This is a genomic window from Microcoleus sp. Pol17C6 (assembly GCF_036701145.1).
Lineage (GTDB): Bacteria > Cyanobacteriota > Cyanobacteriia > Cyanobacteriales > Microcoleaceae > Microcoleus.
The window spans coordinates 1-57671 of record NZ_JAUBQH010000002.1; the positions used below are offsets into that span (position 1 = coordinate 1).

At 46.0% G+C, this 57671-nt stretch carries 31 protein-coding genes and 1 pseudogene; 13 read left to right on the forward strand and 19 right to left on the reverse strand.

The window, feature by feature from the left end; genetic code table 11:
- Window positions 1-400: 400 nt before the first annotated feature.
- The 3 genes from QUA25_RS01310 to QUA25_RS01320 form a co-directional block, all read right to left on the reverse strand.
- A complete protein-coding gene (locus tag QUA25_RS01310) occupies window positions 401-601 on the reverse strand; it encodes a hypothetical protein (protein ID WP_333034960.1) in 201 nt (66 codons plus the stop codon).
- 304 nt (window positions 602-905) lie between these two features.
- Window positions 906-1481 carry a Uma2 family endonuclease gene (locus QUA25_RS01315; protein WP_333034962.1) on the reverse strand — a complete coding sequence of 192 codons (576 nt, stop codon included), beginning with the start codon at window positions 1479-1481 and terminating at the stop codon, window positions 906-908.
- An 89-nt stretch (window positions 1482-1570) separates the two neighbouring features.
- Window positions 1571-2848, reverse strand: a complete 1278-nt coding sequence (locus QUA25_RS01320) for an ATP-dependent DNA ligase (protein ID WP_333034963.1) — start codon at window positions 2846-2848, stop codon at window positions 1571-1573.
- A gap of 329 nt (window positions 2849-3177) precedes the next feature.
- On the opposite strand from QUA25_RS01320, the gene QUA25_RS01325 reads away from it, so the two are divergent.
- The 3 genes from QUA25_RS01325 to QUA25_RS01335 all read left to right on the forward strand — a co-directional run bounded on the left by QUA25_RS01325 (window position 3178) and on the right by QUA25_RS01335 (window position 10907).
- A complete protein-coding gene (locus tag QUA25_RS01325) occupies window positions 3178-3483 on the forward strand; it encodes a glutaredoxin family protein (protein WP_333035212.1) in 306 nt (101 codons plus the stop codon).
- A 199-nt stretch (window positions 3484-3682) separates the two neighbouring features.
- Window positions 3683-5185, forward strand: a complete 1503-nt coding sequence (locus QUA25_RS01330; protein ID WP_333034964.1) for a UDP-N-acetylmuramoyl-L-alanyl-D-glutamate--2,6-diaminopimelate ligase — start codon at window positions 3683-3685, stop codon at window positions 5183-5185.
- A gap of 169 nt (window positions 5186-5354) precedes the next feature.
- The gene (locus QUA25_RS01335) at window positions 5355-10907 is read left to right on the forward strand and encodes an AAA family ATPase (RefSeq protein ID WP_333034966.1); all 5553 of its coding nucleotides are present in this window, start codon (window positions 5355-5357) and stop codon (window positions 10905-10907) included.
- 131 nt (window positions 10908-11038) lie between these two features.
- On the opposite strand, the gene QUA25_RS01340 is transcribed toward QUA25_RS01335, so the two are convergent.
- Entirely contained in the window at window positions 11039-12655 is a 1617-nt protein-coding gene (locus QUA25_RS01340) for a HAMP domain-containing sensor histidine kinase (RefSeq protein WP_333034968.1), read from the reverse strand.
- 268 nt (window positions 12656-12923) lie between these two features.
- Here QUA25_RS01340 and QUA25_RS01345 point away from each other — a divergent pair, with 268 nt between their 5' ends.
- A complete protein-coding gene (locus tag QUA25_RS01345; protein WP_333034970.1) occupies window positions 12924-14330 on the forward strand; it encodes a TldD/PmbA family protein in 1407 nt (468 codons plus the stop codon).
- 307 nt (window positions 14331-14637) lie between these two features.
- Here QUA25_RS01345 and patX read toward each other — a convergent pair whose 3' ends face one another.
- Both patX and coaE read right to left on the reverse strand, forming a co-directional pair.
- A complete protein-coding gene (gene patX / locus QUA25_RS01350) occupies window positions 14638-14844 on the reverse strand; it encodes a heterocyst-inhibiting protein PatX (RefSeq protein ID WP_333034972.1) in 207 nt (68 codons plus the stop codon).
- A gap of 817 nt (window positions 14845-15661) precedes the next feature.
- A complete protein-coding gene (coaE, locus tag QUA25_RS01355) occupies window positions 15662-16393 on the reverse strand; it encodes a dephospho-CoA kinase (RefSeq protein ID WP_333034974.1) in 732 nt (243 codons plus the stop codon).
- A gap of 205 nt (window positions 16394-16598) precedes the next feature.
- Between coaE and QUA25_RS01360 the strand changes: the two genes are divergently transcribed.
- Window positions 16599-21746, forward strand: a complete 5148-nt coding sequence (locus QUA25_RS01360) for a CHAT domain-containing protein (protein WP_333034975.1) — start codon at window positions 16599-16601, stop codon at window positions 21744-21746.
- Between the two features lie 92 nt (window positions 21747-21838).
- Here the strand turns inward: QUA25_RS01360 and QUA25_RS01365 are convergent, their stop codons facing one another.
- Both QUA25_RS01365 and QUA25_RS01370 read right to left on the reverse strand, forming a co-directional pair.
- Window positions 21839-22216 (reverse strand): EAL domain-containing protein, encoded by a 378-nt coding sequence (locus QUA25_RS01365; protein ID WP_333034976.1) that lies wholly within the window; start codon window positions 22214-22216, stop codon window positions 21839-21841.
- A gap of 23 nt (window positions 22217-22239) precedes the next feature.
- Window positions 22240-23664: a diguanylate cyclase domain-containing protein gene (locus tag QUA25_RS01370; protein WP_333034978.1), complete on the reverse strand. Its 1425-nt coding sequence runs from the start codon at window positions 23662-23664 to the stop codon at window positions 22240-22242.
- 422 nt (window positions 23665-24086) lie between these two features.
- Here QUA25_RS01370 and QUA25_RS01375 point away from each other — a divergent pair.
- Window positions 24087-27113: pseudogene (locus QUA25_RS01375) on the forward strand (PAS domain S-box protein).
- Between the two features lie 389 nt (window positions 27114-27502).
- Here QUA25_RS01375 and QUA25_RS01380 read toward each other — a convergent pair.
- The 6 genes from QUA25_RS01380 to cobA form a co-directional block, all read right to left on the reverse strand.
- Window positions 27503-28081: a Uma2 family endonuclease gene (locus QUA25_RS01380; protein WP_333034980.1), complete on the reverse strand. Its 579-nt coding sequence runs from the start codon at window positions 28079-28081 to the stop codon at window positions 27503-27505.
- 87 nt (window positions 28082-28168) lie between these two features.
- Complete coding sequence (locus QUA25_RS01385) at window positions 28169-29344, reverse strand: tetratricopeptide repeat-containing serine protease family protein (RefSeq protein ID WP_333034981.1); 1176 nt, start codon at window positions 29342-29344, stop codon at window positions 28169-28171.
- A 93-nt stretch (window positions 29345-29437) separates the two neighbouring features.
- A complete protein-coding gene (locus QUA25_RS01390; RefSeq protein WP_333034983.1) occupies window positions 29438-30616 on the reverse strand; it encodes a tetratricopeptide repeat-containing serine protease family protein in 1179 nt (392 codons plus the stop codon).
- Between the two features lie 226 nt (window positions 30617-30842).
- Complete coding sequence (locus tag QUA25_RS01395; protein ID WP_333034985.1) at window positions 30843-31205, reverse strand: type II toxin-antitoxin system death-on-curing family toxin; 363 nt, start codon at window positions 31203-31205, stop codon at window positions 30843-30845.
- A gap of 16 nt (window positions 31206-31221) precedes the next feature.
- Window positions 31222-31416: a DUF2281 domain-containing protein gene (locus QUA25_RS01400; protein ID WP_333034987.1), complete on the reverse strand. Its 195-nt coding sequence runs from the start codon at window positions 31414-31416 to the stop codon at window positions 31222-31224.
- A gap of 32 nt (window positions 31417-31448) precedes the next feature.
- Window positions 31449-33014 (reverse strand): uroporphyrinogen-III C-methyltransferase, encoded by a 1566-nt coding sequence (cobA, locus tag QUA25_RS01405; RefSeq protein ID WP_333034989.1) that lies wholly within the window; start codon window positions 33012-33014, stop codon window positions 31449-31451.
- Window positions 33015-33155: 141 nt separating this feature from the next.
- On the opposite strand from cobA, the gene QUA25_RS01410 reads away from it, so the two are divergent.
- Complete coding sequence (locus QUA25_RS01410) at window positions 33156-36383, forward strand: glycosyltransferase (RefSeq protein ID WP_333034990.1); 3228 nt, start codon at window positions 33156-33158, stop codon at window positions 36381-36383.
- Window positions 36384-36456: 73 nt separating this feature from the next.
- Here QUA25_RS01410 and QUA25_RS01415 read toward each other — a convergent pair whose 3' ends face one another.
- The 3 genes from QUA25_RS01415 to QUA25_RS01425 all read right to left on the reverse strand — a co-directional run bounded on the left by QUA25_RS01415 (window position 36457) and on the right by QUA25_RS01425 (window position 48565).
- A complete protein-coding gene (locus QUA25_RS01415; RefSeq protein ID WP_333034991.1) occupies window positions 36457-46431 on the reverse strand; it encodes a tetratricopeptide repeat protein in 9975 nt (3324 codons plus the stop codon).
- Window positions 46432-46516: 85 nt separating this feature from the next.
- Complete coding sequence (locus tag QUA25_RS01420) at window positions 46517-47512, reverse strand: homogentisate phytyltransferase (RefSeq protein WP_333034993.1); 996 nt, start codon at window positions 47510-47512, stop codon at window positions 46517-46519.
- A gap of 99 nt (window positions 47513-47611) precedes the next feature.
- Window positions 47612-48565 carry a methyltransferase domain-containing protein gene (locus tag QUA25_RS01425; RefSeq protein ID WP_333034995.1) on the reverse strand — a complete coding sequence of 318 codons (954 nt, stop codon included), beginning with the start codon at window positions 48563-48565 and terminating at the stop codon, window positions 47612-47614.
- Window positions 48566-48826: 261 nt separating this feature from the next.
- On the opposite strand from QUA25_RS01425, the gene QUA25_RS01430 reads away from it, so the two are divergent.
- Both QUA25_RS01430 and QUA25_RS01435 read left to right on the forward strand, forming a co-directional pair.
- The gene (locus QUA25_RS01430) at window positions 48827-50161 is read left to right on the forward strand and encodes a TrkH family potassium uptake protein (protein ID WP_333034997.1); all 1335 of its coding nucleotides are present in this window, start codon (window positions 48827-48829) and stop codon (window positions 50159-50161) included.
- Between the two features lie 140 nt (window positions 50162-50301).
- Complete coding sequence (locus QUA25_RS01435) at window positions 50302-50997, forward strand: TrkA family potassium uptake protein (protein WP_333034999.1); 696 nt, start codon at window positions 50302-50304, stop codon at window positions 50995-50997.
- Window positions 50998-51334: 337 nt separating this feature from the next.
- Here QUA25_RS01435 and QUA25_RS01440 read toward each other — a convergent pair whose 3' ends face one another.
- Window positions 51335-51568 (reverse strand): hypothetical protein, encoded by a 234-nt coding sequence (locus QUA25_RS01440; protein ID WP_333035001.1) that lies wholly within the window; start codon window positions 51566-51568, stop codon window positions 51335-51337.
- Window positions 51569-51878: 310 nt separating this feature from the next.
- Here QUA25_RS01440 and QUA25_RS01445 point away from each other — a divergent pair, with 310 nt between their 5' ends.
- Together QUA25_RS01445 and QUA25_RS01450 are read left to right on the forward strand one after the other, a co-directional pair.
- On the forward strand, window positions 51879-52478 hold the full coding sequence (locus QUA25_RS01445) for a sulfite oxidase-like oxidoreductase (RefSeq protein WP_333035002.1): 600 nt from the start codon (window positions 51879-51881) through the stop codon (window positions 52476-52478).
- A 626-nt stretch (window positions 52479-53104) separates the two neighbouring features.
- Window positions 53105-53800: a PEP-CTERM sorting domain-containing protein gene (locus QUA25_RS01450; protein ID WP_333035004.1), complete on the forward strand. Its 696-nt coding sequence runs from the start codon at window positions 53105-53107 to the stop codon at window positions 53798-53800.
- A gap of 649 nt (window positions 53801-54449) precedes the next feature.
- On the opposite strand, the gene QUA25_RS01455 is transcribed toward QUA25_RS01450, so the two are convergent.
- Window positions 54450-54977, reverse strand: a complete 528-nt coding sequence (locus QUA25_RS01455; protein ID WP_333035006.1) for a mechanosensitive ion channel domain-containing protein — start codon at window positions 54975-54977, stop codon at window positions 54450-54452.
- Between the two features lie 273 nt (window positions 54978-55250).
- Here QUA25_RS01455 and ahcY point away from each other — a divergent pair, with 273 nt between their 5' ends.
- Complete coding sequence (gene ahcY, locus QUA25_RS01460) at window positions 55251-56528, forward strand: adenosylhomocysteinase (RefSeq protein ID WP_333035008.1); 1278 nt, start codon at window positions 55251-55253, stop codon at window positions 56526-56528.
- Window positions 56529-56720: 192 nt separating this feature from the next.
- Window positions 56721-57338 carry a DedA family protein gene (locus tag QUA25_RS01465; RefSeq protein WP_333035010.1) on the forward strand — a complete coding sequence of 206 codons (618 nt, stop codon included), beginning with the start codon at window positions 56721-56723 and terminating at the stop codon, window positions 57336-57338.
- Window positions 57339-57671: the final 333 nt, after the last annotated feature.

The following is a 57671-nucleotide window of genomic DNA, read 5'->3' on the forward strand; positions in this document are numbered from 1 at the left end:
TCGTGGATATACAACATTAGACTCTGGATAAAGTTGGTATGCCGTTGTTTTATTTTATCCAGAGTGATGAAAGAGCGATAGTCTTTCCACTCAGATTTTTCTCCGAGTGGTGTGATTAACCGGGCTTTGCCACCATCTACACTTAGTTCAGTAATATCTAATGTTGCTACGGGTTTATTGAATTCTTGATAATGTACTAATCTTTGTTGTGTTTTCGATGGAACAGTAACTCCAGTTATGTATTTAATATCTTTTGATGCACTTTCATAGGCAACATTAGCACTCAGTCTTAAACAGCAGTTTTCTAAATGCGGGCTTAATCTACTTCCCGTACCACACCCTAGTCGAGCCGCTTGCTTCTCGGTGATACTTAAATCACCTAATGTACTTTTTAATTTCTTTACCCTTCCTGCTTTTGTGCCGCTAGCTGAGTAGATAAAAAAATTCCGATCTGTGGTGTTACATGAGTTAACACTCTTTCTTTTACTGCTAGCTCGATATCTTCTAATGTCTTTAACGAGCCAGGTTCACAATCCGCATACAGGATTGCAGAAATAGCTTCTACATGTGTTTGAATCGCCTGTTGCTGTTCTGGGGTCATGGTTCAATCGCCATTAATAAGACACTATTATTCTCGCCTATTTTGCTCAACAATGGCTCAAAGCCACTATTTTACTTTTCTTAAGTATTTATACTTGTCGCAAAAGTGACACGCTCCCTGTCTGCCTAGTAAATTATCTTTTGGGTGCGTAGTGAGGACTTCAGTCCTCATCGTTTCGTAGTAAGGACTTTAGCCCTTCTTTCGCTTAGGCAGAAAAACTAAAGTCTTTACTAAGAAATAGGTTTAAGGTTTTTGTCAAAGTACAGACGAGAGGAGATTGCTACTCAAAATTTTGTTTTATACATCAAAATACCATGCCGGGGACTTTTTGATAAACTTGTGCGATCGGGCAGCGAAAATCTATACTCATTAACTCTAACTCATCTCCTTGTCGGTAAGTCTGAGAAACCCAATTTCCCTCAGCGTTGACGCGAAAACACTCTATTTTGATTTCTGATTGAGTTATGAGCACGTATTCCTGCAAACTCCGAGAAGTTTGGTAATCTGCAAATTTATCACCTCTGTCAAAAGCTGCCGTTGAGGGCGACAAGACCTCAACTACTAAAGATGGATATAAAATGAAATCTTCAGTAGTTGAGGTATCTCTTTCGTCGCAAGTCACCGCTACGTCAGGATAGTAATAGCAATTTGCCTCTTCCAGTCGCACTTTGATATCTGATGACAGAACTAAGCATTGCGTATTCAGAAGATGAGTTCCCAGCAGCCGGATTAAATTACTAGCAATAATAATGTGAGGCTTTTTTGCCCCTGTCATTGCATAAACGTGTCCGCGTCTGTATTCGTGTTTGATCGGGCTTACTCGCTCGCCTTCTAGGTACTCTTCTGGAGAGATGTAGAAATTGTTTTTGCTGATAACCATTAATTTTTACTCCGCTGATTTTATCTGATACTATGTATTGGAACTCCCATATTGGGGGAAGGAAACGGCACTGCCGTTTCCCTACAAATTTAACAAAACTCCAGAAATCGTGCGTGCCAAAGTTTGCCACTTTCTGTCAAACCCTGCGATCGCACTTTAATTTTGACACTTTTGGGGTTAGCCTCGTAGAGTCGGGCAATTTCCTGCATTTCCTCCCCGCTAAACCCGGTTCCCACGCTTCCTACTGGGACTAATTTGCCATCAATTTCTTGCGCTACTTTGACGGCACTAAACGGCCGCCCCGCCACTTTGGTCGCCGTCAAACCCACAATAAACAAATCGTGTTCTTGACAGTATTTAGTCCTCACCATCGGATATTTCTTAACATCTTTGCCGCCGACATACTGGCAGTTGTGCAACACCCAAACTTCGCCTTCTTTATTTTCATATTCCTGCTGATTTGCCAGGACGAGTTTTTCGGCTGTGGTGCGAAATGTCGGTACAACTTCAAAGGCTGGGGATAAATTCGCCAGCATTTCGCCAACTTCAACTCCCGCTGCAATTCGTTCGGATTCTGCCACGGTAGTTAAATCATTGCCTTTGAAAAACAAACTTTTAAAAATAGCATAAATTGCGCTGGGCTGGATTGTGGGAAAACCGCTTTCAATATTAACTGTAGCAGCTTGCGCCCCCGTGCGGTGTTCGCTACCCGTACAACTTTTGTAATACAGTTCGCCGTCTAAAACAAAGGTGCCAATTTTACCGGCTGTGTCGATTAATGTGCGATCGATCTCGATCGATGCTTGTTGCCGCAGGTTAGTCGATCGCGATTGGTAGTATACTTTATCTGGCGTCGCGATGACAACTACTCGATTGCCGTCGCGCTTTGGCTGTCCCCAATAATCGGGATTTTCGATGTAATAAGAACGATCGCTCGGCGCGTCAACCGGCTGCATGGTTACAATCCTTCCCGGCTGCAAGTGCGGCGGCAATTCGGGAACAATCGGATGGTAGACAGTTTCTATTTTTGGGTCGGAAGTTGATTGTTTAGCAGGAGCGATATCGGCGGTAGAATTGTTTCGAGTATTGAGGGCGATCGGCTTTTCTCCGGTTTCCAATTCAAAGGCTCTTTTCCAAAAGCCGATCGCCATTTCGGGGTATCCTTCCGACTCCGCACACAGCGCAAAACCAATAACTTTTGCCGTACCAATTCCGCGCCCGTAATCAGCTAAATACTGCACTGCCCCCGCTTCTCCCATCAAGTGCAATCCTCGCGTCACGATGCGATTGTTCCAGCGTTCTCGAATGTCGGCGGTAATTTTTTTAGCGGCTTTTCGCTTGGCTTCTGCGTATTCGGTGCAGTCCATACTGCCTCCTTTATGTAGGGATACTTATTATATTATACTAAACCTTGATTTATTAGTCAAGGTTGTTTTTACAATTAGGTGGTGTGAATAAATTTAATTCTTTCATTGGTGAACTAGATTTATTTTTTCACCGCAGAGGCGCAGAGGGCACAGAGGAAGAGAAGAAAGAGATAGTCAAGCGCGGTAATCTGTTGGCTGCCAATGCTAAGATAACTTCGGTCGCGCATTGCGACCAATAAAGCCGTGAGTTGTGTCTTACTCGCGTTGAGTTCGCCAACGTGCGATCGGACATTTCAGAATTTAAGATCGAGTTTAATCTTACTGTTATGATGCGATTGATTTTGTACAGCAAACCCGGATGCCACTTGTGCCAAGGGTTGCAAGAAAAACTCGAACAGATTGAAAGCCTCAAGTTTCAACTCGAAGTCAGAGATATTACCGAACAGGATGACTGGTTTCAAGCTTATCAGTACGAAGTTCCAGTTTTGTTTAAAGTGCAGCCCCAGCCAATAAATTCTGCTGGCGAGGCTGCATTCTCCGCTGAAGAACTGTTACCCCGCCCTTCTCCCCGCTGTAGTGTCGCCCAATTGGAGCAAATGTTACAGAAATATTTGCAAATCGATCCGTCACAATAATACGATTTACCCAAAAACTCAGGTTTTAATCCTGACCTCGGGGTGCTCGGTGTGCAGCTTAATCTAGGCCGATAGGTTTTACACCGCGCATAAAAAAAACCTAGGGTTTGCACCGCGCACAGCAAAAACCTGTAGATGGTGGCTCAAACAATGTGTTCCGCCAGTCATATTCAAGACATTCAAGCGAGGAGTTTTTCAGATGAAATTGAGAGAATTATTAGCAGCAGTTCCCAGCATTTCCTTTGACGCGCAACATCCCGCCCTCGATGCCGAAGTCAAGGGTTTATCCACTAATTCCCACGCTTGTCAGGCGGGCGATTTGTTTTTGGGAATGCCCGGAACTCGGGTAGATGGGGGAGATTTTTGGCAAAGTGCGATCGAATCTGGTGCACTTGCCGCCATAATTTCCACCCAAGCAGCCGAGAAAACACCTTCCGAAGACGGGGGTAGTTGCGTCATCGCAGCAGCGGATATGGCTCAAGTTTGCGGTCAAATAGCCACTGCTTTTTACGGAAATCCAGCTAGCAAATTAAAACTTGTCGGCGTTACCGGGACTAACGGCAAAACTACAACCACTCATTTAATCGAATTTTTGCTCAATGAAATGCAGTTGCCGACGGCGATTTTTGGCACGCTTTACACTCGCTGGCCGGGCTTCCAACAAACTGCACTTTACACCACACCTTTTGCAGTTGACCTGCAAAAGCAATTAGCAGAAGCTGTAGCAGCCGGATGCAAACACGGGGTGATGGAAGTCAGTTCCCACGCATTAGCACAGCAGCGAGTTTTGGGGTGTAGTTTTGAAGTAGCTGTGTTTACGAACTTGACTCAAGACCATCTCGATTATCACCGTGATATGGAAGATTATTTTGAGGCTAAATCGCTTTTGTTTGGTTCGGATTACCTCGCCAATCGGGCTGTAATTAATATTGACGATCCCTACGGGCAGCGGATATTTGAAACCCTCAAATCTGACCAAGTTTGGAGTTACAGCACTGTTCTGAAAACGACAGATTTGTATGCTTTTGATTTGGAGTATCAGCCAAACGGAGTTAAGGGAATGCTGCACACTCCGAAGGGTGAAACAGCTTTTTCTTTGCCTTTAGTCGGTCAGTTCAATTTATCAAATATGTTGGCTGCTGTCGGTGCTGTTTTAGAATTGGGTTTAGATTTGTCTACGATTGTGGAGAAATTATCTCAGTTTTCGGGAGTACCGGGACGGATGGAACGGGTGCAAATTAGTCCCGACCAAGATATTAGCGTTATTGTCGATTACGCGCACACTCCCGACAGTTTGGAGAACTTGTTGAAGGCGTCGCGGCCGTTTATTCCGGGGCAGATGATTTGCGTGTTTGGCTGCGGTGGCGATCGCGATCGCACTAAGCGGCCGATCATGGGTAAAATTGTGGCAGAATTAGCCGATTTAGCGGTTGTTACTTCCGACAATCCGCGCACGGAAAATCCCGATCGCATTTTGGAGGATATTTTAGCAGGAATTCCCGCCGCAGTAAAGCCGATCGTGATGTGCGATCGAGCCGCTGCAATTCGCACTGCTATTATGGACGCTAAACCCGGAGATGGCGTGCTGATTGCAGGGAAAGGACACGAAGATTATCAAATTTTGGGCACCGAAAAAGTCCATTTTGACGATCGAGAACAAGCGCGAAATGCCTTGAAAGCCAGAATGAATTCGGTTAAGTGAATGCGGTGAACAGTTAACAGTTAAGTGAATTCACTTAACCGTTAACTGTTAGCTGTTCGCTGGCTGTAAAATTTATTGTATTTTTAAGTATGGATACGAAGGTATAATCTGATTTGCAGTAGATTATAATAGTAAAATAAAATATTTTAATAGCAAAATAATTATTGTTATGATAGAACTAACTGGCTATCAAATTCTCGCTCGAATTTATTCAGGCACTCGCACCCTAGTTTATCGCGGAACTCGCCTCTGCGACCAAAAACCGGTGGCCATCAAGGTCTTGCGAAACGAGTATCCCACCTTCAGCGAACTCTTGCATTTTCGCAATCAATACACGATCGCCAAAAACCTGAATTTGCCCGGAATCATCCAAACCTACAGCTTGGAACCCTACCGCAACGGCTATGCCCTGATTGTGGAAGACTTCGGGGGAATTTCTCTGAAGGAATGGACGGGGAAAGGAAAAACCGTGCAATCTCTGGTTGATTTTTTCCAAATTGCGATCGACCTAAGCAATACCTTAGATATACTTTACCGCCACCGCATCATTCACAAAGATATTAAACCCGCCAATATTTTAATAAATCCTGAGACTAAACAAGTCAAACTCATTGACTTTAGTATAGCATCTTTGCTGCCGCGAGAAACTCAAATGCTGATGAGTCCCAACGTAATTGAAGGAACACTCAGCTATCTATCTCCCGAACAAACAGGAAGGATGAATCGTGGTCTTGACTACCGCACAGATTTTTATTCATTAGGTGTAACTTTTTACGAGTTACTGACAGGAAAATTGCCATTTCAATCCAGCGATGCGATGGAATTGATCCACTGCCATATTGCCCAGCACCCGCCATCTGTACGTGAAATTAATCCCGAAATACCCCTTGTTCTCTCGGAGATGGTCAGCAAATTAATGGCCAAAAATGCCGAATGTCGCTATCAGAGTGCATTAGGGCTGAAAGCAGATTTAAAAACTTGTTGGCAACAACTCAATGAGACAGGTAAAATTGAGAGTTTTGCCATTGGGCGGCGAGATTTTTGCGATCGCTTTATCATACCAGAAAAACTCTACGGCCGAGCAACCGAAGTCGCTGCATTATTAGCCGCATTCGAGCGAGTAGCAAACCCCTCTAAATCTCGTCCCCCAGAACAGCCTGCGACCGATAGAAACGATGTAAAAGAAGACCTCGCCTTGATTAAGGAGGACTGGCGTGACTTGAACTTATCCCGCAGCGAAATGATGCTAGTAGCCGGATTTTCCGGCATTGGGAAAACCGCTGTAGTCAACGAAATTCACAAACCAATAGTTCGCCAGCGCGGTTATTTTATCAAAGGCAAATACGACCAATTTCAACGTAACATTCCCTTTAGTGCTTTTGTGCAAGCCTTCCGAGATTTGATGGAGCAATTACTCTCAGAAAGCGACGCTCAGCTAGAACGATGGCAAAGGAAAATTATCAATGCTCTTGGCGAAAACGGTCAAGTTATTGTAGAAGTAATTCCTGAATTGGAACGAATTATTGGCAAACAACAGCCTGTCTCGGAACTTTCGGGAAGTGCCGCCGAAAATCGTTTCAATTTACTATTTCAAAAATTTATCTCTGTTTTTGCCACAAAAGAACATCCCTTAGTGATTTTTTTGGATGATTTGCAATGGTCAGATTCAGCATCCCTGAAGCTTTTGCAAGTGTTGATGAGTGAAAAAGATAGTCAGAATTTGCTGGTAATTGGGGCATATCGAGATAACGAAGTCTCTCCGGCTCATCCATTTATGTTGGCAGTAGCAGAGATGGAAAAATCCCAAGTAACGGTAAATACTATTACCTTGGAACCTCTGAGTCAAGTCGATATTAATGATTTGATAGCAGATACTCTCTCGTGCGAGATCCTTCTTGCTCAGCCATTAACCGAGTTAGTTTATCAAAAAACCAAAGGCAATCCATTTTTTGCCACGCAATTTCTCAGGGCGCTACAGGAAGATGGGCTGATTACGTTTGATCCCACCCCCCTTTCCCAGGGCGGAGAGAAAGGGGTAACATCCCCCCTTATCAGGGGAGGACACAGGGGCGTAACAGGGGGGTGGCAGTGCGATATCGCCAAAGTCAAAGCCCTAACTATCACCGATGATGTAGTGGAGTTTATGGCGGTGCAATTACAGAAGTTGCCGCCAGAAACTCAGGATGTGCTGAAGTTGGCTGCGTGCATTGGAGCGCAGTTTGATTTGAATACATTGGCGGTAGTCAGCGAGAAGTCGCCGGAAGAAACTGCTGCAGATTTGTGGAAATCTTTGCAAGAAGGATTCATCTTACCAACCAGTGAAATTTACAAGTTTTATATAGGGAAAGAAGAGGGAAAAAGCACCCCCAACTTGCCAAATACTGCCGCTCAATTACCTCACTACAAATTTCTTCACGATCGGGTTCAGCAAGCTGCTTATTCATTAATTCCTGATGACCAAAAGCAAGCCACCCATCTCAAAATAGGACAGTTACTTCTTCCGAATTTCTCCGAGCTTGAAAGAGGAGAAGAAGTGTTCGATATTATCAATCATTTTATCATTGGCTCGGAGCTAATAACGCAGCAAGAAGAACGAACCAAGCTCGCTAAGATTAGCCTCTTTGCAGGGCAGAGAGCCAAACTCTCAACTGCTTATGAATCGGCGACCAAATATCTCGCTTTCGGCTTAAATTTTCTACCAGCTAATAAATGGGAATCGGCATATAAGTTAACATTTACGATGTATTTAGAAAGCCTTGAGGCTGAATTTTTGGCAGGAAATTTTGAGCAAGCTGAAAATTTTATAGAGATCGCATTTAGTTATGCCATTTCTAGTCTTGATCGAGCCAAAATAATTGCGATTCAGCTAACTCATTATCAAAATAAGGCTCTGTATCAAAAGGCGATTCAGGTAGGAATTGAAGGGCTAAAACTGTTAGGCTTAAAACTGGCGATTATGCCCAATGAAGCAGAGTTAGAAGGGCTGGCTCTGGAAGTTAAAAAAACCTTAAATCAGCGCGCAGTTGCAGGACTAATCGACGCACCACTCATTGTCGATGAAGAACGCCAAATGCTGATCAAACTGCTAATGAACATGGTACCGCCTACTTACCTAACTAATCAGGAGTTGTTAGTGTTGGTTGTTTTACACATGACCAATCTCTGTTTGGAATACGGGAATACCAACGTGGCGGGTTTTGTTTATGTTTGGTATGGCACAATTCTCTGCCAACGCTTTCAAGACTATGAATTGGGCTATGAGTTTGGACTTTTAGGGTTAAAGGTGAATGAAAAATTTCATAACACCACCCTAAATGGCAAAATTTATATGTCGTTTGGCAACTTTATCAACCATTGGCGCAAGCACGTCAGTTCTAATCTTGTTCTGCAACAAGCTGCTTATCAGGGGGCAATGGAGGTAGGCGATTTTTCTTGGTGCCATCACAGTGCTCTGTTCAGTTTCTGGCAGCAGGCGATCGTATCCAGCGATATTCACAGTTTGCTGGCTCGACATGAAAAGTACATCAGCTTTGCAGAACGGACGGAGATTACGACAGCATTTGCCCTAATTCTTCAGTGCAAGCTCCTAGAGAATTTGCAAGGGCTAACGATAGGGAAGTATAGCCTTAGCTCTGAAACATTTGATGAAGAGTCCGCGCTAGCAACATTCAATGAAATTGGCTATGGCTATGGCAGTAGCACTTACTATTTCGCTAAAGCCTTTTTGTTTTTCACCTATGGTGAGTATGCTAAAGCTTATGAAATGTTAGTAGCTGCGGCAGAGTTTTCTAATACACTTTATGGACAATTTCAACGTGTCCTGCATTGTTTTTATCAGTCTTTGAGTGTATTGCAACTTTATGGGCAAGCACCGGAAAAACACCCAAAAGATTATCAAGAAGTTGTTCAGAATAATCGCCAACAACTTAAAATGTGGGCAGAGAACTGTCCTGAAAACTGTCTGTCCAAATTTCTGCTTTTAGAGGCGGAGATGGCTCGTGTTGCGGAACAAAACTGGCAGGCTGCTGAGTTGTACGATCGCGCCATTCAACTCGCTAAAGAAAACCAATTCCTCAACGAAGAAGCCTTAGCCCACGAACTCGCCGCTAAATTTTACCTCGGCTGGGGGAAAGAAAAAGTCGCCGCAGGCTATATGCAGGAAGCCTACTATTGTTACGCCCGCTGGGGAGCAAAAGCCAAAACCGATGACCTAGAAAAACGTTATCCCGATCTGCTGCGCCCCATCTTACAACAGTCCGGCCAACCCATCACTATTTTAGAAACCCTATCCACCCTCACCAATCCCACCTACTCAATTCATTCGACCACCCATCCCACTACCTCAAGCACCTCCATCAACCATGCTCTAGATTTTACGACCCTGCTGCAAATCTCCCAAATGATCTCCAGCACGATCGACCTCGAGGAGTTGCTGCAAATTGTCACCCAAACCATGTTACAAAACTCGGGAGCAGATCGCTGTGCACTGATGCTCTGCCAAGATCAACAATGGCAAGTGCGGGCAATAGCTACCTGGGAACACATTAGCCTGCAAAGAGAACCCCTAGAGAATAATCCCACCGTTCCTGTTAAATTAATCCAGTATGTCAAAAACACCCTAGCAGCAGTTGTCATCGATCACGCCAAAACTGATCTGCCTGTGATTGACGATTATTTAGAGCACCACCAACCAGAGAGTTTGCTGGGTTTGCCAATTCTAAATCAGGGGAATTTGGTCGGCATTTTGTATCTAGAAAATCGGATAACCAGTGGGGTGTTTAGTCGCGATCGCCTCCTAGTGCTGAATTTTCTCTCTAGTCAAGCGGCGATCGCTCTGGAGAATGCCCGCCTCTATCACCAAGTGCAGCAGACTTTGAATGAACTTCAGCAAACTCAGATGCAAATGATCCAAAGTGAAAAGATGTCAGCATTAGGTAATTTAGTGGCAGGGGTTGCCCATGAAATCAACAACCCCGTTGGTTTCATTGCCGGGAACATTAATGAAGCTCATGCGGGAGTCCAAGACTTAATTGATTATTTGCGCCTCTATCAAGAAAAGTTTCCTCCATCCGAAACAGAATTGATTAAGAAAGCAGAGGAAATAGATTTAGATTATCTAGTAGAAGATTTACCCAAAATGTTGAGTTCCATGAAAATAGGATGCGAGCGCATCAAAAGCATCAGCACCTCCCTCCGCACTTTCTCTCGCGCCGATACGGCCCATAAAGTTGAAGCCAATATCCACGAAGGCCTCAATAGCACTTTGATGATTTTACGCCATCGCCTGAAAGCGAACGACAAGCATCCTGAAATCAAAATCATTAAAGACTACGGCAATATTCCCAAAGTAAAATGTTATTTGGGACAATTAAACCAGGTATTTATGAATTTGTTAGCAAATGCGATCGATGCCTTAGAAGAATCGAATCAAGGACAGAGTTTTGCCGAAATTCAAGCCCATCCCAATCACATCACTGTTCGGACTAAAGTCGAAAGTGAAAAGGTAAAAATTTCCATCGCCGATAACGGAAAAGGAATGTCAGAAGAGGTGAAAAATCGTATCTTCGACCATCTATTTACCACTAAAGATGTGGGCAAAGGAACTGGGTTAGGATTGGCGATCGCGCGTCAAATTGTAGAAGAAAAACACGGCGGAAAACTGAGTTGTTTTTCTTCACCGGGAGAAGGAACGGAGTTTGTCATTGAGATTTTAATTGATTAAAGGTTAGTTGTCCGTTGTTGACCGATATTAATGAGCTCTATCTTCTCTTCCTCTGCGTTCTCTGCGTTCTCTGCGGTTAAATCATTCCGATGCAACCGGAATTGATAGGACAACCAACAACTGACAACTGACTATTGCAGCGGCAAAAATACCGTCATCACCTCGCCCTTTTGGGGCCGCTGGCGAATTACCAACTTCCCGCCAGCAGCCCGAAATAAATTCTTAGTCACGCTCAAGTTTAAACTCAAACTTCCCGTCTCCGGCTGCACCATCAACAAAGGCCCGATTGATCGCAAAGGAGCATTCCCCTTAGCTGCAAAAGTCGATGCGACATTACCTTCAGGTAGGTGTTCCGATTCCAACTGCAACTTTAACTGATCGCCCGCCAAAGTCACCTCCACCTGAATGCGACTCCCAGAGGGCAAAGTTCGAGTAAAATTCTCAATCAAATTAGTTAAAACCTGATCCAGCATCGTCGGATCGCTGACTACCGCCGGCAACTTTTTCGGCACAATAACTTCCAAAGTGTGGTTTCGCACAGCCGCCTGTTTTTGCCAGCGGGGAATGCTATTTTGTAGCACTTCACCGAGGGACATTGCTGTTAGCTGCACGCCAGAATTTTTAGCTTGCGACATTTCCAATTCCACGGCGCGGAAAATTAAACCGAAGCGATCGATCTGAGCGGTACACTCAGCATCAATCATTTCCAAACGCTTGACCACAACCGGGTCGAGTTTAGGACGTTTCAGCAGCAGCCGAGTCAGCGTGCGAATAGTAGCCAAAGGAGTGCGGACTTCGTGGGCGATCGCCTGTAGCAATTCCACCTCTTTAGTAGCCAGAGGAATTGGAGATTTGCAGTTGATATCTGTAGCCGATAACTTGTGATGTCTATGGTTCAAACCATCATCAATTCTTTCATCCTTTATCCTGACTGCTTCATCTTTCCCAACCGGCAAATTATGCAACAGCAAGCGGCTGAACTGCATCACTGTTTGATAATTTGGCTCCACAGGCAAAAACTGCTGGAACAGCGCGTCTAATTTAGTAGAATTATTAGTTAATTGGCTAACTGATAAATTGAAACTACCGTCAGAATTGGCAAGCAAACATTCGCTTTCAGTCACCCGGCGCCGCAAAACCTCCCAAGCTTTGGCGACTACTTGCGGATCGAAAGAAAATAGAAAAGCCGGAATTCCAGCAGAATTTTCACCCAAAACCATCACCAAGCTAAAACTAGCAGTTAAAACCAAACAAAACTGCTCGTGCGCCAAAGGATCGCCATTTGCCAAAGCCAAAGCCGGGGCCGCTGCAGGCACTGATGTTTGCACATCAGCCGCCGGCATTAAAGCTAAAGTTTGTCTAGCCCGAAAAGACCACAAAGCTGCATCGTTGTCGGGAATACTGGTAAAAATCCAATTGGCAAAGCCGTTGGCCAAAGCGGGATCAGTCAAAACCGAAGACGGGCCAGACAACACCAATCCCTGAGAGGAATTGGGGATTGTCGATCGACAATTTGCTCGATCGGCATCTGTTTTTTGTCCGGCTTTTTGCCGATCGAGCATTTGATTCAAAGCTGCGATCGCCCCGTACCATTCGTGCTCAGCTTTCAGCCGAGAAGCCCCACGGCTTGCAGGACACCGATGGCGGTTGTTTTCTCCCGCCAACTTAGCATCAAAGAGACTCAGGTCATTTTCTTGGCCTTCGGAGGCTAAAATTTCGCTTATTGTCGGTAAAAAGTAAGTATTCACAGTTATAAACCCACCTTCGGAGGCATGAAGGGTGAAGTATTTATGTATAGGAAAGTTCAGGAGTTAGGAGTCAAGCACCAGCACGATCAAAAAATCCCGCATAATTTCTTGCACCTTCCTCCTAACTCACAGGATATCCACATTTGTCAACTAACGATATTGGCAGAACCGTACCAATAAGCCGCAATCTCCGCGCTTGGGGCGATATTTTGGACGATCGCCCTAACAAAAGTGCAAAATGAAGTAAGTTAAACACCGTGCTTTCCTTATGCCCACCTCGATCGCCGACTCGAAAAATCTGCTGTCCGACTTAATGGCACGCTACCGTCACCAAGTCGATTATCTGGCAATTCGACTGGAAGAAGCCGAAGGCACCGACATCCTGCTGCGGGGCGAAAAAATTGAAACCCTCAGCGAAGGAGTCTCAATTGGCGGTCAAGTCCGAGCTTGTCACAAAGGCGGCTGGGGCTTTGCCAGTTTTAACCGACTTTCCACCCTCGCCGAAAGAATCGAAGAAGCCATCGCCGCGGCAAAACTGATCGGCGAAGAAGAAACGATCCTGGCGCCTGTCACCCCAGTACAAGACATTTGTTTGCTGCCGCTGACAGGAACCGACCCCCGTCTGGTTCCCCTAATTGACAAAAAGCAATTGTGCGATCGCTACGCGGCCATCCTCCGCAGCATTGACCCCCGCATCGCCACAATCTCCGTGCGCTACGGCGACAGCACCCAGCGCATCATCCTCGCCACCTCCGAAGGCACCATGCTCGAACAAGGTTGGGCAGACATGGAAATGCGCTTTGCCGCCACAGCCCGCAGCGGGGAAACCGTACAAACTGGCCGCGAAACCACTGGTTCTCGCAAAGCTTACGAAGACTTAACCGATCTCGATGTTCAAGTTCGCAGCGCCGCCCAGAGAGCCGTAGATTCCCTAGCCTTACCCCCCGTCCAAGGCAACACCTACACCGTCGTCATCGACCCAATTTTAACCGGATTATTCGTCCACGAAGCCTTCGGACATCTTTCCGAAGCCGACATGGCCTACGAAAATCCCGACATTTTGGAAATTATGACCCTCGGCCGCCAGTTCGGCCCCAAAAACTTGCAAATTTTCGACGGTGCAGCGCCAGAGGGACACCGGGGCAGCTATGTCTACGACGACGAAGGCACTCCCGCGACTACTACTCAGTTAATTAAAGACGGCGCTTTAGTCGGGCGACTGCACTCGCGGGAAACGGCGGGTAAATTGGGAGAAACGCCTACTGGCAATGCTCGCTGTTTGAATTATCATTATCCGCCGATCGTCCGCATGACGAATACTTGGATCGAACGGGGTGACACGCCAGTTGCTGACTTATTTTCTGGTATCAAAGAAGGAGTTTATGCGCGCAATTGGCAAGGCGGCATGACTAACGGCGAAATGTTTACTTTCAGTGCCGGCGAAGCTTGGATGATCCGCGACGGAAAACTAGACAATCCGGTACGGGATGTTACTCTTTCGGGTAATGTTTTCAGCACTTTAGCTGATATTGAGGCGATCGGCGACGATTTCTACTGGGATGAATCCGGCGGCTGCGGCAAGGCAGGACAAAGCGGTTTGCCCGTGGGCTGCGGCGGCCCGAGTTTGCGGATTCGCGATGTCGTTGTTGGTGGCGAAGCTGCGGAAGAAGATTAAAGCTGCACAAGTTTAAAAAATAAAGGTAAAGCGCCAGATTCCTACTCGCGCTTTACCTTTATTTTTTGAGGGCAACATTTCGCGCCCGTTTGTGGTGTCTGATATTTTGACGATATTGGGCAAAAAAACCCGAATAGCGAACAATTATGCATTGAGTCGTCAAATACCGCTGAAAAATCGGTTTTTTGCTACGCAGTACGTAAGTCCCCAATTAATGGCTCGAAATTTTCAATTTTTCTCTTCTTCTCTCAATTTTATATTGTCCCATTCTCCCCCTAATTCCCTGCAATTATCGCTTTTTTCGGCTTTATCTCCCCTGGCCTCGTCCTGGTGGCGTATTATTATCTGGCTCTTTATCGTAAAAGGTCTGAGTGTCGGCTACGGCGGTTAAAATTTCGGGAGCAGAGTTGTCTCGAGCAAAAAAGGTCGATCGAGTTTCTAAGCTTTGAGCATTAACTGCGCCAGCACTCAGTAACAGGCTTGACATCAGGATGGAAGAGTAAACGCGCATCATAAATTTTGGTGTTTGTATTTTCTCCTTCTTGATACGCAGTCTGTACTCTGGTATCAGGATAAAAAAATAATTGTGGCGAAGTCATCAATTAGTAAGTGAGGACACCTGCAATTTTTTTGAGTTTTGGTTAAAAGCTGGTGAAATCCATCCTTTAGCTCGCTTGTTCGCGGGTAATTTCTAGTTATCTGCTACTGGCGGGCAACCAGCAGAATTCAAGACCATGTTCAAAAAAAGAATACTACTCTTCTCTGCCCGTGTTCCCCACCCTGGTAGCTATAAATCATTCCCAAATCTCAAATCTCAAATCTCAAATCTCAAAGGGTATCGCCCCAGGAATCCTTTTGAAACAGTCTTCCAAGAAAGAAACAAAAACCGCCAATTGTAAAGTTTTACTACTTTTATGATTAACTTGATAATTTATTGAGGTGAAGCGGCAACCCGGGGATTAAAGACACAATAGGAGAGTACCCAGCCGCGCCATCAGCACGTTAGATATAAATATCTTGGTGAATGAGATTCCTTAAAGTGGGCAATGCCTAATTTTTTACATTAACTTCATAAATGGTTGCTATTATATTTTCAAATAAATTGTGAACTTTTTATTTTTTGTGATTTTTTCTGACTTTTCTGATCTTGCTTGGTGACAAGAGGGCTTACGCGCCACTTTGAAGGAGGAGTCGAAAGCGGTTGGAGAAAAAAGCCCCTTCACAAAATCGTGGATTCAATCTCAAATCTCACCTCTCAAAGCGACTAACTGGCGCGCAGGGATTAAAAAAACCTGGTTTTAAAACCGCTATCGCGGAGTCAATCTCACATATCAAATCTCAAAGCGACTGACTTGCACATCTACCTCCAGGAATAGCGAGTCGAGCGTTGACGAGTTGTCCAAAATAACATCAGCTTGTTGACACTTTTGAGCTAGCGGCAACTGGGCATTAATGCGGGCCTTAGCTCGATCGTAACTCAAGCCGTCTCGCTGCATTAGTCGTTCTAACTGCACTTCGGGTGAACAGTACACTACCCAAATTTCGGTACACAAGTCAGTCATGTTAGCTTCAAACAGCAGCGGCACTACTAAAACCAAAGTCACCGTGTCAGCCGGCGCGCAGAAACTGGGTTTTTTTTCAACAATACTTCGTTCTAGCTTTTGGTTAAAAAAGCCGGTTTCTTGAGTCTTTGTACCTAAATCCTGTGTGCTTTGGGATACCAAACTCGATGCAGCAATGTAGCTTTGAGTTTCCTCAACTAATCGGCGGCGCACGTAAGGGTGAATCTGTTGTTCCAACCACTGCCGCTCGTCTGGGTTACAAAAAATAATACTTCCCAACTCGGGCCGATTTAAATTGCCGTCCGGGAGCAAAATACCGGCGCCGTATCGTTTTACAATAGAGTCAAGTATTGGCGAACCGGGGTTCACAGCTTCGCGGGCGTAAATATCGGCATCTAAAATCGGAAATCCACAGGCATCTGCAAGATAATTAGATATAGCGGTTTTACCGGTGGCGATGCCCCCAGTTAAACCGATCAGACGGACAATTCGATCGCTCATAATTTTCTCTGTTTAAACTTCCTGTGTTTCGACACTTACTGTCAGTCTTTGCTATGTTGGTGACACAATCAAATTTAGACTTAAATTTTAAGATTTGCGATCGAGAGTTCGCGTTAGGAAGTGTCAGGATTGGGGTGCGATCGACTCTTTTTTACCTAAAATCTCAATTTTAAACTCGAATTAAGGTCTAGACCGAGGCAAACTTATGAATGCTCAACGTGCTGTGCGGTCGATTCTGGCAGCAATTCCCCTTGCTGGATTTTTGATAGTAGATTTTTTCCCCAACCTGGTTTTCCTCAAAGAAAACAGCAACGGATGGGTACTCGTGGCAATTTATCCCCAATCTAAAATTGCAGCAGCACAATCTATTACTCCAGCCCCAGACGGCACCGGAACCGCTGTCACCGCCCCAGGTCCAGGGTCGCCCCCTCGCTACGACATTAAAGGCGGCACTACTTCCAGAGACGGAGCCAATTTGTTCCACAGTTTTACTCGGTTCGGTCTTAATTCTGGCGAAACTGCCAATTTCATCTCCAACCCAAGCGTTAAAAATATCCTCGGCCGTGTTGTCGGGGGCGACGCTTCCTTAATTAACGGTCTAATTCAAGTTAGTGGCGGCAATTCTAATTTGTTGCTGATGAATCCCGCAGGCATTATCTTCGGAGCAAATGCCCGACTCGATGTATCCGGGTCTTTTTTGGCTACCACCGCTAGCGGTATCGGTTTTGACAACGGCTGGTTCAACGGTACAGGGGCGAACGACTTCGCGGCCCTAGTCGGAGCGCCGAATGCTTTTGTTTTTGGCTCACAGCCCGCGAGTATTGTCAATGCCGGTAACTTGGCTGTCGGCATGGGGCAAAATTTGACTTTGCTAGGCGGCACGGTGATCAGTACAGGGCAACTTTCAGCCCCGGGCGGTCAAATTACTGTGGCGGCTGTCCCGGGCGAAAATCTGGTGCGGTTCAGTCAAAACGGACTTTTGCTGAGTTTAGAAGTTTCTCCAGCAGCCGGAGTGTCGGGTTCGGAAGCGGTTCCCTTCTCTCCCCAGAGTTTACCAGGGCTGCTGTCGGGTCCCGGCGTGGCTCACGCTACGGGTATAACTACGAACGCTCAAGGTGAAGTTGTGCTCACAGGCGGTCAAACAGTGCCAGGAGGTGCTGGAACTGCGCTGGTAGCGGGTTCTGCGGACGTGTCTGCTACGGGGGGCCTGGGAGGAAGCGTCAACGTGTTGGGCGACAAGGTAGGGCTGTTGGGAGCGAAGATTGAAGCTTCGGGGCCCGACGGCGGCGGAACGGTGCGGATCGGGGGAGATTACCGAGGCGAGGGAACTGTGCCGAATGCCAGGATGACTTACGTGGATGGCAAAAGTTCGATCGCCGCCAACGCAACTGAATCAGGCAACGGCGGCAGAATTGTGGTCTGGGCTGACAACACAACAGCATTTTTGGGCAGCATCAGCGCAAATGGCGTTTCTGCAACAACCACCGCAGGTGTTGGGGGGTTTGTGGAAGTTTCGGGCAAGCAAAGATTGATTTTTAACGGTACTGTCGATACGTCTGGGACAAACGGTTTGGGGACTTTGCTGTTAGATCCAGACAATATTTTAATTACAGATTCGCCAGAAGGTGCGGGCGATGCGGAAATTATTGCCAACAATAATATTTTGGCAACAGGAACGCCATCACCACAGCCAAAAATTTCTGAGCCTTCGCTGACAATTTCGGCTACAGCTTTGGAAAGTATGTCGGCGACTGCAAATGTGGTTCTCGAAGCGCTCAACGATATTACAATTGCTGATTTGGCGGACAATCAGTTGAGCTTTCAAGCAACTACTGGTTCGGTAACATTGAGAGCAGATGCCGATCGCAATGGTGCGGGTGCTTTTTCGATGAATGCTGCAGATACAATTAGCACGGCTGGCGGTGCGATCTCCATTTCGGGAAGTCAAATTACTGCGGGCAATTTGTCGAGTAACGGCGGAAATATTAGTTTGATTAGTCCGGGTTCGACTGTTGCCAATAATATTTCTTCATCCAATCCCAGCACCGGCAGCAGCGGGAATATTGTGCTCGAAGGCCTGAACGTGACGGCCCAAAAACTTGATGCCAGCGGTCGGGAAGCGACGGGAAATGTAACTGTGACGGCTCGGAATGTTCTGGGAGTGAGATCGATCGCAGGGGGCTCGGGAAACATTACTTTGACTGGTGATGAAATTAATTTTAAAGGCGACAAAAATTCAGTCAGAGGTACGGGCTTTTTGGTACTGCAACCTTGGAGTCCAGGTCAAAATATTGCGATCGGCGGTTCTGGAGATGTCGGTACTAATATTTATTTGAATCTGACGGCAAGCGACCTCGGAAGTTTGGAAAATGGGTTTGCTGGAATTACGATCGGCCGCACCAACGGTATCGGTTCAATTCTGATTGCCAACGATTTCACATTTTACGATCCGCTAATTATTCAATCGCCAGCGGGTTTGGGAACAATCACTACCACAAATTCCCTGACAGGGGCAGACAATGCCTCAATTACTATCAAAGGTGACGGCAATATCCGTACCGGAAATATCACTACCCACAATCAGGAAATTCGCATTGTCAGCACCGCAGGCAATGTCACAACCGGTCGGCTACTTACTGGAACTTCTCGCACCATCAACACTTCTGTCAATTCTTCCGAAGATACAGGCAATTCGGCGGGAGATGTTAGTGTTACCGCACACGGGACGGTGACTGCCGGGGCGATTGAGACAAGGGGCGATCGCGCAGGGAATGTGACGCTGACGGGGCCCAAGGGAGTCACTGCGGGGGCGATCGAAGCTGGTGGCGTCCAAACAGGGGGAGATGTTACCCTGACGGGCAACGAAATTGACTTGACAGGTGACAAAAATTCGCTCACCAGCAACGGCAATCTGGTGCTGCAACCGGCTGATCCGAGTCAAAATATTATAATTCAAGGTTCTGGCGATACAGAAGCTCTGAACTTGACTGCTGCGGAATTGAACACTTTTCGGAATGGGTTTGCTTCGATCACGATCGGACGTTCTGACGGTAGCGGTGTGATTTCGATTCCTTCTGAAACTCCAAATTCAACGCCAAATTCAACGCCAGTGGCGCTGACATTTCAAGATCCGACGACGATTCGATCGCCATCGGGCAGCGGCGCGATCGAGGGAACGGGTGCGATCGTCGGCACTGATAACGCCACGATCTCTCTGATGGGGGGTACTGTAGCCGTCGGAGACGTTACCTCGACTGCGGGGATTAACATCACTAGCAGTCAAGGCAAGTTGACTGCTGGTACGGTTTCATCTCGCTCAACTTCCGGGGTGGCGGGCCCTATCACTATTCGCAGCGCCGGTGCGGTAGAAACCGGCAACATCGATGCTTTTGGTGCCAGAAGCGGGGGAGATATTTCGATTGCGGCGCCGGGCCGGATCGTTACAGGGGTGATCAACTCGAGTTCGCAATCGGGAAGTGCCGGTTCGAGCCAAATTACCGGGAACAAAGATATTGAAGTTGTTTCGATCAAAGCTCGTGGCAATATCGGCGGCGATGTGGCAGTCGAAGCTGGGGGAGCATTTCGGGCTGCGGGAACAGGAACGGCTGCTGAGCGCGCCCAGGTCAGCATTTCTACAGACGGGCTGGCTCAATCGGGTTCACAGACGCTGCTGCAAAGCACTTGCCCGTCGGGAACCTGCACGGCGGCGACTGTTGGGACGGGAAACTCGAAGTCGAACACTGCCACCTCCTCAACTGCGATCGGGCCGCTGGCGATCGTGGCGAGTCCGGCACCAACTACCAGCGTGGAACTGAAAACTACAGACAATTCTCAACAAATTGTGACTCAGGTGAGTCTTCCTCCCGCAGCGTCGGTGCCAAAGGGCAGTACCACAAATGTCTCGCCAGAACCTGCTGCTGCGTCTGTTGAGGCGGGGTCGAACGAGACTGCTGCCGGCCCGGTACTGCTGTCGCCGTCGGTGTTAACAGACAATTTGGGCGCGCCTGCGACGACAGAAAACGGCAGCGTGGCAACAACTCCACAGAAGCCTGCGAGCGCGGTGAGTGCAGAAAGTGTCGGGAATGTGAGGGTTCCTGAGATTTCTCGATCGAGTTCGATCGCGCAAATAAGTCCGATCGACGCAGTGCAGCAAAGGGATAGAACTCAGGGCCGGGAATTTGAACGTTACTTTGGGGGTAATCTCACTGAAAAGTCAGTCACGCAGCAAAGTATTCGAGATACTCTCAGCAGCGTCAATCGCTTGACTGGGGTTAAACCCGCGATCCTTTACGTTTGGGCGAAAGAAAAACATTTAGAACTTGTGTTGTTATTGCCAGACGGCAAAAATGTTTTTAAAAGCGTGCCTGCAAGCCGCGAGACAGTGCTGCAAGTTGCTAAAGAATTCACTAATGCTATCAGAACTCCTAGGAGATTGAATGCTGCTAATTACAAGGAACCTGCCGAGAAACTTTACCAGTGGTTAATTGCACCGCTGCAACCGGAATTGGAGGCTAACAAGATTGGCACCTTGGTGTTTTCGATGGATGCCGGTTTGCGAACTTTGCCTTTGGCTGCTCTTTACGACGGCAAGCAGTTTTTGGTAGAAAAGTACAGTTTGGGGCTGATTCCGAGTTTGAGTTTAACTGATACTCGCTATGCCGATGTTAAGGGTTCTGAAGTGTTAGCGATGGGTGCGTCGAATTTTCCTGCCAAATACGATCAAAATCCTTTGCCTGCGGTGCCGCTGGAAATATCGACAATTGTCGGCAAGATTTGGCCGGGTTCGTCTTTTCTCAATGAAGCTTTTACTTTGGCAAATTTGAAGAACAAGCGCAATCAACCGCAATACAAAATTATTCATTTAGCTACTCACGGGGATTTTCAGCCTGGGGGGGCGGAAAATTCTTACATTCAGTTTTGGGATACTAAGTTGCGGTTGAATCAGTTGGAGCAGTTGAAGCTATCTAACCCGCAGGTGGAGTTGTTGGTTTTGAGTGCGTGTACTACGGCGGTGGGAGACGAACAAGCTGAGTTGGGGTTTGCAGGGTTGGCGGTACACGCGGGGGTAAAATCCGCTTTGGCGAGTTTGTGGTATGTCAGCGATGTCGCTACTTTGGGGCTGATGACTGAGTTTTACCAGGAGTTGCGTACAGCGCCGATTAAGGCTGAGGCTTTGCGGCAAGCGCAGTTGGCGATGCTGCGGGGAGAAGTGCGGTTGCAAGATGGTTATTTGGTGCGATCGGGCAACAATCAAGCTCTGCCTTTGCCGTCAGAGTTGACCGCCAGGGGCGATCGAAATTTCTCGCATCCTTATTATTGGGCTGCTTTTACCATGATCGGTTCGCCGTGGTAATTCAGAAGGAACAGCGTGCGATCGGCCAAAAAACCGGGAGAGAACAAGTTGCAAAACTCGGTGGATGGGAATAGCTAAAAAAGTGCGGTAACTCACACTAGAAACCGCGACCTCAACATCGAAAACGAGATAAAATGGAACAATAAAACTGAAAAAAAAATTCGACTGCTAGCGCCAGAAATATTGATTGTATACAAGTCTTTACTAAAAAATTTTAGTGCAGATAAATTTTGATACTTCGATAAAAAAGTTTCGATTACCCAACAACAATCGCTCTTTGTTATCAAGCCATAACACTCGGCGGTGAGAATAAACTCATTGGGAGCAACGCTTTCTCCGTTTTGGTCAACAAGCATTGTCAACAAAATTTCATAAGGCTCTAATGATTGATTAGAGGTAATAGAGCCAATCTTTTGGAAGTAGAGACAAAAACGATTGGTTTCTAACGCACGGCTGATTTTGGAAATCAACTGCCTCTCACCACGTTATCTAATTATATTAGTTCGCCATCGTCTAGACGAGAAACATGAACACAGTTGCGACCTTTGCCTTTGGCAGCATAACAAGCTACATCAGCCGCCCCCATAAGCTCCATCAAATTTTGGCTGGTGTGGTTAATGGTAACAACTCCAATACTGACCCCGATGATAAAGGTTTTGCTATCCCAAATAAACCGGAACTGATCCACTATATCTTTGAGCTTTTCCGCAATCTGAGCTGCTTTAGAGAGGGGACATTTAGTAAGCAAAAGACCAAATTCATCACCTCCCAAGCGAGCCAGTGTGTCATTAGCGCGGACTCCCTTTTGTAAAAGTGTAGTGATTTGGCGCAGTAGCTCATCGCCAGCAATATGACCAGCGGTATCGTTAACGGCTTTGAACTTATCTAAATCTAAATAACAGAGAGCGTGCTGCTGATTCCTATCTTGAACAGAGGCGATCGCCTCAATTAGTCGCTGCTCAAATCCTCGACGGTTGATTAAACCCGTCAGAGCATCGTGAGTGGCTTCCCAAGAGAGTTGACGAGCATGATTGCGCGATTCGGTAACATCATGAAAGACGATGACTGCCCCAATAATTTGACCTTGGCGGTCTCGAATCGGTGCTGCTGAGTCCTTAATGGCATACTCCGTCCCATCGCGCGCAATGAGAATAGTATGGTTAGGTAAGCCCACAATTCGCTTCTCCAACAGAGCCTTGTCGATCGGATTCTCTACTGGCTTTCGCGTTACTTCATTGACAATTTCAAAGACTGTAGACAGGGGTAGTCCATGAGCCTCATGAGCCTTCCAGCCTGTCAGTTGCTCAGCGATAGGATTGAAAAATCGCACATTACCTTGAGCATTGGTAGTAATAACTGCATCACCAATCGATTGGAGAGTCACTTGAGCGAGTTCTTTTTCGGCAAAGAGCGACGCTTCGAGACGTTGGCGTTCTTCCATTTCTCTCAAGAGACGTAAATTCTGCTCTTGGAGGCTTTTTTGCAACCGTCGGATGGTTAGGTGAGTTTCGACACGAGCTAATACTTCTTCGGCTTGAAACGGCTTAGCAATATAATCTACCCCACCAACAGCAAGCCCCTCAACCTTATTGAAAGTTTCATTGAGAGCACTCAAAAAAATTATCGGAATGTCTGCGGTTTTCTCGTCAGATTTTAATTGTTTACAAACTTCATAGCCATCCAAATCGGGCAATTTAATGTCGAGTAAAATTAGTTCCATCCATGGCGATTGGGCGGCTCGGAGCGCCATTGCGCCTGTTGTGACACTGCGAACTTTATAACCATGTGCGCTCAAAGTACGGCTCAGAAGACGCAGGTTATCAGGCAGATCGTCAACAATTAAAATATTGCCTCGGTAGTTGGTAGCTGGATCGCTAACTCTATCGCTAGTTATATCGAGAATCCTACTGCTTTCCATAGTTTATTACCAGAGGATTATAAGCCTCTGAATAAGAGTATAGTTGAATTATTAGGTTATAAACTCACTTTACGCACAACGAAGTTCTGCGATCGCAGAGTTCTAGGACTGGCACCCTGCCACAGCCCCTACAAAATCTGACTTGTTGAGGTAGGGATAATCCCCCCGTGGTTGCCCTTCTTCGTTTCGGGTAACATGAGGAGAAGATTTTTGCAACCCAAGCAGCCGATTTATAAACAAGCACATTTCTTACAGGGCAAGTCTACTCCTCATTGCGATCGGATGTCTCGTGCTGCTGGGTTGGCAATTTGACATCTCCGTACTCAACAGTGGTTTTCCCGGTATGACTTCCATGATGAAGCGGGCAATGGCAGAACTCAATCGCTAAACACTTCAGCACTCATTAATAATGCAGGTTAGATATGATTACACAATTTTTTGAGACAGGAGGATTCATTCCTCATGGTCACTGCTATCTCTGGCAAACAAATTTAGTAGGATTACATATTTTATCCGATGGTTTAATCGCTTTAGCTTACTACTCCATCCCCATCATGCTAATCTACTTTGTGCGACAGCGGCAAGATACTCCATTTCAGAAAGTATTTTTTCTGTTTGGCGCTTTCATAATTGCCTGTGGTACAACTCATATTATGGATATTTGGACGCTTTGGTTTCCTACTTATTGGCTTTCTGGAGGACTTAAAGCTATTACTGCTCTGATTTCTATATATACTGCATCTGAGCTAGTGTTTTTAATTCCATCAGCCTTAGCTTTACCTAGTCCAGCTCAACTTATTACGGCAAATCAAGCCTTAGAACAGGAGATAAATGAGCGCAAGCGGGCTAAAAACGAACGCAAACAAATTGAGGTGGCTTTACGAAACAGTGAAGAGCAGTTTCGCAATGCGTTTGAAAATGCGTCAATTGGAATGGCGATCGTTTCACTTGATGGGCACTGGGTGAAAGTCAATCCTGCCTTATGTCAGATTCTTGGCTACTCCTCAGAAGAGTTGTTAGCGTTAACTTTCCAAGACATTACCCATCCTGACGATTTAGACCTGGATCTTAGTTATGTACATCAGCTATTAGCAGGAACAATTTCAACTTACCAACTGGAAAAACGGTATTTCCATAAACAAGGACATATAATTTGGATTCTTCTTGATGGCTCCCTAGTACAAGATGAACAGGGCAATCCACTGCATTTTATTGCTCAAATCCAAGATATTACCGCTCGAAAAGAAGCTCAAAAGACGCTAGAACTTCAGAGTGTTATTATGAATAACATGGCAGGTGGAGTGTGTTTAATTAAAGCCTGAGATCTCACGATCGTCTACACCAATCCTAAATTGGACGCTATGTTTGGCTACACAGATGGCGAACTCGCAGGTCAACCCGTTGGTATCTTGAATTATGTCGATAGAGAGATTACACCAGACGCCAGCGTTCTAGATATTGTCGCTCAAATTGAGCAGAAAGGAGAAGCACAATATGAAGTCTACAATAAGAAAAAAGATGGAAGACTTTTTTGGTGCAGGGTTCATACTTCTAGGTTTGAGCATCCTGAATATGGAACCGTATATGTTGCCGTTCAGGAGGACGCAACAGAGCTGAAACAAGCTGAGCAGGCTTTGCAGGCTACCACAAATCGCCTCAACTTTCTCCTGAACTACAGCCCGGTAGTTATTTTTAGCTGTAAACCTGGTGGCGATTATCGAGCAACGTTCATCAGCGAAAATGTCAAAGATGTATTGGGCTATGAAAGCATTGCGTTTTTAGAATATTCTGATTTTTGGGTGCATAACTTACACCCAGATGATCGAGAACGAGTGCTTAATGGCTTAGCCAATCTATTCGTCAATGATTTTTATTTCCATGAATACCGTCTACGTCGCTCAGATGGGGTTTATCGCTGGATACTCGGTCAACTCAGACTAATTCGAGATCGTGCACGTATACCAGTGGAAATCTTGGGATATTTAATTGACATTAGCGATCGCAAACAAGCCGAGTTGGAACTTCAGCAAGCTAAAGAAGCAGCAGAAACAGCAAACCGAGCCAAAAGTATGTTCCTGTCCAATATGAGCCACGAACTCCGTACTCCTCTCAATGCTATTTTGGGATTTACGCAATTGATGAGTTACGATCCTGTTCTGACTCCCGAACTCCAAAAAGATCTGGCGGTCGTCAATCGTAGCGGCACACATTTATTGGAATTGATTAACGACATTTTAGATTTATCTAAAATTGAGAGCGGACAGATGACACTCTCTCTTTCTGACGTTGACCTAAAGTTTTTGCTGATTTCTCTTGAAGAAATGTTGCAAATTAAAGCCCAATCGAAAGGATTGAAACTAATTGTCGAGCGAGATCCCAATCTTCCTCAATTTGTGCATATTGATGAGAAAAAACTGTATCAAGTTTTAGTCAATCTGCTCGGTAATGCGATTAAGTTTACTAATCAAGGAAGCGTCACCTTACGAGTAAGATCAGAACAGAGCGACCAAACTTCCTGTCGCCTATGTTTTGAAATTGAGGATACTGGAGTGGGAATTGCTCCAACAGAAGTTGACAGCTTATTTAAGGCGTTCGTGCAAGCTGAAGCTGGGAATAAATTGAATCAAGGTACTGGTCTAGGTCTAGCTATCAGCCAAAGATTTGTCCAACTCATGGGTAGTCAGATTCAGGTTCAAAGCACATTGAATCAGGGCAGCATTTTTTACTTTGAAGTTGGGGTAAAGTTACCTCAAGCAGTCTGCGTTCCCTCAGAATTGCTTAAACAAAGAGTGATTGGTATAGATCCAGGACAACCAACTTACCGCATCCTTGTAGTTGAAGATGTGGAGGAAAATCGCCGCTTATTGGTCAAACTCCTTACCTCAGTCGGTTTTGAGGTGCGCCAAGCAACACAGGGAGTGGAAGCACTATCTCTGTGGGAAAGTTGGTCCCCACACCTGATTTGGATGGATCTACGAATGCCGATCATGGATGGCTATACAGCTACCAAACGCATTAGAGAACACCCTCATGGACAAGAGACTGTCATTATTGCTTTAACTGCCAGTGCTTTTGAAGAAGATCGAGAGAAAGCTCTTATGGCTGGTTGTGACGACTTTATGAGCAAGCCATTTCAGGAACGGCTCGTCTTTGACAAACTCGCTCAACACTTGGGAGTAGAGTACATCTACACAGTTGTAGAAAAAGATTCCCAAAAACAATTGGTTGATTTTTTATCTCCCGAAGATATAGCCGTGATGTCCTCTCAGTGGTTAGAACAAATGTATCAAGCTGCCTACTATGTTGATCCTGAAGTCATGAACGAGCTAATCAAACAAATTCCCGTATCTAACTCAACCCTTTCCAGTTCGCTAATTGATTCTATCAATAACTTTAAGTATGACCAAATTATGGAGTTAATTCGACCTCTCCTCCCGAATCCAGTTTAGCGATCGAGTTTAAGGACAAAGAAGCTCTAGCCTTTCTCAGTAACATGAGGTGCACGTTTGATAAGCGGGCATAGGGCATAGGGCATAGGGCATAGGGCATAGGGCATATCTCACTTTATTGAGAACTGCTGTATAGTGATCTAAGAAGTGGCTAGGGAGTATCTCAATGAAAGCAGCCCAGCTAGAAATTGGAGTTTTGAGGCTCTCTTGCTGCCAGGCTCTCTTGCTGCGAGGAAAGAGGAAGAAGGAAGGAGCCAGAAGAAGTGTTTTTACAAATATGAGATGCTCCCCTCCCGATCCAACTCGCTCTGACTTGCATTCCTCACTAGGAAATGGTAACGGTTATTTTATTTGTTGAAGATGATATAATAACTCAAAATTGAATTCTGCTAATTCCAAATTTTTTGCAAATTGAGAACAAATCCCGGCAAAACATTTTCCCCAGAAAGGGTGAGAGGAGATTGTAAAACTTCTACATCTTGACCGGGGCGATAAATTTCAACTTCGCGTTTTTTCCGGTTAATCAGCCAACCCAAACGGCAGCCATTTTCCATATATTCTTGCATTTTTTCCTGAGTCTTTTTCAAGCTGTCACTCGGAGAAAGCAACTCGATTACAAAATCAGGACATAGGGGGATAAATTTGTCTTTTTGTTCGGGTGTCAAAGCTGACCAGCGGGATTTTTCTACCCAGGAGACATCAGGAGATCGATCGGCTTTGTTGGGCAGAGTAAATCCTGTTGAGGAATCAAAGGCTTCACCGAGTTCGGTTTGTTCGTTCCACGTCCAGAGTTGAGCCCCTGCTGTTAAGTTGCGTTTCCCTGTTTCTCCTCCGGTTGGTGGCATGACAATTAATTCTCCGTTGGCGTTCCGTTCAAGTTTCAAGTCTGGGTTTTCTTCGCACAGTTGATAAAACTGTTCGGAAGTTAGTTTGATCAGGGAGTTGAGGTTTAAGGTGATAGCAGTCATCGTGATTTACCTGCTGTTTGTAGGAACTTGATTAAGAATTAAAAATGGGATTAGTCATTTTTAATTCTTAATTCTTAACTTCTAATTCTACTGCAATTGCTTGATTCGGTTGAGCGCGTCTAGATACGCACTCGTTCTTCCGCCTTGTTTGTAAAGTTCTGCTGCTTTTTGAAAGTCGGCAATTGCTTGCGGTTTGTTGTTGTTGTTTTCGAGGCGGGCTAGAGCCCGGTTGTAGTAGGCGTCAGCAAAGCCGGGATTGGCTTCGATCGCCCGCGTGTATGCTGGAATCGGGTTAGTGCGTGTATCGGGAGTGCTGGCGATGGTGATGGCATTACCAATATTGAAATGCAATTCCGGGGTGTTGTTGGGTTTGAAAGAGAGTGCTTTGTTGAAATCCTCGATCGCCTCGAAAGTAGATCCCTCATCTAAGTGCACCAGTCCTCGAAAATAAAAGGCCTCAGCGTCTTTTGGGTTGAGGGTGGATAGGGGAACTGCTGTGGGGCGAGAATTGTCTACTTTCAAATCGGATTTGTTCATTCCCGCCGCCGCCAGTTTCGCCATAAAAGTATTGATCGGAACTGCTGCATTAAATCCCGTTTTAATCGGGGCGACTTCGCCGGAACTGGTTTGAGCAAAACCGAATTCCCCTTGTCCGTGTAAACCGATGACTCGGCCTTCGGAGTCAAAAACTGGGCCGCCACTCATGCCGCTCCAAGTTACGGCCTGATACCGCAAAGTGTAACCTTCCGGGCGGTTGCGGGGGCGGCTGGTAACGAGTCCGGGAGAGAGTTCGGGTTCTCGTTCAGCGCCGAAAAGTCCGCCCGTAGCGGGATAGCCGTAAACGAAGATTTGAGTGCCTATGACGGCTTGATCAGAATCGGCGATCGTCGCGACTGGATAGTCTTCTGGGCTTTCAAATTTGACTACGGCTAAATCCGCCTCTGTTTCGGCTGTTTGCAGCCCGGTGACAGAGGTTGCTTGATAGTTTTTGCCTGTGGAGGTGCGAACTGTGTATTTGAGATCGGGTTTTTCGACGACGTGGTTGACTGTTAAAATTGTGTAAGTTTTGCCGTTTTTGGCAATAATTACGCCGGAACCGTCTCCTAGGGAACTGTTAACTTGCACTGTCACCGGCCCGGCAATGTTGGCGACTTGTTCGGGAGTTTTGGCGATCGCACTTTGGCTGATGATTATGGTTAGGGCAGCCGTAGTTCCTGCTAGCAAGGTTGTTAAGGTGTCGAAACGGGAAAAATTTAAGTTCATGGTAGTTGCTGATTATATTAATTACCCTAGTTGGAAATTCAAACATCAAAATGAATAGCTTCATTTTGATGTTTAAACTTTTAAAGGCTAAGTTTATTGCAACTGTTTGATTCTGCTGAGCGCGTCTAGATACGCACTTGTTCGGCCGCCTTGCTTGTAAAGTTCTGCTGCTTTTTGAAAGTCGGCCATTGCTCGCGGTTTGTTGTTGTTTTCAAGGTAAGCTAAAGCTCGGTTGTAGTAGGCGTCGGCAAAACCGGGATTGGCTTTGATCGCCTGCGTGTATGCTTCCATAGCGCTGGGCGCGCGGGTTGTCTCGATGCTGGCGAGAAGAGTGCGGGCATTGCCGATGTTGAAATGCAATTCAGGAGTGTAGTTGGGTTTGAAAGAGAGTGCTTTGTAGAAATCATCGATCGCCCCCGAAGGATTGTCTTGATCTAACCGCGAAAGTCCTCGAAAATAATAAGCTTGGGCGTCTTGCGGATTGGCGGTGGATACGGGGCCTTGATTTGCGGGAGTATTGTCTACTTTCAACTCGGATTTGTTTATTCCCGCCGCCACTAGCTTGGCGATAAATGTATTGATGGGAACTGCTGCGTTAAATCCCGTTTTAATCGGGGCGACTTCGCCGGAACTGGTTTGAGCAAAACCGAATTCCCCTTGTCCGTGTAAACCGATGACTCGGCCTTCGGAGTCAAAAACTGGACCGCCACTCATGCCGCTCCAAGTTACGGCCTGATACCGCAAAGTGTAACCTTCCGGGCGGTTCCCCGGGCGACTGGTAACGAGTCCGGGAGAGAGTTCTGGTTCTCGTTCAGCGCCGAAAAGTCCGCCCGTAGCGGGATAGCCGTAAACGAAGATTTGAGTGCCGATGACGGCTTGATCGGAATCGGCGATCGTCGCGACTGGATATTCTTCGGGACTTTCAAATTTGACTACGGCTAAATCCGGGTCAGTTTCGGCGGTTTGCAAACGGGTGACGGAGGTTGCTTGATAGTTTTTGCCTTTAGACGTGCGAACGGTGTATTTCACGTCTGCTTTTTCTACGACGTGGTTGACTGTTAAAACTGTGTAAGTTTTGCCTGTTTTGGCAATAATTACCCCAGAACCGTCTCCGAGGGAACTGTTAATTTGTACAGTCAGCGGCCCAGCAATGCTGGCGACTTCTTGGGGAGTTTTGGCGATCGCACTTTGGCTGATGACTATAGTTAAGGCTGCGGTAGTTCCTGCTAGCAGGGTGCTTAAGGTGTCGTAACGAGAAAAATTTATATTCATGGCTATTGCTAATTAGTAGTTGGGTAGCGGGATTTGGGGAAGAAAGGGCGATCGGCGGTTTGTGCTTTTTTTTGTTTAGTTTTATTACTGATTTGACGCAAAGGAGCTCGGCTTTGTTCTTTAGTGATAATTTTACTCGCTTTTTTGTTCCGCGATTCGCTATTTCCATGTAGGGTGAGTACGCCGTACCTTACTTAATCTCCATGAAGGCTGCCCAACTTACTTATTAAAACTCAATAATATATGACTCAAACTCGGTGGTTAGTTCTTCCTTAGTCATGGTTCCCCGTGCGACTCCCATGACTAAATCATATACTCCATCGTCCGTCAAATTTAGAGTGCAACCATTTAAACGTAAAAAGGTATCTGTCACGGCAAAAGCCGTTCGTTTATTACCGTCAATAAACGGATGATTCATCGCTATGTGATAGAGATAAGCAGCAGCTTGTTCGGCAATTGTCGGATGCAAAAATTGACCGCCAAAAGTTGCTTGCGATTGAGCCAAAGCCGACTCTAACAAGCCTTCATCTCTGACGCCGGGAGTGCCACCAAATCTTTCTATCTGTCTGACGTGGATATTGACAACCATACTTTTGCTGACAAAATTAGGAGTTGGCAAGGCGACGATAAACCTCCTTTCTTTCGCGTTCTGAATCTAGATATGCCTGCCATGCTTTGGCTTCTAGTTTTTGTTGTTCTTCTTCTTCAGTCTTTAAGGAACGGACAAATTCAAGCACTTTCAGCAGCAAGGGTTCTGGCACTTGGTCGAGTTCTTGAAGAAGTTGGTCTTTTGCGGTCATGTTTCTTTCCTCCTAATGATCGTACAACTATTTTACAACCTCGCTTGTGCCCATTCAACGATCGCCTCAGTCAGCCCATCCAAGGTATATTCCTTAGCTTCCACATCTAACTTACCCAATAAATTTTGGCAGCTTTTGGAAGTTTCCGGGCCGATGGAGGCAATGCAAACGTTTTCCAACCAATCCTTAGAGAGGGACAATTTTGGGCTTTCTTGTATGAGATTGCAAAAGTTATGTACGGTTTTGGAACTGGCAAATGTTATGATATTTACGGCTTGATTTTGGAGTGCGGATAGGGCGATCGGATCAATATTTTCTGGACAGCAAGATTGGTAAGCTGGCACTTCTATTACTTGCGCTCCTTTGGCGGTGAATTCTTTAACTAAAACTTCTCTGCCGCCGCTTTCTACTCTGGGAAATAGGATTTTGCAGTTTTGCAAGTTATCGGGGAAGTTCTCTACTAGGGAATCGGCGACAAAGTTGGGGGGAATAAAGTCTGGTTGTAGAGAGTGCGATCGCAAACTTTCTGCTGTTTTTTTCCCGACAACTGCGATTTTAATACCAAACAAACTCCGGGCGTCTTTGCCTTTTGCTTGTAATCGTTGAAAAAAGCAGTCTACAGCGTTGTGGGAAGTGAGAATTAACCAGTGAAAGCTTGACAATTGTGCGATCGCACTGTCTAATGGTTCCCAAGTGGACGGCGGCCCAATTACCAAGGCGGGCATTTCGATAACGCGGGCTCCTTGTTGCTGGAGTCGATCGCTAAATTCAGCCGACTGAGAAACTGATCGCGTGACTAAAATGGTTTTTCCTGCTAGTGGCAATTTGCTGTTGTTAGCGGTGACTGGTGTATCGATCATATTTGTGCTTTCTGGCTGGATTAAATATTCGCGCAATCTAACTACTTCCCCAATTACGATCACGCAAGGCGACAGAGATTGACCTGCTGTTTGCTGTACAATGTTGGAGAGAGTACCGAGCCAAATTTGCTGTTCGGGGCGGCCACAATCTCGGATAATGGCGATCGGAGTTTCGGTCGATCGTCCGTGCTTTTGCAATTGCCAAATTATCTCGCTTAAATTGCGCCCTCCCATCAATATTACCAAAGTTTCTATCTGCACTAATGCTTCCCATTCCAAAGCATCCGGTTCATGGGCGCTCATCACTGCAAAACAGCGACTCATTACCGGATCTGTGAGGGGAATTCCTGCTAGTAAAGGTGCGGCTAATGCGGAGGATATTCCGGGTATTACTTCAAACTCGCAGCCGGCTGTGATTAATGCTTGAATTTCGGAACTAGAACGACCAAAAATAAACGGATCGCCACTTTTTAAACGGATCACTTGTTTTCCGAGTTGGCAATTTTCTACCAGCAAACGGTTAATTTCTTGCTGCTGGGTAGAAGGTTTGCCACCGCGTTTCCCGACTTCGATTTTCCGACAAGTTGCTGGGATTAATTCGAGTTGCGGGATGTCGATGAGAGCATCGTAGATTAAGACTTCGGCTTGGGATAGCAGTTTGTGCGATCGCACTGTCATCAAGTTACAATCTCCGGGCCCCGCACCGACTAGATAAACTTTCCCTTTTTGGTTTTTCACAATTCCTCCTCGATAGTATAGTTTTATGAATATTGCTAGCCTATAGTAAGGTACGCATGGTGCACCCTACACTATAGTAAGGCGCGCCGAGGCGCACCCTACGTTATACTCAGCAGTTTGATTGTATAATAAAAGCTATTTATGCAGATTATCATCATCACCGCCGCCGATGCAAATTACTTTGAATTGGTGCAAGGTACTATTTTATCGGTGCGGGAAAAACCAGAGGGTGAAAATGTGGCGATCGGCTTTTTCGATCTCGGCTGCACTCCCCAACAGTTGCAGTGGCTGGAAACACAAGTTAATATCATTCAAAAGCCCGATTGGGACTTTGACTTTCCTGGCAGAAATGAATCTCCCGAACATTTAAAAGGACTATTAGTTAGACCTTGTTTGCGAAAATACTTTCCCAATTTTGATATATACCTTTGGATTGATGCGGATGCTTGGGTTCAAGACTGGAGAGCCATTAATTTGTTGGTTGAAGGAGCATCGCGCCGGGGACTGGCAATTGTTCCCGAAGTTCACAGGGCGAGCTTGCAGCAGTACGGGCAACTTCCTCAGTTTTGGCACTGGGTTTATCAACAATATGAAGCTAACTTTGGTGAAGAAATTGCTAAAAAGTTCTACAGTTATCCAATATTAAATGCCGGAGTTTTCGCACTCCGAAAAGATACTTCCCACTGGGAAATATGGGCTGAAAAAATTAATCAAGGATTGCAAAGATCCGGCTGTGTCATGACAGATCAATTTGCCCTCAACCTCGCTGTTTACAGTGGCGAACTGTTCAATCTCACTGAAATGCTCCCAGCTTGGTGCAATTGGATATTCAACGGTTTTCCGGTTTGGGACAAGCAGCGAGGCTGTTTTGTGGAGCCTTACTTGCCACAGGAGGCGATCGGCATTTTGCATTTAGCTGGCCGCCAGCAGTTTGACCGAGTACAATTGATGGCAACTGACGGCGATATACTGGAAATTAGCGTCCGTTATCAACCTAAAAAACAGGAAGCAATACCAATATTTCAAGAACCCAAAATGACTTACCAACAACCTGAACTTAGCAAAAATAATTTATTACAACCAGGGGATTACGTTTCGCCAGGGTTCCAAATAATTATACCTGACTCCTATTTCCCCAATATGATTATTGCCGATCCAAATGCGAGTAACTGGCCTTACTTGCGCCGGGAAATTCCGCATAATTGGTATGCAGACAAGCGCTATCCATTCATCGGGTTTTTGAATCGCGACGAAGCCCACATTCTTTACAATACAGCCCTGCAATTCAAAGGTAAAAAAGCATTAGAAATAGGTTGCTGGCTGGGTTGGTCAGCCTGTCATTTAGCGCTCGCGGGAGTTGCATTAGATGTCGTCGATCCGCTGTTAGAAAGAGAAGACATCAGACAAAGCGTAATCGACTCAATTCAAGGTGCTCTAAATGCGTCGGGCGTTCAAACATCAGTCGAGCTAATACCAGGCTACAGCCCCCAAAGAGTAGAAGAATTTTCCGCTCAATTCAACCGCAAATGGTCGTTAATTTTCATTGACGGAGAACACGGAGGTGATGGGCCGTTAAATGATGCCATTGCGTGTGAAAAATTGGCTGAGGAAGATGCAATAATTTTATTTCACGATTTAACCGCTCCCGATGTGGGTAAAGGTTTAGATTACTTGAAGCAAAGGGGATGGCAAACGGTAGTATATCAAACAATGCAAATTATGGGTGCTGCTTGGCGGGGCAATGTCGAGCCAGTAAAACATCAACCCGACCCCAATATATCCTGGCAGTTGCCAGCACATTTGCACGGTTACAATATTAGCAGTTTAGAGACAATTAATTCTCAAAGAGCAAACCAAACCCATCAAAACCAACAGTCATCTTATACAAGAGATTGTCACCAATTAATTGGAGAAGGAAGTCGCAGTTCTGCTAGAGAAATTATTCCCCTGCTGTTAGAATTGCTGCAACCGACTTTACCTAAAAGTGTGGTGGATGTGGGCTGCGGTACGGGAAGCTGGTTAGCGGCTTTTCACAAGTTGGGAATTGCTGATTGTTTAGGAATAGATGGCGATTATGTCGATCGCACTCTTTTAGAAATTCCTTTAAATCAGTTCAAGTCTTACGACTTAAAGCAACCGCTGCAAGTAGAAAGAAAGTTTGATTTGGCAATTTCTCTGGAAGTTGCGGAACATTTACCCAGTACCTGTGCGGAAAAATTTGTTAATTCTCTAACTAAACTAGCACCAGTAATTTTGTTTTCAGCAGCAATACCATTTCAAGGCGGTGTCGAACACGTTAACGAACAGTGGCCACAATATTGGGCTTATTACTTTGAGCAAAATGGTTTTGCAGTCATTGATTGCTTGAGAAAAAAAATCTGGAACAATGAAAAAGTAGAGCCTTGGTACGCTCAGAATATCTTAATTTTTGTCAAAGAAGAATACTTCTCGAAATATCCCAGGTTAGTAAATGAGTATCAAAATACCGATTTAAATCTATTAGCGATTGTTCATCCAAAGATTTATTTTTACGGCTTACAAGCGGCTCGAAATCCTAGCGAAAATTCACATTCAAACCATCCTGAAAGCGTCCCGCAAATTGCGGCGTCGCCACAGCTTGAAAGTCAACCTTTGATATCTGTGATTATTCCCTGTTACAATCAAGCTCATTTTTTGTCGCAAGCAGTAACTAGCGTTATCAATCAAACTTACAAAAATTGGGAAATAATCATTGTCAATGATGGCAGCTTAGATACTACTAGCACAGCAGCCAAAAATTTGATAGCAGCAAATCCTCAGCATCAAATGAGGCTAATAGAACAAGCTAATCAAGGGATATCAATGGCTAGAAATACTGGCATATCGGCAGCAAACGGCGAATACATAATGCCCTTAGATGCCGATGATATTTTAGCTCCAAATGCCTTGATTTGTCTTTTAGAAATATGTCTAAAATCCAAAGTACCTTGCGTAGCATTTGGTTCTTATCAACTTTTTGGCGGCAATGAAAATCACACAATACCCAGTTATGATTTATATTCACCTAAAAAAATTAAACAATCTAATATGATTTGCACGTCTTCATTGTATCACAAATCAGTTTGGAATTTGGTCAACGGTTACAAAGCAGAGATGAAAGAAGGTTATGAGGATTGGGAATTTTGGGTTAATTGTCACAAACATAGGATTCCTTTTTTGGGAACGAGAGAAATAGTTCTTAATTATCGTAGCGTTCATGGTTCTAGGAATGCAACTGCTCAACAATATCATCACAAATTGGTAGCACAAATTGTTTCTTACAATCCAGAACTATACGATATTGAAAGTGTAAACAGTGCTAACAAACTATTGGTATCACTCGCAAATTAATCTTTTTAATACGGACTAAAGTCTTTACTACGAACAAATTTCAGAAAGTTTGTAGTCAGGACTTTAGTGTTATCTACATATCGGCAATCACATCCAAAAAACGCTTAACTTGTTTTTCCCAAGTCCAATCCAGCATAAAATTAGCCGCAGCTAAACCGCGACGTTTTGATTCTTCGCGATTAGTATAAACTTGTTCCAAAGCATCGACAACTTCTGCAACCTCAGACTCTCCCCAACCTTCTACACCGGAAAAAGGAGCAGTAAGTTTAGCTCGTCCTTGACTCCATAAAGGATAGCAAATGTGGCTGTAAATCAAGTCTAAATGACCAGTATTTGCTGATAAAATAGTCGGAATTCCGCAGGCCATACTTTCCATCGCGACTAAATTAGTGCCACCTTCGCAGCGGTTGGTGAAAACAGCGCAGTCGGCTTCTCGCAAAATTTGTCCGGCGAGGTGATTGGGAATTAACCCAATGTCGATAAAAGAGTCAACTGGCAAACCATTAGCCACTAACCATTGGGAAATTTCTAAACTTCCGTCGCGGTTGATATTGGGAAGTCCGGCAACGTTTCCGGTTTGTTCGATTCCTAACATATACTGAGGCCAAAAATTGTGCCATGTTGTTAGTAACAAAGCCTCTGGATGTTTGGCGCGAAATCGTTTGAAAGCAGCAATTACAATATCTTGACCTTTGCGATATTCCAGTTTGCCGCCGGAGAAAATGACGAAGCGATCGCCAAATAGATTAGATTTGGGTGCAGGATGGAAAATTGTTGGGTCAATTCCTTGATATACCATCGCCACATTAGTCAAGCCGCGGCTTCTCAAAACATCGGCATTCCAGTTAGAACCGGCGACAATCACGCGATATTTTTTGGCTGTTTCTAGTGCTTCTGCTGTGATTCGTGTGTCTTCAAAAAATATGACTCCTATTTGACAAGCGCTGGTAATTTGATTGTCAACTCCAGAGGATGCTAAATTATTCCCCAAAGCATAAAGTACGGGAAAATTACAACTGATTTGTTTGTCGGAATTTGCTGCTACTAATTCCTGAAAAATTTTGTGCTTTTCAATTACAGGTAACAACAGCGATTTATGCAGCGGATTCATTGAATCTGAGGTGATTGATGGCGGTGCTAAAAGTGCAACTTCCCAGGCGGGATTTTGCCGCAGTTGTAGTGTTAAATTCATGGCGTAAATTCCCCAGCCGCTGGTGATGCTGAGGGGCCAACTAATGCCGATTCCGGTAATTTGTGGGGGAGTTTCTGGGGGTTGGATTTGAGGCGGAGTATCAGAATCTGCGTTACCAGGCTGAGTATTGGAACGAGTAGATTGTAGGGGCGGTGCCCCCGTGCCCGCCCTATCTAGCAAGGCTGCTTTTATACGATCGCACACTCCATCCCAATCACCCGGTTTTTGCTGGCGAAACAGACGCACAGTGGGATACCAAGGGCTATCTTCGCGTTCCAGCATCCAGCGCCAATCGGGAACAAAAGACAGCAAAATCCAGACGGGTTTGCCCAAAGCACCGGCTAAATGCGCCACAGCAGTATCTACGCAAATTACTAAATCGAGTTGCGAAATAATTGCTGCTGTGTCGGCAAAATCAACGCAATGTTCGCTCAAATCTTCAATTTGGTGTTGATTTAATAAAGTGCGTGAAGCGCAGCTATCCTGTAGGGAATCGCCCGCTGACAAATCTTTCTGAAGACTGTAAAACCTCACTCCCGGAACATCTACAAATTTCACAAAATCGCTCAATTTACACGAGCGCTGATGATTGTTGCGGTGCAGCGGGCCGCCCGCCCACACAAGACCTACTTTTAGTTTATTGTTCGGCTCTAGGAAAAATTTAAAATCCTGTGGCGGAGCTAAATAAGGAATATTTGCCGGTATATTTTCCAAAGTCGTTCCCAGAATTCTGGGCAAACTTAGCAGGGGGGCTTGCACTTGAAAATCTATCAAATCGCTCGGTCTGACTCCTACTCGATCGACTCCGGCAATTCCTTCAAATAAACGCTTCAGCAAGACATGACAAGCAACAATAACTTTCCCACGTTTTTGCTTAACTAAAGGCGCGTAGCGGATAAACTGTATCGTATCGCCAAAACCTTGTTCAGGGTGCAGTAAAATTGTTTTTCCCTGCAAATCAGAGCCGTCCCAAAGCGGTTGCTCAAAAGAGCTTTGATCCAATTGTTCAGCTTGCCAGCGCGATTCGTACTCCGCAAAACCACGCTTCAAATCTCTAGTTAAGAGCAAAGCGAAGGCTAGTCTCAAGCGCCAATTTGGCGAGTTGGGACGTAGTTGAATTGCTTTATTGTAGAAGTTGATCGCCTCTGCGACTTGTCCCTGTTCTTCGAGGGCGGTACCCAAGTATAAGTTAGTTTCAGCCTGGTTGGGATTGATTTTTAGCGATTTTTGGTAATGAGCAATAGCCTCGGCTATTTGCCCGTTTTCCTGTTTGATATCACCTAAACAACTGTGGGCTTCTGCGTGGCTGGGTGAGGCAGCAATGACTTGTTCGTAGCGAGCGGCTGCTTCTGCTTGTTTACCTTGTTTTTGTAAAGCATTTGCTATGTGAAATTGTACCTGTGCGGGCGATAAGGAAAATCGAGGCGAAGCCTGGGGATATCCGTTACCAGGCACAGCCGGGGAACGATTAGAGATTAGGTGTTTTAAGGCAGTTTTTACGCGATCGCAAACTCCCACCCAATCCCCCGGTGTTTGCTGCCGAAACAGTCGCGCCGTCGGATACCAAGGGCTATCTTCGCGTTCCAACATCCACCGCCAATCCGGCATAAAACACAGCAAAATCCATACGGGTTTACCCAAAGCACCTGCTAAGTGCGCGATAGCGGTATCCACGCAAATTACTAAATCGAGTTGCGATATCACCGCCGCAGTATCGGCAAAATCGTTCAAATTGTCGCTCAAATCTATCACTGGAATTTGAGTTAACAAAGTACGATTGCCAGCCGACATTTCTTTCTGAAGACTGTAAAAAGTTACACCGCGAATATCTAACAATTGCAGGAAGTAGCTTAAATCGCTCGATCTCTGAAAATCCTTCAAATGTTCCGCACTTCCCGCCCACGCAATCCCAACTTTAAACTGACCATCGGAATTTAGAGAAAATTGCCAATTCGGCGGCGCAGCTAAATAAGGAACATTGGCCGGTATATTGTCTAAATTTGTTCCCAGGATATACGGCAAACTCATCAGCGGTGCTTGCACTTGGAACTCCGGCAATTCATCCATCCGAACCACCACTTGTTCAATCCCAGGAATCTGCTTAAATAAACGCTTCAGTTCTTGATAGCAAGAAAGGATTACTTTGCCGCCTTTTTGCTGCACAATTGCCGCGTATCGCACAAATTGAATGGCATCGCCCAAACCTTGTTCGGATCGGAGTAAAATAGTTTGCCCGTTCAAATCTGAACCGTCCCAAATCGGTTGGTCAAAATTCAACCTTTGCAATTTTTTCGCTTGTTCTGTTTGCCAGCGCCACTCGTATTCTGCTAAACCGCGCGGCAAGTCCCCAGTTAGCAGTAATACTAAGCTTAAATTGAAGTGAGCTTTAACACAAGTTTCATCAATTTTTAGAGCTTTAGTGTAACAAAAAATTGCTTGATTTACGTCTCCTAATTGTTCATTTGCACTGCCTAAATTAGTGAGAGCTTCTAGATAATTCGGATTCAAAGATATTGCTCGTTCCAAGCTAGAAATTGCCTGTTCTATTTTGCCAGCACCCAAGGATAACGTTCCCAGGTGATAGTGTCCTTTAGGATTGTTGGGTTCTGCTTCAATTGCACGCTCGTAAAGGCGTTCTGCCTCGGCTAACTGACCTTTTGCTTGCATTGCCGCACCCAAATTTACCAGCGCTGGCGCATAATTGGAATTGACAGAAAGTGCTTGATGAAAACAGGCGATCGCAGTCTGCAACTCGCCCTGCTGCTGGAGTGTCGCGCCGAGATTGTTGAGAGCTTTGACGTAAATCGGATTCAGGGCGATCGCCTTTTGAAAACAAGATACAGCATCGGGTATATTGCCTTGATATTGCAGCAAAATACCCAAGTTATTGTGCGCTTGAGCGCAGTTCGGAGCGATTTCGACCGCGCGCTGATAATAGGTGGCAGCTTCGGCTAAATCGCCTGTTTGGTGCAGCGTCACTGCCAAATTCGTGGCGGCTTCGATCGAATTCGGCTGCCAAACTAAAGCCTTTTTAAAACAAGCGATCGCCTCCGACAATCTACCTTGCGCTTTCAGAACATTTCCGCAATTGAACTGTTCTTGAGCTAAGTCAACATAGGGCTGAGCTTCTATTAGTGGTTGAGATTCCTGATGCTGAGAAATTATTTTTCTGAGCGCCAAACTAGCTTGTTCTAAAACTCCTTCCCAATCTCCCGCTGTAGACTGGCGAAACAGGCGCGCCGTCGGATACCAAGGACTATCTTCGCGTTGCAACATCCACCGCCAATCCGGCACAAAACACAGCAAAATCCACACTGGTTTGCCCAAAGCACCAGCCAAGTGTGCCACACAAGTATCGACAGAAATTACTAAATCCAGAGCCGAGATTGCCGCCGCGGTATCCGCCAAGTCGTGCAAATAAGAGCTTAAATCTGTTACGGCCATTTGCTTTAACAAAGCGCGATCGTCTGCTGTCATTTCCTTTTGCAAACTGTAAAAATCTGCTCCGGGAATATCTAACACTTTGGTGAACAAATTTAGCGGAAACGATCGCACCTTATTTTGGGAGTATTGAGAATTTCCAGACCACACAATCCCTACTTTCAAATTAGTAGTTGGATTGAGAGTAAATTCGCAACCGGGCGGCGGAGCTAAATAAGGAACTTTGACGGGTATAGTTTCTAAAGTTGTTCCCAGAAGGTGAGGCAAACTCATGAGCTGCGCGCGCACTTGAAAATCCGGCGCATCCTCTGGATTAACTATTAACCCATCGATTCCCGAAACTTGTGCAAACAAGCGCTGCAACTGCGGCAAACACCAAACAATTACCCTGCCGCCTTTTTGCTTGACTAAATCTGCGTAGCGGATAAACTGAATTGCATCGCCTAAACCCTGTTCCGGGCAAAGCAAAATAGTTTTTCCCTGCAAATCTTTGCCATCCCAAAGCGGCTGAATAAAGTTGTGGGATCGGAACTGTTTTTCTTTAACTAAGAGTCGCCATTCGTACTCGCAAAAACCGCGCTGAAAGTCGCCGGCCAGCAGCAAAACTAAACCTAAATTTAGGTGAGATTCAGGATGGCCGACATTGAACTTAACTGTTTGGCTGTAGCAGGTGAGAGCATCTGCAACTTGGCCGCGATCGTGCAAAGCACTTCCCAAACTGGTGAGGGGAGTGATATAACCGGGTTTGAGTTCGATCGCCCGACGGTAACAATCGATCGCCTCTGCCATTTTTCCCGCTTCCTCAAAAGCTTTGCCGAGATTGTTCAAAGCTTGTGGAAAGTCGGGTTTCAGGATCAAAGCTTGCTCGTAGCAGGCGATCGCATCTTCAATTTTGCCCTGTTTGTGCAGGACAATTCCCAGATTGCAGTGAGCCTGTGCACTGGCTGGCAATGCCTGAATCGCTTGCTGGCAAACAGCTAAATCCTCATCCAACTTATCTGGGCTAGACAGCGAACTCCCGAAAGCGAGATCAGTTTTTGCCCAATCCGGTTGCAGCGCCAGAGCTCGATCGTAGTATGCGATGGCGCGGTCAATTTTGCCCTGTCGGATCGAGGCGTATGCTAAATGGTGCAGGGCGTCCACATAATTTGGATCGATCGCGATCGCCCGTTCGTAATTCGCGATCGCCCGTTCGTAATTCGCGCCCGCTTCCTCCCCTTGTTCCTCCAAAGCAATTCCCAAATTCAAATAAGCCACCGCGCAATTTGGATTGACTTGAATCGCTTGCTCGTAGCAGCTTATAGCCTCCGCCACATCCCCTTGCTCTTCCCGCAACAGCCCCAAATTAATCAGCGCTTCCGCGCAATTCGGGTTTAAAGACAGCGCCCGCTCATATTCTGCGATCGCCTCTTCAGTCTCTCCTGCTTCCGCGAGCGCGCTACCCAAATTGCTGGCAGTTTCCGCCAAATGCCCGTCGATTGCTAGGGCTTGTCGGTAGTGCGCGATCGCCTCTGTTAGCCTGCCCGTTTGCTGTTTGACAACGCCTAAATTGCTGTAGGCGGCTGCGTAATTAGGATCGATTGCGATCGCTCGCTCATAACAAGTGATCGCACCGCCCAAATCGGCTTGCTGCTGCAAATCCACGCCCAACCGAAACTCTGTATCCGCCGAATCCGACGGCACAAATGCAGCAGCCACCGCGCCTAGAGCTTCCGCCACCCGATCGAAAACGTCCTCCCAGTCGCCCCGCTGATGCTGGCGAAACAGCCGCGCCGTGGGATACCAAGGACTATCTTCACGTTCCAACAGCCACCGCCAATCCGGCGAAAACGCCAGCAAAATCCACACTGGTTTGCCCAAAGCGCCCGCCAAATGGGCGACAGCGGTATCGACACTAATGACTAAATCCAGTTTGGCGATCGCAGCAGCAGTATCGGCCAAATCGCCAAAATGCGGGCTCAAATCTACGATCGACGTTTGATTCAACAGCGCCCGCTCGGCCTCGGAAACCTCTTTCTGCAAGCTGTAAAAACTTACCCCCGCGACGTCCAAAAGCGGCAGAAACTGGCTTAAACTGCACGAACGCTGCTTGTTTTTGCGGTGTTTTGGATTCCCCGCCCAGACAATGCCAACTTTCAAAGTGCGATCGGGCCCAAGCGTAAATTCAGCACCCGCAGGCGGAGATAAATAAGCAGTATTTGCCGGTATTGTTTCCAGCTTTGTACCGAGAACATACGGCAAACTCAACATCGGCGCTTGCACGTCAAATTCCGGCAGTGGCTCCCCTTTAACTATTAGCAAATCAATGCCATCAACCGTTGCAAATAAACGGTGCAATTGCGGGTAACAGCCCACAAGGACCCTACCGCCTTTATTTTTGACGATCGCAGCGTAGCGAATAAACTGAAGCGAATCGCCTAAACCTTGTTCGGCGTGCAGCAAAATCGTCTTTCCCACCAAATCAGAACCGTCCCATAGCGGCCGGTATTCTCTCGCCGAAACAGTATTATCCGGCCCTGTCAAAAAACACGAGTGACCAGTGTGAAATTCTTTAATTTGCCAGCGCCACTCGTATTCGGCGAGACCATTTTCCAAATCTCCCACCAACAGCAAAGCCAAGGACAAATTCAGGTGAGCGCTAGCATGATCTGGACTTAAATGAATTGCTCGTCTGTAGCAGGATATCGCATCTTCTACCGCGCCTTTTTCCAGAAACGTCCTGCCTAAATTGTTGATAGCTTCCACAAAATCCGGCAGCAATTCCAGAGCTTTGTGATAATACTCCAGCGCCTCTTCTAAATTGCCCTGTTCTTGCAAAACTGTTGCTAGATTGTTGTAAGCTTCCCAGCTATGCGGCTGAATTTCCAGCGCTCGTCGGTACAGCTCGCTAGCCCTGAAAAGTCCCCCCTTTTCTTGCAGCGCCACAGCTAAATTAATCAGTGCGGGTACGAAATTCGGTTCAGCGACAAGAGCTTGTTCGTAATGTGCGATCGCCTCTTCCACTTGACCTTGTTCCTCAAAAATCTTTGCCAAGTTGTAAGATGTTTGAGGAATATTGGGATTAAGCGCTAAAGCTTCTCGGTAATGCGACATAGCTGCGTCCACTTCGCCGTTTTCTTGCTTGAGAAAACCCAAATTAATCCGCGCTTGGACGCAACTTGGGTCAAGAGATATTATCTGTTCGTAAATGGCGATCGCCTCTTCCCTATCGCCTGTTTCCATTAAATGCTCTGCTTGCCGCAATAAATCCTCTAAAACAACCAAACTCTCCCCGCCAGTTCCGATCGCAACCGATGTCTCAATCCCCTGCGATTGCTTAGCTGCGGAGCCTTCTGCTAACCCTTCGCTCGCAATCACAAATATTTGTTTACTCTCTTGAACTACGCTTGCACCTGTCATTGTGAGCGCCACATAATCGAGGGAAGCCGTATGATTAGCACTCATTGCGAGTGAAACGAAGTCAAGCGAATCTTTGGCAGAATCCTCGGAATAACTAGCAGTATTGGCGATCGCAAAAGAACTCAAAGCCGCCTGCACTTCCTCAAACAATTCTTGCCAACTTTCCGGCTGACTTTGGCGGAAAAGCCTCGCAGTTGGATACCAAGGATTGTCTTCACGATCCAGCAGCCAACGCCAGTCAGGAGCAAAAGAAAGCAGCACCCAAACCGGTTTTCCTAAAGCACCGGCTAAGTGCGCCACAGCCGTATCGACACTAATGACTAAATCCAGTTGAGATATAGCCGAAGCGGTATCAGCAAAGTCGTTCAAATGCGGAGTTAAATCCGGCACTAAGTGTTGGTTCAACAAAGTGCGATCGCTCAGGGACAAGTTTTTTTGTAAACTATAAAAAGCAATCCCCGGAACATCCAAAAATCGAATAAAATCGCTCAAGCTGCAAGAACGCTGATTGTCTTTCCGGCGCTTCTGGTTCCCCGCCCAAACAATCCCTACCTTCAATTTTGCATCAGAAGAAAGCGCAAACTTGCACTCAGCAGGCGGAGCTAAATAAGGAACATTTGCCGGTATTGTTTCCAGAGTTGTCCCGACAATTCGCGGCAAACTCATTAGCGGCGCGTGAACATCAAATTCTGGCAAACCTTCAAGATTAACTGATAAATATTCAATACCAGCAACTGTCGCAAACAACCGCATCAGTTCGGGGTAGCAAGCCACCATAACTTTAGCCCCTCGGCTGCGAAGAATCGGCGCGTAGCGAATAAACTGAATAGAATCGCCGAAGCCTTGCTCGACGTGGAGTAAAATAGTTTTTCCCTGCAAATTTGAACCATCCCAAACCGGCTGTTTAAATTGCCTCGGTTGTAGTTGCGGAGTGCGCCACCGCCACTCGTATTCAGCAAAACCGCGCTGAAAATCTCCGAACAATAGCAAAGTTAAGGCGAATTCCAGGTGGGCTGTGGCGTTGTCTGGCTGCAATTCCAAGGCTCGACTGTGACAAGAAAAAGCCTCTTGAAATTCTCCCAAATCGACCAAAGCGTGTCCGAGATTGTTAATAGCCTCCACGAAATCTGGCTTTAAGTTTAATGCTTGTCTGTAGTAGGATATTGCGGCTTTTACATTGCCTTGTTCGTGGTAAAATGCTCCTACATTGTTGTGAGCTTCGGGATTGGTGGGTTCTAGTTTTAGAGCTTGCTGGTAGCAGTCGAAAGCTTCGGCGAATTTCCCCTGCTGTTGCAAAACTGTTCCCAATCCCATCAGGGAATATATCAAATTTGGATTAATCTTTAAAGCGTGGACGTAATAAGTTATCGCCTCGTTTAACTGTTTTTTTTGTTTAAATAAATGTCCTAAATTGTGCGCTGTTTCCGGCAGGTTGGGGTCGAGTTGCAACGCTGTTTGGTAATATAAAATAGCTGCGTCTATTTCCCCTAATTGCTGTTTTACCCAGCCCAAATTATTGTAAGCGAGTGCGGAATTTGGCTGGATTTTGATGACTTGTTCGTAACTGGCAATCGCCCTTTGATATTGCCCTACATCCAGCAAAACATTAGCCTTATTTAAATGTGCTTCTACAAAATCGGGGTTTTGGGCGATCGCCCGTTCGTAAAAGTCGATCGCCTCTGCAATTTTTCCCTGCTGTCTCGCCGCTATTCCCAACAAACACAGCACGTTTGCTGATTCCGGCTGTACTTCTATTATTTGCCGGTACAATTTCTCAGCTTCTAACAAACGGCCCGCTTGGTGATGTTCCCAAGCTAATTTCAAAGAGTCTTCGGCACCCAGTTTGCAGGCAGATTTCCGAATTTTTTTTTGAGAAGCCATAGTTGTCTTGGTTGTTTGGGAGTTCGCTAACTGGTAATTGCCAAATTGTTCTAACTTGTTAACTCTTCCTTCATTCTTTCCCTTTTCTTCTTCCTTCTTCCTTCTTCCTTCTTCCGACTTCCTTCTTCCTGACATCCGTTACATCCGCTACAGAATCCGTTGCCGAACTTCCTTCTTCCTGACATCCGTTACATCCGTTACAGAATCCGTTGCCGAACTTCTACCCCAACAAACAAGCTGCAGGAAAAATCAGATATTCTAAGAAAAACAACTTCCAGATAAACTGATAAAATGCAGCAATTTCTATTTTATCGTCCAAATTAACTTTCGCGCTCCAAAACCACATCAAACCCAAAGCCGCCAAATGAGAAACTGCCAAAAACACTAAATTAACATTAGACAATACGATCGCACCCGCCAAAGTCGCGCCCAAATAACAAACCGTCAAGACCCAGCGAGATAAATTAAAGACGGCCGGCTTGCCCAGCTCAATCGTAAACGTAGTAATATTATATTGCTTGTCCCCTTCCATGTCGGGGATATCTTTAAAAATGGCGATCGCAAACGTAAACACCACAACAAAAACCGTTAGCACCCAAACTTCCGCAGGAATGTCAAAAGACAAACTCTCCAAACTCCAGCCAGAAAAAGCGCTTTTCGCCCTTCCCAAACCCAACACCCAATTAAAGTGCAAAAATAACCCTAAATTTACGATCGCGCCCCGCACCGTGAAAATGCACAGCGCCGCCCAAAAAGGAAACCGCTTCAGGCGAATTGGGGGCAGAGAATAAGCAGTCCCGATCGCCAAACTAACGCCAACGGTAGCCAGCAAAAACGGGCCTTGCAAAACAGCAGTCAAAACTGCTATAATCCCCGTTGCAATTACAATTAATTCCCCGGTTTTCCGAGAAAAAACTCCCGAGGCAATCGGCAAATACGGCTTATTTATTTTATCAATTTCAACATCTTCTAACTGGTTCAATCCCACAATATAAATATTGCCGCAAATGCAAGCCAACCAGGCAAAAGCTAGGGGCCCAAATACAGGATTCACAAACAGCGGTGCACTTTGGGCGATCGCGTACAAAGCCAATACACTCAAGCTAGTACCCACAATTGTGTGCGGCCGAGAAAACTCCCAAAAAGCCCTCACCCAGCTTTGCGGAGCCGAGCCATTTTTATCAATCCAAGACTTGCCAATTGAATCATTGCTCATAAATCTCACACCCGCACCAAACAAATAATATTATCTAGGGTGTGCAATGCACACCTTACTCATCAACTCAACACTCAAAACTTCTCTGATATATGCCTGCTATTTTACAGCACAAATCATCCCAAAACGAATCAGCCCGCTCTGATATCCACGGCTCATCAATCCGAGAGCCAGTGCTGCTTGAATAGTCGTCCAACCGCTCGTTAGCAAACCCCAAATAGCACTCGGAGTCAAAGCAGAATCGATCACCACATCCCAAAAAGGAGCAACAGCTTTTGACCAATCAGCGGTGCGAATACTTGTCAAAGGTAAACTGCGGACAATTTCCTCGTATTCCGGCAAAGAAATCACATAAGGCAAAGCATAAACTCGGTAAATTTCTGCCAATTGCTTTCTCTCTTCATCAGTTAATTCTCCCGCCGTTTCTCCCAGCGGGCGGTGACACCAAGTTGCCAAAATCAAAGTTCCTCCCGGCTTGAGCACGCGGCAGCATTCCTGCAAAAACTTAATTTTGTCGGGCATATGTTCGCCACTTTCGAGGGACCAAACCAAGTCGAAGGACTCGTCGGGAAAAGGCATATTCAAAGCATCGGCCACCAAAAAATTCACATTGCTTTCTAGGCCAGCAATTTTAGCGCGTTCGGTCGCTCTGTTGGCCTGTACCGGACTCAGAGTAATCCCGGTCGCTGTAACGCTAGCGCTCGTTTTATTTAGTTCGGGCGATCGGCTATAATTTTGATCCGCCTCGCCATCCAACTTTAAATTATTTTGAGGGATAGAACTAAACTTTTCGGTCAAATACAGCGTGCTGCCGCCGATCCCGCAACCGACATCGAGAATGCGGTAAGATTCACACAGTGTCTTGTCTGACGGTACTCCAGCCCAAGCCAGCAGTTCTTCTATCAAATCTATCTGAGCCTGTCGGCGCTCTTTTTTCAAATTGCCATCCGGGCCGTAGTAACCGTGGTGCATATGTTCGCCCCACACCTGCTCCCACAAACCGCTAGAAGCGTCGTAAAGTTGCTGAATTTGCTGGTAAAGTGTTGATGTCATCGCCGAATCGCAAGTTATTAAAGGAATTCTACCGTTATTTTCCCGCTGTTGTCATAGAAGTTGGCGATTGAGTTCGATCGGTCTCCGGCATTCGCCAAACAGAGATGTCCTGATTTCAAGCCCGAGGATCGATCTTGTGGGTTCCTTCTAAAACCTCAAATCCAAAATCGATTTGTGGGTTCCCTCTCAAACCTCAAATCTTAAATCGATTTGTGGGTTCCCTGTCAAATCTAAAATCTAAAATCTAAAATCTAAAATCGAATGACTGTCTCGCGAACCATTGCTTTGGGCTTTCTCGCTGTCATCCTCACAGGTGCTCTATTACTGATGATGCCCTTTTCCACAATTGATGGAACTTGGAGCGATCCAATAACAGCACTGTTTACCTCTACTTCCTCTGTCTGCGTCACAGGCTTGTCGGTTGTGGATGTCGGAAAATATTACTCTTTTTGGGGGCAACTTTGCCTAGTTTTACTGGTGCAAATAGGAGGCTTGGGCTACATGACAGCCACGACTTTCTTGCTGCTGTTATTGGGCCGCCGCTTTGGCTTGAAAGACAAAGTTGCCCTGCAACAATCTCTCGACAAATCCGGGCTAGCCGGCGTAGTACAACTCGTGCAGTCAATTCTCGCAACAACGCTTTTGTTTGAATTAACAGGAGTGTTTTTGCTGATGACGGTTTTCGTCCCCCAATACGGATTTAAAGAGGGTGTGTGGTCGGCTATATTTCACAGTGTTAATTCGTTTAACAACGCCGGTTTTAGCATCTATTCCGATAATTTGATCGGCTACATCACTTCGCCTATGGTTAACTTCACAGTCAGTGGTTTAATCATATTTGGAGGAATTGGCTATCAAGTAATTATGGAAATGTACCTGTGGCTGCGCGATCGCTTCAACAAAAGCCCTATCTGCACAGTTTTTTCCCTGAACTTCAAAGTTGTTACTACTACAACGGCTGTCCTTTTAATTTTAGGAACGCTAGCCTTTTTGGTACTCGAATACGACAACCCAAACACTTTCGGCTCTCTAACTTTTCCTCAAAAGCTGATGGCAGCTTGGTTTCAATCTGTTACTCCCCGCACGGCGGGGTTCAATACAATTAGCATTGGCCAAATGACCGAAGCCTCGCTATTTCTGACCATCGCGCTGATGTTTATCGGCGCCAGTCCTGGCAGCACCGGCGGCGGAATCAAAACCACAACTTTTAGGCTATTGTTTTGCTGTACCACAGCAGTTATCGAAGGCCAGGAAGATGTGGAGTGCTATCAGCGTCAAATCCCGCCACCCATGATTCTGAAAACCATTAGCGTAGTCTTCGGTTCCCTGTTGGTCGCGTTCACATCTGCAATTTTAATCGAGCTGACCAATCCCCAAGTAGAATTTATCGCAGCGCTGTATGAAGCAGTTTCAGCTTTTGGCACGGTCGGTCTTTCCACTGGGATTACACCCACGCTTTCAGCGATCGGTAAGTTGATTTTGATTGCTACAATGTACATAGGTCGGGTTGGGGTGCTGCTGCTGATAAGTGCTGCATTCGGCGACCCAAAACCCAGGTCTTTTAAGTATGCTGAGGAAAGTTTGTTAGTGGGATAAAAAAATCCTGTCTCGTTGCTGATAATCTAAACAATGGGTGACAACCCAAATCAACTTTTACTACTTACCCAACAATCAAAAGGAGGCGGCGCTGTCTCTGCTCAAATTTAAACAGCAAGACGCTCAGCGCTGGATATTCAGTGAACCTGTCATCTTTAAATTTTTTTCGGACTTTGCGCGCCGAAAACAAGCAGTTTGCAGTTATTGGTTTGGGCCGCTTCGGCAAAGCTGTGTGTTCGACTCTGCACGGTTTGGGTTACGAAGTCCTGGGGGTTGACACCGATGAAAAAAAAGTAACTCAAGCTTTGACCGATCGTATTGCTGCTCACGTTGTGCAGTTAGATTCTACTGAGCCTAGCGCTCTTGCGGAAGCCGGCATATTTGAATTTGAAACAGTGATTGTTGCGATCGGCAATTACCTAGCAGAAAGCATTACCACCACCCTTAATCTTAAGGAAGGGGGGGTACGTCACGTAATAGCCAAAGCTTCTTCGGAAACTCACTTAAAACTGTTGAAAAAAGTCGGCGCAGATCATGTAGTTTTTCCAGAACGAGAAATGGGCTGCTCTGTGGCCCGCCTTCTTACAAAACCCAGCATTTTAGAACGCTTTGACCTCGACCCAGATCACAGTATTGTTGAGTTGCTCGTTCCTGACAAGTTTGACGGTAAAACCGTCTCCGAATTGGAGCTCCGGCGCAAGTATGGTTTGAACTTGCTAGCAGTCGGGCGCGCTGAAAAGTTCGAGATTAATCCGGAGCCAACCGAACGCTTAAGAAAGGGCGACGCGATGGTAGTAATTGGTTCTAATAAAGATATCAATCGCTTGCCAATTTAACAGCTCGCCATTTTACGCACATATAGCAACATTCCTGGACTCAGAAACCCGATTTATTGTGTTCCGAGTGTCTAAGCCCTGAGCAATTCTTGCGAGATGTGTGAAAATTTCAGACTCTTACAAACCCGGTTTATCTTAGATAAACCGGGTTTCTCTGTCGATCTTGATATTCTAATTTTTAACCGAAATATCTAAATTGAATTTCACCAGTTCTGGGGTTGGTTCCGCCTTTGCGACCCCCTCGGAGAACATAGCCAGACAAATCACGAAAATTGTTAACAACGTAGCAGCACTTGATCGCGCTCCCGCAAATCATAGGAGCGCTAGCCTTGAAAATTCAGCCCACTTTCAAGATTTTTTGCAAATAAGCTTTGCCAAAAACCACCACCGCCAAGACTAGAGCGAGTTCAACAAACCAAGGACACGCCGCCACAAACCAAATTAACGAACACACTCCAATAATTGCAGCTATGGGAGCGGGAATTCCGTCTAGCGTTCTGTTGTCAGTCCCGGCAGTCACCCACCAAGCAACCAAGCAGACCGTCAAAGGAATCAAGCAACTTGTGATCATGATTTTTACCCCATCAATGTTTTTTACATATGGCATCTGAGCATATTGTTACAATACATCAAAGATTCAGAAATGCACCATCAATTGCGATAAAATTTAAGGTTAGGTAATTCATACTCTGGGGTGATATATTTTGTAATTTTTAGCTTAGCCTCTCTCAGAAGGCATAAGTAGGTTGGCATCAGGCAGGAGTGTGGGATTTTTATTTCGGCAGAAGTGCTTTTGCTTTCTACCTTGAGATGAATTGCGATGCGCCCATCTCTGCAAGTTATACTCAGGAGTGCAGTCAGTTACTGTAGAGCGTGAATCAATGCTGGGCAAATTTTTTCGCAAGCCAGAATCAGAAAACAGCGATCGCGTCCCCCCGGGTCAATACCTCGCCAACGGGTTTCCCGTGCTGACCTACGGCGATACACCCTCCGTCAGCATTGAGAGTTGGGAATTTAAAGTGTGGGGATTGGCCAAACCAAAAACCTTCACTTGGTCGGACTTCCAGGCCATGCCCCAAAGTAACTTTACTGCGGATTTTCACTGCGTCACTCGGTGGTCAAAACTCGACGTGCAGTGGACGGGAGTCAAAGTCACAGATTTTATGAACTACATAGAATTCGATCCGAAAGCTCTGCACGTCCTGGAACACTGCTACGGCGGCTACACTACCAACATTGCGATCGCCGACTTCCTCCGAGAAGAAAACTTTTTCGCCCACACCGTCTTCGGCGAACCTCTATCGGCCGACCACGGTGGCCCAATGCGGCTCGTAGTTCCCCACTTGTACGCTTGGAAAAGCGCTAAATGGATTAACGGCCTGGAGTTTACAGAAACCGAAGAACTGGGTTTTTGGGAACGTAACGGCTACCACCAGCGGGGCGAACCTTGGGCAGAGGAACGCTACAGCGGTTTGTTTTGAGGCGGGCGATCAGGAGCAAGGACGGGGCCAGACCTTCTCTATACAATCTTTGTTGAGGGCCAATCCGGTCTTTTACCGCTTAACTCTGCAGAAATTGCATCTCCTCGATCGCATCTTTGGGATATCTCACGCCACGGTATCTATTTAATTCAACCAAAATACGTAGACCCAACGATCGCATTTTGTAGGTAATTTACCCGATAGATAAACTACTTTAACTGCCCTACACAAGCCCCAAAAAACAAATATTGCCAGTTTCTGGCTAATAGAAAACTTCTGGAACTGTCAGTACCCACGAATATTACCGTATTTATACTTAAGTGTTTGCTATTGAGGATTGAGACTTGAGAATATAATAAAAAATTAGCATAAGCCCCATCCCAATCACTTTTGATGCCCCGCGCTCCCATGCCCGCGACTGCAAGGTTTCAAGCCACAATATTTATAATTATTTAGTGGGTATTATGAGGGAGCGATCGCCCGCCTGCAGATGCGATCGACACCATTTATGAAGGATATGTAAAGGCTTGATAAAGAATATGTCAAACTTTACCTAAAGTCCCCCAAATACAAACAAAGTATCGCATAATGAAAATATTAAGACCACCGCACAAAAGGAACAGGTTATGAATACCAAACTCTTATCCGCCTTAACAGCTACCGCCGCCGCCACAGCTCTGTTTGGCGCCGGAGCTCCAGCTCAAGCCTTCTCCTTTGGTACCAACGGCATCACATTCAGCCAAGATACAAGCGTGAAGTTTAACTTCAAAGAATCTCACGGTGGGTATACTTCCTCTTTGGGAATCTACAGCGTGAAGGACTCGGCGCGCACTCTAGTTAGCACCCTGTTTTCGGAAACTAAATCCTCAGACGACGACTGGGAGAACGAATGGAAAGGAACTCTCGGCAATACAGTCTTGGGTTCTGGATCGACAGTATTCACATTCCTGGCTAATCAAATTTATACTTTGGGACTCAACAGCGGCACCAACGGCAGTGTCTACTCGACCTCAGCTTTCAACAGCAAGGGCAGCCAGCAAGCCGTGTTTGGCGCGCAATCGCAACTGTGGAACGCGCTCGACAAAGAAACCACGAACGCCTTCAAAGCAGCCGGAGAATTCACAAACGGATTCGATTCTCTGTTTAACGGAGGCACGCTAATTGGCTTCGACGATCGCGGCGGCGGGAACGACTCAGACTTCCAAGATTTCACAGTGAGCGCAGAAGCAGTTCCCGAACCAATGACAATGACTGGTTTGGCTCTCGGTTTGGGTGGCTTGGTTGCAGCCCGCCGTCGCCGCGCTAGCAAGACTACTTCATGATATTTTTCAACGGCGACAATTTCCTCAATTACGTTTGACAAAATAAAATTCAATTAGGAGGCGCGCTAATCAGAAATGGGCTCGCCTTTTGCTTGATTTTAAAAGTCAGAAGGGAGAAGTCATATCAATTCTGGTTGCACTCTTCATGATTGTTGACTGTGGACTGTTGACTCGGGGTCGCCAAACTGAATGATGGTTGAGTGTTGGATGTTGACTCGATTTTACGCGCGACGATGAAGCGCGGATTTGATATCAGAGGGAAGTTCGGCCACGCAGCAGCGTACGAGATTTAACGGATTTAACGCATGGGTGTGGAGGGCAAAAGTTAAGAGTGAAGAAGTCCGACCGGAAAAACAGGATTTTTCCGACTCTCCGACTATCCCACTCTCGCCCTCTCCCACTGTCTCCCTCTCCCAATTCAAAATTCAAAACTCACTTACGGTAAAGTGTTCGATCGTACAAAGTCACCGAGCCCAGTTGAAGAATTTGGCTTTGCATAATAGCGAGATGATTTTGATTGTTTTGTGGGATGGGCCCATGAGCCCGAAGGCGCGTATTTTCACAGCAGGTGGGACGCCTAACCCCTACTCCCCACAAGAATCATCCTCAAATTGTGCAACGCCCCGAATTTGGTCAGCCCGGACGCACGCTACTTTAATCGCCACCACAACCAGGTCTTTTGTCCGTCGCACCTGTGCTTGTTCATGCAGCGTCCAATAGCGGAGAATAAGATCGAAGGAAGCTTAGTTAATGCCTGAACTATCAACTTCTCAAGTTGTTTGGGACAAAACGCCTTCGACGGAAATAGGTTTAACCAAGGTTTCAATTGCTCAGGAAGGTCGGTATCGTAGGCTAAAATTAAACGCATGTTGGTTCGCCTGTGTGGAATGGTTGTTAGTATCCGCACTGAATTGGTAAATACGCTCGCCTTCGGCACGATAACTTGCTCTCCCAAATCACTAATAAGTTGAGTTGAACGCAGCAAAATCTTTTCAAGATTACCTTCAAAGCCTTCTACAATTATCCGATCGCCCAATTGAAACGGTTCGTGCAACAGCAAGAATATTTCCGCTAAAAAGTATTTGAAGATGTCTTGGAATAGGAAACTAATCCCTACTGAACCCAGTCCTAACCAACTGATGATATCTGCAGGTCGCCAAGCTGGGAACGCAATCACGCAGGCGATCAAACTGCCAGCAGCCCAAGTGAGAGTGTCAAATAATTAAAGAATGCCACGCTAACACAAAAGATTGAGATCCATCGCCGGACAGGAATATTTGACTCTCACTGTGCGGGTGACTCCATCGACTCGTTCGCTACTCATTAAAACACAATCAAAATTTAAGATTAGCAGCGCCGACCCCGATCAAGTAAAATCACAGCACTTGCCCGCCGATGACTTAATCTGCTAAAACTAACAAAGTTTGATGATTTCTGAGAAATAACATACATGGTTGCTACATCCGTCAAGATTAAACACGAAGTCAAAGACTTGTCCCTCGCCCCCTTGGGAAAGCAACGCATCGAGTGGGCCGGCCGGGAAATGCCCGTTTTGCGGCAAATTCAAGAACGCTTCGCTAAAGAAAAGCCTTTCGCTGGCATTCGCTTGGCTGCTTGCTGCCACGTAACCACAGAAACCGCTCATTTGGCGATCGCCATCAAACTCGGCGGTGGCGACGCCGTACTGATCGCCAGCAACCCCTTGAGCACTCAAGATGACGTAGCGGCTTGCTTAGTTCAAGACTACGGCATTTCCGTCTTCGCCCTCAAAGGAGAAGATGCGGCTACCTACGAACGTCACGTCTACACAGCCCTAGACCACCGCCCCAATATTATCATCGACGACGGCAGCGACGTGGTAGCGGCACTAATCCAGCACCGCCCGAACCAAATTTCCGACTTAATCGGAACTACCGAAGAAACTACCACAGGCATCGTGCGCCTGCGGGCCATGTTGAAAGACGGTGTGCTGACTTTCCCCGCAATGAACGTCAACGACGCCGACACCAAGCACTTCTTTGACAACCGCTACGGCACCGGTCAATCTACCCTAGACGGCATTATCCGCGCTACGAATATTTTGTTAGCCGGTAAAAATATTGTGGTTGCAGGTTACGGTTGGTGCGGCAAAGGCACGGCACTGCGCGCCCGCGGTATGGGTGCTAACGTAATTGTCACCGAAATCGATCCGATTCGGGCGATCGAAGCAGTGATGGACGGTTTCCGCGTCATGCCGATGGACGAAGCAGCAACAGTCGGAGATATATTCATTACCGTTACCGGCAACAAACACGTCATTCGTGCCGAACATTTCGAGACAATGAAAGACGGCGCAATTGTTTGCAATTCCGGTCACTTCGACATTGAAATTGACCTCAAATCCCTCGGCGCAAAAAGCACCGACGTGAAAACAGTCCGGTCTTTCACTCAAGAATATCACCTCAATAATGGCAAGTCGATTATTGTGTTGGGCGAAGGTCGTTTGATCAACTTGGCAGCCGCCGAAGGACACCCCAGCGCCGTGATGGATATGAGCTTTGCTAACCAAGCTTTAGCCTGCGAATATCTAGTTACGAACAAAGGCAAACTCGAGCCTGGTATTCACTCAATTCCCGTGGAAGTTGACAAAGAAATTGCCCGTCTCAAATTGGAAGCAATGGGTATTCACATTGATACCTTGACTGCCGAACAAATTGAGTACACAAACTCTTGGACTTCGGGCACTTAATCATCGTTTATCGTTCCCAGGCTCTTCCTGGGAATGAATGCAGCAAGGCTCTGCCTCCCGTATTCGGAGTCGAGGCAGAGCCTCGCTTATATGCGTTAATAGGCTCTGCCTTTAATGAGCAAAAACGAGCAAAAATACAAGCAACAAAAGCAACAAGAAGATTACAAACTACATATTACCTAGTGAATCAAAATGGTTGAATGGATAACTAACACAATGCAGTCGATGGGCTATCTGGGAATAGGGCTGTTGATGTTTTTAGAAAATCTTTTTCCGCCCATACCCTCAGAATTGATTATGCCGCTGGCAGGATTCACGGCATCAAAGGGTGATGATATGCAGTTAGCACCGGCGATCGCAGCAGGAGTAATTGGTACAATTCTGGGCGCGCTTCCCTGGTACTATGCGGGTAAACTATTGAGCGAAGAACGCTTGAGGAATTTAGCCGACAAATACGGCAAGTGGATCACAGTATCGGGCGCCGATATTGACAAAGCAAATAGATGGTTTAACAGACACGGCAACAAAGCCGTGTTTTTGTGTCGCCTCGTACCGGGAGTTCGCACCCTGATTTCCCTGCCCGCTGGCATCAATAATATGCCTTTAATTCCTTTTTTACTATACTCAACAGGTGGCACTCTTTTATGGGTAAGTTTCCTGACTTTTGCAGGATATAAACTAGGGGAAAATTATACACTTGTAGATGATTATCTGGGCCCTGTTTCCAAAATAGTTGTGGTGATTATTGTCATTTGGTTTATATTGTGGGTTGTCAAAAAGAATATGCAGAAGGAAAAATATCGCAAATAAATGCAAAATTTGTGAAAATAATCTGCGTTTATTTGCGTTCATCAGCGGCTACAATCACCATTTTGACCCGACCAAAAACCCATACAACTTTCTGAAAGGAGTCGTGATCCGCCCAAAATTTTAGAATAAGGTTCAACCTCCCAGATTCATGGGGGGAGTAAATCTAAAAATCTCAAATCTCAAATCTCAAATCCACTGACCTGTTTCCAGCATCTTCCCAACCGTAGCGCTGAAAGATAGAGAGGGAGATTTGATAGAAACTTCTGCTATCTTTGCTACTTTTTTAAATTAGCTTTTAAATGGGTAATCGCCCAAAAGTCACAGTGACGGGCA

What these genes read in the sequence shown, in the direction of transcription:
- QUA25_RS01310 (WP_333034960.1), bottom strand. Translation starts at nt 601, where the DNA reads ATGACCCCAGAACAGCAACAGGCGATTCAAACACATGTAGAAGCTATT.
- QUA25_RS01315 (WP_333034962.1), bottom strand. Translation starts at nt 1,481, where the DNA reads ATGGTTATCAGCAAAAACAATTTCTACATCTCTCCAGAAGAGTACCTA.
- QUA25_RS01320 (WP_333034963.1), bottom strand. Translation starts at nt 2,848, where the DNA reads ATGGACTGCACCGAATACGCAGAAGCCAAGCGAAAAGCCGCTAAAAAA.
- QUA25_RS01325 (WP_333035212.1), top strand. Translation starts at nt 3,178, where the DNA reads ATGCGATTGATTTTGTACAGCAAACCCGGATGCCACTTGTGCCAAGGG.
- QUA25_RS01330 (WP_333034964.1), top strand. Translation starts at nt 3,683, where the DNA reads ATGAAATTGAGAGAATTATTAGCAGCAGTTCCCAGCATTTCCTTTGAC.
- QUA25_RS01335 (WP_333034966.1), top strand. Translation starts at nt 5,355, where the DNA reads ATGATAGAACTAACTGGCTATCAAATTCTCGCTCGAATTTATTCAGGC.
- QUA25_RS01345 (WP_333034970.1), top strand. Translation starts at nt 12,924, where the DNA reads ATGCCCACCTCGATCGCCGACTCGAAAAATCTGCTGTCCGACTTAATG.
- patX (WP_333034972.1), bottom strand. Translation starts at nt 14,844, where the DNA reads ATGATGCGCGTTTACTCTTCCATCCTGATGTCAAGCCTGTTACTGAGT.
- coaE (WP_333034974.1), bottom strand. Translation starts at nt 16,393, where the DNA reads ATGAGCGATCGAATTGTCCGTCTGATCGGTTTAACTGGGGGCATCGCC.
- QUA25_RS01360 (WP_333034975.1), top strand. Translation starts at nt 16,599, where the DNA reads ATGAATGCTCAACGTGCTGTGCGGTCGATTCTGGCAGCAATTCCCCTT.
- QUA25_RS01370 (WP_333034978.1), bottom strand. Translation starts at nt 23,664, where the DNA reads ATGGAAAGCAGTAGGATTCTCGATATAACTAGCGATAGAGTTAGCGAT.
- QUA25_RS01380 (WP_333034980.1), bottom strand. Translation starts at nt 28,081, where the DNA reads ATGACTGCTATCACCTTAAACCTCAACTCCCTGATCAAACTAACTTCC.
- QUA25_RS01385 (WP_333034981.1), bottom strand. Translation starts at nt 29,344, where the DNA reads ATGAACTTAAATTTTTCCCGTTTCGACACCTTAACAACCTTGCTAGCA.
- QUA25_RS01390 (WP_333034983.1), bottom strand. Translation starts at nt 30,616, where the DNA reads ATGAATATAAATTTTTCTCGTTACGACACCTTAAGCACCCTGCTAGCA.
- QUA25_RS01395 (WP_333034985.1), bottom strand. Translation starts at nt 31,205, where the DNA reads ATGGTTGTCAATATCCACGTCAGACAGATAGAAAGATTTGGTGGCACT.
- QUA25_RS01400 (WP_333034987.1), bottom strand. Translation starts at nt 31,416, where the DNA reads ATGACCGCAAAAGACCAACTTCTTCAAGAACTCGACCAAGTGCCAGAA.
- QUA25_RS01410 (WP_333034990.1), top strand. Translation starts at nt 33,156, where the DNA reads ATGCAGATTATCATCATCACCGCCGCCGATGCAAATTACTTTGAATTG.
- QUA25_RS01415 (WP_333034991.1), bottom strand. Translation starts at nt 46,431, where the DNA reads ATGTCAGGAAGAAGGAAGTCGGAAGAAGGAAGAAGGAAGAAGGAAGAA.
- QUA25_RS01420 (WP_333034993.1), bottom strand. Translation starts at nt 47,512, where the DNA reads ATGAGCAATGATTCAATTGGCAAGTCTTGGATTGATAAAAATGGCTCG.
- QUA25_RS01425 (WP_333034995.1), bottom strand. Translation starts at nt 48,565, where the DNA reads ATGACATCAACACTTTACCAGCAAATTCAGCAACTTTACGACGCTTCT.
- QUA25_RS01430 (WP_333034997.1), top strand. Translation starts at nt 48,827, where the DNA reads ATGACTGTCTCGCGAACCATTGCTTTGGGCTTTCTCGCTGTCATCCTC.
- QUA25_RS01440 (WP_333035001.1), bottom strand. Translation starts at nt 51,568, where the DNA reads ATGATCACAAGTTGCTTGATTCCTTTGACGGTCTGCTTGGTTGCTTGG.
- QUA25_RS01445 (WP_333035002.1), top strand. Translation starts at nt 51,879, where the DNA reads ATGCTGGGCAAATTTTTTCGCAAGCCAGAATCAGAAAACAGCGATCGC.
- QUA25_RS01450 (WP_333035004.1), top strand. Translation starts at nt 53,105, where the DNA reads ATGAATACCAAACTCTTATCCGCCTTAACAGCTACCGCCGCCGCCACA.
- ahcY (WP_333035008.1), top strand. Translation starts at nt 55,251, where the DNA reads ATGGTTGCTACATCCGTCAAGATTAAACACGAAGTCAAAGACTTGTCC.
- QUA25_RS01465 (WP_333035010.1), top strand. Translation starts at nt 56,721, where the DNA reads ATGGTTGAATGGATAACTAACACAATGCAGTCGATGGGCTATCTGGGA.